We start from the raw sequence: 57,671 nt of genomic DNA on the forward strand, positions 1-57,671 counted from the left end.
TGCCGGAATCAGCGACCCGAACCGCCCGACCGGCTCGTTCCTGTTCCTCGGCCCCACCGGCGTGGGCAAGACCGAGCTTGCCAAGGCGCTCGCCGACTTCCTGTTCGACGATGAGAAGGCCATGGTCCGCATCGACATGTCCGAGTACATGGAGAAGGCGTCCGTGAGCCGTCTGATCGGCGCGGCCCCGGGTTACGTGGGCTATGAGGAGGGCGGTCAGCTGACCGAGGCCGTGCGTCGTCGTCCGTACTCGGTGGTGCTGTTCGATGAGGTCGAGAAGGCCAACCCCGAAGTGTTCGACGTGCTGCTGCAGGTGCTCGACGACGGTCGTCTGACCGACGGTCAGGGCAGGACCGTGGACTTCAAGAACACGATCCTGATCATGACGTCGAACCTCGGCTCGCAGTTCCTGGTGTCGCAGGATCTCGACGAGGACGCCAAGCGCAAGGCCGTGATGGACGCCGTGCACGCGAACTTCAAGCCGGAGTTCGTGAACCGTCTCGATGAGCTGGTGATCTTCCATCCGCTCACCCGCGACGAGCTCGGCGGCATCGTGGACATTCAGGTCAAGCAGGTGGCGTCGCGCCTGACCGACCGCAGGATCACGCTCGACGTGACCGACGCCGCCCGCGAGTGGCTGGCCGATACCGGCTACGATCCGGCGTACGGTGCCCGTCCGCTGCGTCGTCTGGTGCAGACCGAGGTCGGCGACCAGCTGGCCCGTATGCTGCTCGGCGGCAAGGTGCACGATGGCGACACCGTGCTGGTGGACCAGACCGGCGGTGAGCACCTTGAGCTCACGGCCATGCCGGAGGATCCGCTGGCCGGCCATGCCGAGGACGACCCCGACGTGAGCGTCGACCACATCGAGGCCGACTGATTCGGTCCGGACGCGTTCCGTAGCCGTCCGCAACGGTTCCGTCTCATGCGCATATAGGCGATGGGCCGGGTTTCCCGTAGAGGGGCCCGGCCCATCGTCGTTTCCGAGGGTTCTCGAATCGACATGACCGCATGAGAGCGATCACGTCATAAGGGGGTATCATTATGTGCTATACCCCCGTTATAGGAAAAGTGTCAGACTGGTGTAGTTTATGCATCCGATCTACGTATATTGTGTTGATGTGATACGCCACACAATATGTTCGAATATGTTCGTTTGTTGCCAAAACATGCCATAATATCGTTGATATATCAACGATTTGGGCGTGTCGCGGTCATCGGTGATCCGGGAGTGTTGATTTTCAAGCCTTTTCTTGGTTTTTCTCTAGGATTTTCCTATATGTAACCTCAGCGGTCGCCTTGCAATGTCTCGTTAGGGGGTGTAAGGGTAGTACTAGATGGTGCACAAGGCTGTGTGCTTCCCATCAGTGATATTGCAAAGACGATGATGTTTATTGGAGGTTTCGCGATCATGCGAAATTGGAAGAAGAAGACGCTCGGAGGCGTGCTTGCCGCAGCGATGCTGGTGAGCCTTGTCCCCGCTACGAGCGCGTTGGCGGCCGATGATACCGCCAAGACGACTGAATCGCAGAGTCAGCCCGCTACAAGCTGCAGTGTGAATTTCCGCGTCAATGGCTATGTTGTTCAGGCCGGCACCGGCGTCGGCAACCTGACCTGCGACTCCACCGTCGCCCAGGCCGTGGCCGCGGTCAAGGGCTCGTTCAACGTTCCGTCCGGCAAGGTCATCTCCGGCTGGACGCTCAACGGTGCGAAGATCAACACCGGCGCCAAGCTCAGCGAACCCGAGTTCGCCGCCAACGCCGAGGGGCTGCCCGGCGGCGCCATCCTTGACGCTGTGCTCAAGGACGCCCCCCAGCCGGCCAAGACCTTCGTCGTCACCGTGCACGCCAACGGCGGCACTTTCCAGTCCGGTGCCGACAAGGGCCATCAGGGCGACACGTCCTTCACCGTGACCAACGGCTCCAAGTTCGTGAGCAAGCTGCCGAAGGTCTCGCGTCTCGATCATGAGTTCGTCGGTTGGACGTACGACAAGGCAGGCAAGAGCAAGGTGCTCGACTCCGACTTCATCTCCGCCAACACCGAGGTGTACGCCCAGTGGAAGGCCGTTGACGTCGATCCGGGTGCCAGCGTGAAGACCTTCACCCTGACCGTGTCCACCAACGGCGGCACGATCCAGGGCGGCGAGTTCGCCGGCCAGGCCGGCGACCTGCAGACCACCGTCGGCCAGAATCAGACCGTGCTGTCCGTCGTGCCGACCGTTGTCCGCGACGGCTACGTCTTCAAGGGCTGGAGCACCGACAAGGACGGCAAGTCCATCGTCGCCGCCACCGACGTCATCTCCGCCGACACCCAGGTGTACGCCCAGTGGACCAAGCAGCCCGTGCGCTACACCGTGGTCTACAGTACCAATGGCGGCAACATCAATGGCGAGGTCGGCGACTTCCAGCTTCAGGTGAAGAAGGACGAGACCCTGCTCGACAAGCTGCCGACCGCCGACACGCTCAAGCGCGACGGATTCACCCTCAAGGGCTGGACCTACGCCGAGACCGGCACCAAGCTGGACGGCAACGCCGTCACGAAGACCGACAAGGTCACCGGCGACCTCTACAAGGTCGTGGCCCGTTGGGAGCCGACCGACGTGGATCCGGGCATGCAGGTGGAGCAGTTCAACGTGGTGTACAACACCAATGGCGGCAACATCAACGGTGAGGTCGGTGACTTCTCCGTCCAGGTTGCCAAGGGCGACACCATCCTCGACAAGCTGCCGACCGCCGACACGCTCAAGCGCGACGGCTACGTGCTCAAGGGCTGGGTCTACGCCGAGACCGGCACCAAGCTGGACGGCGACTCCGTGCAGGCCTCCGACACCGCAAGCACCGACGTCTACAAGCTGCTCGCCCGTTGGGAGCCGACCGACGTGGATCCGGGTATGCAGGTGGAGCAGTTCAATGTGGTGTACAACACCAATGGTGGCAACATCAACGGTGAGGTCGGTGACTTCTCCGTGCAGCTCGGCAAGGGTGAGACCATCCTCGACAAGCTGCCCGATGCCAACACCCTGGTCCGTGACGGCTACAAGCTCAAGGGCTGGGTCTACGCCGAGACCGGCACCGACAAGGACGGCAAGGCCCTGATCAAGACTGACGTCGTGGACGGCAACGTGTACAAGCTCGTCGCCCAGTGGACCAAGGTCGTTCCGGCCTCCACCCTGACCCCGGCCCAGAAGGCCGAGAACAAGACGGACTCCACTAAGAAGAAGGTCGAGACCACCAAGAAGGCCGAGGCCAAGAAGAAGCTGGCTACGACCGGTGCCGCCGTCGGTGGCGTGGCCGTTGTGGTGGTGCTCCTTGCTGCCGCTGGCCTTGCTCTGCGCAAGCGCGCCTGAGTGCGCTGCGAGCGTCAACCCCGTCGATGACGGTGGCGTGCGGTTCACCTCCCTGACCGCCGCCGTCATCGGGGGTATGCGGCGGGTATAGTGGTCCGCGGCGGTTTCGACCGCCCACTTGCAAGTGACGACGGGCCACTGCTCCTCCTCGCGTGACCCGTCACGGTCCCGCGTCTCGTTTCGACGAGGCGCGGGACTTTTTCGTCCTGGCTGTTCGTCATGATTTCCTGCGGCGTTTCCCGCGCGGTTTTCCGCAGTGTTCTCCACAGTCCCGGGATAAGGCTGGGGATAAGGTGGGAGCATGAGTGAACAGAATTCCGCGGGATTCCGCAAGACCGGCACTCCCGACGTGCGCGACGACAAGCCCGCCGCAGACGCATTCGGATTGGCCGACGATTTCTTCGACGCCAAGGATCTGCTGCGTCGCATGCTGGAAAAGGAAGTATCCGACAAGCCGTTCAGCGAGCTGACCTCCGTAGCGCTCGATCATCAGGGCAATGGACTCATCGGCCACACGCTGCTCGATACGCTCGAGGAACAGGGCTACGGCCTTGACGACTTCGATGCCGTGGGCGCGCTCACCGCCGCTGCGGTGCCACTGGCCTGCGCGATGGTCGCCGCCGCCGCGTCCCGCGGTCAGGATCTCGACGCATTCGTAATGGACTTCGTCTACCCGGGCGTCAAGGGACCGAGCATCAAGGGCAAGCGCGTGATCCTGCTTGATTCATGGCTGAGCGAGAAGTCCTATGTGCAGACGTCGTCGCTGGTGACCCTGCGCAACGGCAACGAGCTGAGTCTTGATTTCGGCATCGTGGAGCATGAGGGTGCCACGATCCTCGCCGTCGCTTCGCTGATCGGCGGTGTGGACATGACCGAACCGAAGATCGACGTGATCAACCCGGTGACCGGCGAGGAAAGCGAACTGCCGTTCATCGAGGTGTTCAAGGAGAGCGAACTGCGCGATCACGTACCGGCCGCTCCCGCCGACGATAACGCCGACCCCGAGGAGACCGCCGAGGCATGAGGGAGCCCAACCCGATCACCAAGGCGGCCATGGAATCCGGCGAACCGACCTTCCGCGAAGTGGGCGTGGGGCCATGGGCGGAAACACATCCCGACCGTCCGCGTCCCGACGATCTCGGCGATCCAGCCAACTACGATCCGCGCTACGACACCGAACTGCTGAACAACGGCGACCGTCGTAACGTGCTCGACCGCTACCGTTACTGGAGCGTGCCCGCCATCAAGGCCGATCTGGACGCGCGTGGACGACACCCGTTCGAAGTGGCCATCGAAAACTGGACGCATGACTTCAACATCGGATCGATGGTCCGTACCGCCAATGCGTTCGCCGCCGCCCGCGTGCACATCGTGGGACCGCATAAGTGGAACCGCAAGGGCGCGCTGATGACCGAGCTTTACCAGCACATCGAACATCACCCCACCATCGCCGATCTGGTGGCCGACTGGCATCGTCGCATCGCCGCAGCCGTCGCCGCGACCGAACACAACGCCGCCGAGGCCGCCCGCCGAGCCGACTATCAGGGCACCGCGTACTGGCAGTCCGAAGTCGACGATCTCAACGCCGCCCGCATCATCGCCATGGATATCATCCCCGGTGCGGTGCCGATGGAAACCTACCGGTTCCCGAGGCACTGCCTGCTGCTGTTCGGCGCGGAAGGTCCGGGGCTGAGCGAGAAGGCCCTCGAACTGGCCGACGATGTGGTGTACATCTCCCAGTTCGGATCCGTGCGATCCATCAACGCCGGTGCGGCGGCAGCGGTATCCATGCATGCGTGGATCGCCCAGCACGCGCGTATCGCCACGAACGCCGTATAGAGCGGTCGAACACCGATCCCGGTCCGTCGCATTCCCACGACGGGCCGGGATCATTCCCGTGGCGGATTGCATCGAGGGGACGAACGGGTAGGCTGGAATCATGTTAGAGATAGAGAAGCTTTCCAAGGCGTTCAGGGGGAAGAAGGCCGTGGATCAGATCTCCTTCACCGCGAAGAACGGCCGTGTCACCGGATTCCTCGGACCCAACGGCGCCGGCAAATCCACCACCATGAAGGCCATGCTCGGCCTGATCCATCCCGACTCCGGTCGAGCGCTCATCGACGGCCGGCCATACAGCAAACTGTCATCACCCATGCGCGCGGTCGGCGCGGTGCTCGACGCCCGGTCCGCGCACAAAGGCATCAGCGCCTACGCGCATCTGCGATCCCTCGCCCTGACCAACGGCATTCCCAAGGCCCGCGTGGACGAAGTGATCGCCCTGACCGGCATCGACAGCGTAAAGAAGCGCAAGGCCGGCAGCTACTCACTGGGCATGAGCCAGCGGCTGTCCATCGCCGCCGCACTGCTTGGCGACCCATACAATCTCATCCTTGACGAACCGATCAACGGCCTCGACCCGGAAGGCGTCAAATGGGTTCGCGAACTCTGCCGCTACTACGCGGCCCAAGGACGCGCCGTGCTGCTCAGCTCGCATCTGATGAGTGAGGTGGCGCTGACCGCCGACGATCTGGTGATCATCGGACAGGGACGCATCCTGCAGCAGGTCAGCGTCGCCGACTTCGTCCGTCAGCATTCCGGCCACGGCATCCGCATCGTCACGCCTGATCCCGAACGCGTGCGCAACGTCCTGACGGCGACGGTGCCCGGAACGCGTGTGGAACTCGTCGAACGCAAGGAAAACGATCCGCCGAGCGGGTACGCGGTCCGTGTGACCGGAGCGCCATTGGAGACGGTCGCGCAGACGCTCGCCCATACGCAGACCGTGGTCTATCAGTTCGTGCAGGAACGCGGATCGCTTGAGGACGCGTATATGGAACTCACGCACGCGAGTGCCGAATACCGGTCGACGCTGCCGGGACAGGCCGCGCAATCGACAACGACGAACGACGGCACGAACGATGATCATCGTGAACGGGGGAGGGAAATCTGATGGCTGCACCACGACGAGGACGGCACTCACGGCCGGTCGAGCCTGTTGCACCGGTTGAGCCGATCGCATCCGTTGGAATGACGAATCCGGCTGACATGACGAATCCGATTGGCATGACGAATCCGATTGGCATGACGAATCCGATTGGAACGACGAATCCGATTGGAACGACCGGTACGAACAGGCCCGTCGCTTCAGCGCAGCCGCCGACACCGCCACACCGGCAATCCGGAGCCCGGCAATCCGGAGCCCAGCCGTCCCGAACCGAATCCGGAAACGCATCCCGCAGACGTCCGCGCGCACGCCGCACCCAACCCAGCCGCGTGCCCAACGGCCGTCTGAGCCTGTGGGGCTGCATCCGCGGCGAATTCGTCCGACTCTTCGCGCTCGCCTCCACCTACTGGCTGCTGGGCATCACCCTCATACTGCTGCCCGCGGGCGCGGCCATGAACGCATGGACCATCCACTGGTCGATGGGCGTGGACCCCCAGACCGCCAAGCCGCTCGACACCCCCAATCCGGTCGACGTGGTGGACCTGTGGATCTCCGTCTCCGGCTTCGTGTCCACCGTGGCCATCGTGACCGGCATCTTCGGCGTGCTCGCCATCACCTCGGAATACTCGACCAAATCCATTCAAGCCACGCTCACCGCCAATCCGAAACGCCTGACCATGATCACGGCCAAGATCATCGCCGTATCGGTGACCGTATTCATCGTGGCGCTCGCCGGACTGATGATCTCATGGGCGGTCGTGTCGATCATGTCGAACGACTGGTCGATTACGCAGCTGTCCGGCCGCGAATGGCGTTTGCCATGGGTCTCGCTGTTCGGCGGCGCCGCGGTTCTGGTGCTCATGGCGCTGATGGCGTTCGGCGTGGGCGCGATCTGCCGCAGCACGCCCGGCGCGCTGTTCGGCTACATCGCCATCCTGACGATCCTGCCGAACATCCTGACGATCGTGTCGGTCATGGCCAAGGAATTCAAATGGGTGGGCACCATCGCCGCGTTCATGCCCGGCAGCAGCATCGACCGGTTCCTGCAGATGAACGCCACATCACCGACCCTGAGCGCCGTCAGCTACGACTACTTCGTGCCCAACTGGTGGCAGAGCCTCCTCGTGCTCGTGGGCTGGACCGTGATATCCGTCGTCGTCGGCGCCCTCGTCGTCAGGCGCGCCGACATCAAGTAGGCGTGGAAGGCGTGGAAGGTACGGAAGGCTCGGTGTCCGATATGGTTCCAGACCGGCTTGGCAACGTTCGGAACATGCCTTCCGCGTGTCACATACGGCACTTATAGTGAAGGGCATGCCTACTTTTTCACGTGAAGAAATCGTGCATTTGGGCGATCTCGCCCGAATTGCGCTCACCGACGAGGAAATCACCCGACTTCAGGGCGAACTGAACGTCATCGCCGACTCCATCAACGAAGTGCAGAAGGTGGCCGGCCCCGACGTGCAGCCCACCGCCAACCCGGTCCCGCTCGAGGCCTACCTGCGTCCCGACGTGGCCGAAACCCCGCTGACCCAGGCCGAAGCCCTTGCCGGCGGTCCCAAGACCGAGGCCGGCATGTTCGTGGCCCCGCGCATCCAGGAATAACAAGGGGAGAAACGAAACCTCATGACTAACGCAACCGAACTGGTGAAGCTGTCCGCCGCCGAGATGGCGGCCAAGCTCAAGGCCAAGGAAGTCTCCAGCCGCGAACTGACCGAAGCCCATCTTGCCGTGATCGACAAGGCCGAGCCCACCGTCGACGCCTTCCTCAAGGTGGCCTCCGAATCCGCGCTCGCCGAGGCCGACGCCTTCGACGCCAAGAACGCCAAGGGCGAGACCGAGGGGCTGCCCGAACTGGCCGGCGTGCCGATCGCGATCAAGGACATGATCGTGACCAAGGGCATCGAGACCACCGCCGCCTCCAAGATCCTCGAAGGCTGGATTCCCCCGTACGACGCCACCGTGATCTCCAAGATCAAGGCCGCCGGCATGCCGATCCTCGGCAAGACCAACCTCGATGAGTTCGCGCAGGGCTCCTCCACCGAGCACTCCGCGTTCAAGACCACCAAGAACCCGTGGAACGCCGAGCACGTGCCCGGTGGCTCCGGTGGTGGTTCCGCCTCCGCCGTCGGCGCGTTCGAGGCCCCGATCGCACTCGGCACCGACACCGGTGGCTCCATCCGTCAGCCCGGCGCCTTCACCGGCACCGTCGGCGTGAAGCCCACCTACGGTGGTGTGAGCCGTTTCGGTGCCATCGCCATGGCCTCCTCGCTCGACCAGATCGGTCCGGTCTCCCGTACCGTGCTCGACTCCGCCCTGCTGCACGAGGTGATCGGCGGACACGACAAGCGTGACTCCACCTCCATTCCGCGCGAGGTGCCGCCGGTGGTTGCCGCCGCCCGCGAAGGCCAGAAGATGGACCTGACCGGCATGAAGATCGGTCTGGTCAAGGAACTGTCCGGCGACGGCTTCCAGGCCGACGTCGAGGCCCGCTTCAACGAGGCCGTCAAGCTGCTCGAAGGCATGGGCGCCGAGGTCGTCGAGGTCTCCTGCCCCCACTTCCCGGCCGCTCTGGGTGCCTACTACATCATCATGCCGTCCGAGGTGAGCTCCAACCTGGCCCGCTACGATGGCATGCGCTACGGCCTGCGCGTCATGCCGCCGGCCGACGTGCCGCAGACCGCCGCCAACATGATGGCCTACACGCGTGAGGCCGGCTTCGGCGACGAGGTCAAGCGCCGTATCATCCTCGGCACCTACGCCCTGTCCGCCGGCTACTACGACGCCTGGTACGGCAGCGCCCAGAAGGTGCGCACCCTCGTGATCGAGGACTTCCGCAACGCATTCGAGAAGGTCGACGTGCTCGTGTCTCCGACCGCCCCGACCACCGCGTTCAAGTTCGGTGAGAAGACCGCCGACCCGATCACCATGTACCTGGGCGACGTCACCACCATCCCCGCCAACATGGGCGGCGTCCCGGCCATGAGCATCCCCGCCGGCCTCGGCGACGACGGCATGCCCGTCGGCTTCCAGTTCTTCGCCCCGCAGATGCAGGACGAGAAGATGTACAAGCCGGCCGCAGCCCTCGAAGCCGCGCTGGAGAACCAGTGGGGCGGCCCGATCTGGAACAAGCTCAACACCCCCTGGCTGGCCGACTGAAAGCGCGCATAGGAGCAGATAATGGCAGAAAAACTCATGAAATTCTCCGAGGCCGTCAAGAAGTACGATCCGGTCATCGGTCTGGAAACCCACGTTGAGCTGAGCACGAACACCAAGCTGTTCTGCCCCGCCCACATCGAATTCGGCGGCGAGCCCAACACCCAGCTGACCCCGGTCTCCTTGGGCCTGCCCGGCAGCCTCCCGGTGATCAACAAGACCGCCGTGGACTACGCCATCAAGCTCGGTCTCGCCCTGCACTGCGAGATCGCCGAATGGAGCCAGTTCGCCCGCAAGAACTACTTCTACCCGGACATGCCGCGCGACTACCAGATCTCCCAGTACGACAAGCCGACCAACGGCAACGGCTACCTCGACGTGGAACTCGACGACGGCAGCGTCTTCCGCGTGCCGATCGAGCGTGCGCACATTGAGGACGACGCCGGCAAGAACACCCACATCGGTGGTGCCGACGGCCGTATCGAAGGCGCCGACCACTCGTTGGTCGACTACAACCGCGCCGGCGTGCCGCTGATCGAGATCGTCACCAAGCCGATCGAAGGCGTGGGCGACCGCGCCGCCGAGATCGCCGGTGCCTACATGCGTACGCTGCGCGACATCGTGCGCGCCCTCAACATCAGCCACGCCCGCATGGAGCAGGGCAACATGCGCGCCGACGTGAACGTGTCGCTGCGTCCGAGCCCGTCCGACCCGTACGGCACTCGTTCCGAAACCAAGAACGTCAACTCGTTCCGCGGCATCGAGAAGACCATCACGTACGAGATCCGTCGTCAGGCCGCCCGCCTCGACGAGGGCAAGGAGATCCTGCAGGAGACCCGTCACTGGGACGAGTCCACGCAGACCACCGCCGGCGGACGACTGAAGACCGACGCCGACGACTACCGCTACTTCCCGGACCCCGACCTCGTGATGCTGCACATCACCAAGGAGCACATCGCCGAGATCGCCGCCGAGATGCCGGAGATGCCGCGCGAGCGCCGCAACCGCCTGCAGAAGGAATGGGAACTTTCCGACCTGCAGATGCGTGACATCATCAACGCCGACGCCCTCGACCTGATCGAGGAGACCGTGAAGGCCGGAGCCAAGGCCGCCGGTGCCCGCAAGTGGTGGCTGGGCGAGCTGAGCCGCGAAGCCAACAAGAAGGAAGTCAGCCTCGAAGAGCTGCCGATCACCCCGGCCGACGTGGCCGAAGTGGAGAAGCTCATCGCCTCCGGCAAGCTCAACGACAAGCTCGCCAAGCAGACCGTCGCCGGCGTGCTCGCCGGTGAGGGCACGCCCGACGAGGTCGTCAAGAAGCACGGCTACAAGATCGTCGAGGACACGGGCGCCATCGAGTCCGCCGTCGACGAGGCGCTCGCCGCCAACCCGGATGTGGCCGAGAAGCTCAAGAGCGGCAACATGAAGCCGATGGGCGTGATCATCGGCGCCGTGATGAAGGCTACCCGCGGTCAGGCCGACGCCAAGGCGGTCACCAAGATCGTCATGGCCAAGGTCAAGGGCTGAGCAGTCGCGAACAAGGCCGAGTGCCGTTCTCGACAAGACAACCGTCGAGCTGAAGGTTCGGTTATCCCAACCTGAGAAGTGACTGTGAAAAAGTCACGACTCGCTACCATGGCATAGATTCCCCGTGTATCCTATACGCGGGGAATCTGTCATTGTGGACGGAACAGCGCCTCGACGCGCCTCGATGCAGGAACGTAGGCAGACGACTGAACGCAGGCAGACGACGACGATAACCGATGAGAAAGCGACCAATGTCAGATACAGTGAACACCGATCAGTACGCCGACGCCGAGGCCATCGCCGAAGCGAAGGTCGGACGCACCCTTCCGGACCGTCTCGACATCCCGGAAATCAAGGGCGAGATGGTGCAGCTGCGTCCCGCGACCATCGATGATCTGGTCCAGATGGACGAACTGCAGGCGTTCTACAATGCCTCGGGCATTACCGGCAAGGACGAACAGGCGGAACGCGCCCTAGTCCACACATGGGTCGGTCGTTCCGTGGCATGGGGTCTGGGACAGTCGCCGGCCGAATCCGGCGTCGGCGATCCGGAATCCCGTCGCACCATCGCATGGTCGGTACTCGCCGACTCCAACATCGACGACGACGATCTCGAAGACCGCAGCAAGGTCATCGGCATGATCTTCCTGATCGACATCGACAGCTGGGCCAAATCCGCCCGCATCCAGGTGATGCTCGGCAAGGACTACCGCGGTCGCGGATACTCTCGTGACGCCATGCCGCGCGTCATGACCTATGGCTTCGCACCCGAACCGGCCGGACTCGGACTGCACCGCATCTGGGTGGCCGTTCCGGAAAAGAACACGCGCTCGCTGAGCGTCTACCAGTCGCTCGGATTCATGGTGGAGGGCACGTCCCGCCACGCGCTGTGGGATGACGCCAACCAGCGATACCAGGACCAGATCGTCCTCGGCACGCTCGTCGACGAATACGATCCGATCCGTTCGCTCGACGCATTCGGCATGCACCTGATCGAAGACAACCCGGGCGTGCGCGAGGCGCTGGCCGCACGCGAACACTCGCTCGCCATCGAGATCAATCGTGACGGCAAGGGCGAGACCGATGCCGAACGTCGTGAAGAGAACGGTATGATGAGCGGGCTCGCCAATCTGATTCTGGGTGGCGAGGATGACGATGACAAGACCAAGCGCGGTGGGAGCGGCAGCAGCAAGGCCAAGAGTGACGAACAGACCATGTGGCCGTACTCCAACCGCGACGAAGAAGGAGCCGAACGGTCGAAGCGCGCCTGGTGGCGTAATCTGGGCAACCGTTCGCGAGGGAGTGATAAATGAGCGCTGAAGATCTCGACAACTACGAGACCGATGCGGAACTGGCGTTGTATCGCGAATACCGCGATGTGATCAAGCTGTTCACCTACGTGGTGGAGACCGAACGACGCTTCTATCTGGCCAACAAGGTGGATTTCAACGTGCGCTCGGCCGGGCAGGACGTGTACTTCGACGTGCAGCTCACCGACGCATGGGTGTGGGACGTGTATCGTCCCAGCCGATTCGTGACCAACGTCCGCATCGTCACGTTCAAGGATGTGAACGTCGAGGAGGTTCAGAAAACCGATATCGACATTCCTGACGACATCAGCTGATTGACCGGCTGACCGTCTGACTACCGCACGCCAGGACCCATTCCCGGGTTCTGGCGTGTTGCGTATCCGGAGGGGAAAGAACGCGCAAAGAATGTGTGTGCACATCCCCGATGTGCGGTTCGTCTCCGGGGATTGCAGTAGAGTGGTGCCGCTTTTGTTTGTGCGCGAACGCACGAGATTGCATCACCTGCATGAGCAGGCACCACGAAAACGCATCTGTAAGGGAGTATGACGTGGCAGAAAAGAAGTCGGTTGTGATCATCGGCGGTGGCCCGGCCGGCCTGACCGCGGCCTGGGAACTCGTCAAGGACGGAGGCTCCGCAAACTACGACGTGACCGTGCTGGAGGCCAGCCGCGAATTCGGCGGCATCTCCCGCACCGTGAAGCACAATGGCAACCGCATGGACATCGGCGGCCACCGTTTCTTCTCCAAGGACGATCGCATCATGGACTGGTGGAAGAACGTCCTGCCCCTGCAGGGTGCCCCCAGCTACGACGACAAGAAGCTCGGCCGTCACCACGACCTCGAGCCCGGCGGCCCCGATCCCGAGGTCACCGACGCCGTGATGCTCAAGCGTCACCGCGTCTCCCGCATCTTCTACGGCGGCCGATTCTTCGACTACCCGATCTCCCTGAAGCCAGCCACCTTCAAGGCCATGGGCTTCGTCGTCACCATGCAGGCCGGTTTCAGCTATCTCAAGTCGATCTTCCACAAGCTGCCGGAAGACAACCTTGAAAACTTCTACATCAACCGCTTCGGCCGCAAGCTCTACTCCATGTTCTTCGAGGGCTATACGGAGAAGCTGTGGGGACGTCACCCCTCCCAGATCTCCGCCGACTGGGGTGCCCAGCGCGTCAAGGGCCTTTCCATTCTCGGCGTGCTCAAGAACGCCTTCTCCAAGCTGCTTCCCAAGAAGCGCAGCAACAAGGAGGTCGAAACCTCCCTGATCGAGGAGTTCTGGTACCCCAAGTACGGTCCCGGCCAGCTGTGGGAGACCGTTGAGCGCAACTGCGAGCAGAACGGTGTGCGCGTCCTCACCGACGCCACCGTCGTGGAGATTCGTCAGGATGCCGGTCGCATCGCCTCCGTCGTCTACGCCGACTCCGAAGGCAATCGCACCGAGCTGACCGCCGACCAGTTCATCTCCTCCATGCCCGTCAAGGATCTGGTCAACGCCCTCGACGCCGCCACCAAGGACGAATCCGCCGAGCCGGCCGCCACGGCCGCCGTCGTGCCCGCCGACATGAAGCACATCGCCAACGGACTGCCGTACCGCGACTTTGTCACCGTCGGTCTGCTCGTCAAGCGACTCCGTCTGCGCAACACCACCAGCATCCCCACCCTCGGCAACCCGCCCATCGTGCCCGACTGCTGGATCTACGTTCAGGACCCCGGCTTCACCGTCGGTCGTATCCAGGTCTTCAACAACTGGAGCCCCTACCTGGTGCAGGACGTCGACGACACCGTCTGGATCGGTCTCGAATACTTCTGCGATGAGGGCGACCGTTTCTGGAACATGTCCGAAGACGAATGCATCAAGTTCGCCATTAACGAGATGGTCCGCATGAAGATCATCGCCAGCTCCAACGACGTGCTCGACACCCATCGCGAGAAGGTCAAGAAGGCCTACCCCGCCTACTTCGACACCTATGCCCAGATGGACGAGCTCGTCGAATACCTCGACTCCTTCGGCAACCTCTACTGCGTCGGCCGTAACGGTCAGCACCACTACAACAACATGGATCACTCCATGGGCACCGCCATCGAGGCCGTCGGCAACATCAAGTCCGGCCGCACCTCCAAGCGCAACGTGTGGAACGTGAACACCGAAAAGTCCTACCACGAAGAGAAGTAGGGCGGTGAAGTAGGACGGTATGGAACCGTAGGGGAATATGGTCCGACAGATGCCCGGTCGTCGATATGAGTCGATGTCCGGGCATTTCCGCATTCGGAGACGGTGAATTGATATGACCGTTCTGGGTATTACCGGACTCCCGTTCTGGGTATTACCGGATATCTGGGTATAACCGGGTAGGTTAGCGGCGAAACAGAGGGTGTTCGTGACACGGTTATACCCAGAGCCGGTGTTCATGACCCGGTTTGACCCAAACAGAGGAAGATCGGATTGCTGGGGCTGGCTTGGAGAAGAGGAAAGGCGGTGTGGCCGGATTTCCGAGTGGAATGATTACGAAAACCGGGTGTAAGGCGGGTATAAGGATCGCGAACCGGATGGAATGACCATGTCGTCCTGGTGGCGCGTATACTTGAAGAGTTGTGCCGAGACGCGGATTGCCGCATAGATTCACGTCTCAATAGGTCCAGACCCTAGCGATCGGATCGGCACGCTCCCCGAGGGCAGACCCGACGGGATACCGAATTTTGGAGGACAAGCCAGCGGCGCGAACCGCGGCCCGTCTTCCCCGACTTGCGCTGATATGCGGCGGCAATGGAGGAAACATCATGGTTAATGCCATCGAAGCGTTCGACGCCAAGCACCTGAAGCCGGCCGATTCCATCCCGGCTTTCCGTCCCGGCGACACCGTCAAGGTGAACGTGAACATCAAGGAAGGCAACAACTCCCGTATTCAGGCGTTCCAGGGCGTGGTCATCGCTCGTCAGGGTGCCGGTGTGCGTGAGACCTTCGTGGTCCGCAAGATCAGCTTCGGCGTCGGTGTGGAGCGTCGCTTCCCGCTGCACTCCCCGATCATCGACTCCATCGAGCTGGTCCGCAAGGGCAAGGTGCGTCGCGCCAAGCTGTACTACCTGCGCTCCCTGCGCGGCAAGGCCGCTCGTATCGTCGAGCGTCGCGACAACACCCAGAAGGCCGACTGATTTCAGGCTCTTCTCGCGTAGCGCGTAGCAGCATCAGGCCCGGTGTCTCGAAAGAGGCCCGGGCCTTTGCATACTCAAATCGCCTCACCGTACGGAACCCATACAGAACAGGAACGGGCGCGGTAGAATCTGAACAGCTGTTCGTACTTCGACGAGGGGAAATCACCTATGACCGTCAACCAGGCACCTCAGACACCTTCGGATTCCTCCGCGGATCCCGAGCGCATGACGTTGCGTGATCTGATCGTCTGGGCCGGCATTCCACTCGTCATCGTACTGTTTCTTCGTCTGTTCGTCATCGGCGTATACGAGATTCCCTCCGCGTCGATGGCCACCACACTGCAGGTCGGCGACCGCGTCGTCGCCAGCAAACTCACACCACGGTTCTTCGAGATCAAACGTGGCGACATCGTGATCTTCAAGGATCCGAACAACTGGCTGGGCGAAACCACCAAAAGCAATCTGCTGATCAAACGAGTGATCGGTCTGCCCGGCGACACCGTGGCCTGTGCCGGAGCCGGTCAGCCCGTCACCGTCAACGGACACGCGATCGACGATTCCGCATTCATCCGCGACGGCGTGAACCCCAGCGACTACGCATTCTCCGTGACCGTCACCGCCGATCATCTGTTCGTGATGGGCGATAATCGTTCCAATTCCGCCGATTCGCGCGTCCACCAAGGCGATGGTGATCACGGTCTGGTACCGGTGAACGACGTGCAGGGCGTGGCGTTCGCCATCTATTGGCCGATCTCGCACTGGAGCACATTGAACAGACCCGATGACGCCTTCGCCAACGTCGGGGGAGTGGAAGGAGCGAAATAATGGCCACCGTCGTTCCGCGTCCGGCACCCACGCTTGATCGTGAAAAAACGCTGGCGGGCAAACGCTATTCACTGATCGTCGGATTCGATGAAGTGGGCCGCGGATCCCTCGCCGGGCCCGCCATGGTCGGCGCTGCGGCATTGCTCGCGCGCGACATCGACGAATGGACCGTTCCCACAGGCGTGGCCGATTCCAAAATGCTCACCGAAGTCCGTCGGCAATCGCTGCTCGAACCGCTCAAGACCTGGTCCGCCGCATGGGCTGTGGGATCGGTGAGCGCTCGCGAGATCGACGAGTGGGGCATCGTATACGCGCTGGGCGTGGCCGCCGTGCGCGCGCTCAACGAAATCGAGACGCTGCTGACCACCGGCGATCACACCGATCTGGGCGTGGGCGCCGCCGTGGCCAAGGCCGTGAGTCGTCAGGGCATATCGCCCGCATGGCATGGCACGATCGGCGATATCGGCGGTGAGGAGCCCGGTGTGCGACTCAAGGCCGACGAGCTGCGTGTGGCGGGAATTCTTGACGGTCCGAGCGACTACATCACGCCGGTGGTCAATTCGTTTGATGCGCCGGAACTGCTCAAGCCGATCGCCATGACCACCGTGGTCAAGGGCGATCGTCAGTGCGCCAGTGTGGCTGCCGCGGCGGTGATCGCCAAGGTAACGCGCGACCATCTGATCGAGGATCTGGCCGCGGCGCATCCGGAGTATGAGGCGTACGGCTGGTCCAGCAACAAAGGATACGGTTCGGTGCCGCATCGCGCCGCCATCGCCAAGCACGGTCCGACCGAGTATCATCGCACCACCTGGCACCTGTGTTGATAGGCTGTGTTGATCGTCTGTGTTGATGGACGGCTGTGGTGATGGGCACCTGTGTTGATGGACGTCTGTGCTGGGCTGAACACTAATCTGATTCGCACATACCCGCACACGGTAGTGTGATCACATTAAGTGTGGGGTTGCTGAGGTCCGGTGTGGTTTGGTTAGTGTGATCACACTAAGATCTGGGTGGCTGGTGTGGGGTGATTTGGCAGTTGCCGCACCTGCTCGCACTCGGGACGAATACGGAAGTCGTGTGTCAGTGCCGTTACCATGGGACCTATGACGATTGCGCTTGGATTCGATGCGAACGCCTCCCGTGACGAGGCACTCAACACGTTGTTGGAACAGATCATGAACGAGTATTCGGTGAGCGACGACGAAGGTCCGCTCGCCGACGCCGTGGAACACTACCTGACCGCCCTGCCACACCTCACCGTGCACCGCCACGGCGACACGGTGATCGCCTCCACGGAATTCGGCAAACCCCAGCGCGTGCTGCTGGCCGGACACATCGACACCGTGCCGGTGATCGACAACTTCCCGCCGCGATGGCTGCAGCCCGGAGACCCGCTCATCCGCGCCGAAATCAACGAACACAACCCCGGCGAGCGCGTGCTGTGGGGTCGCGGCGCCACGGACATGAAGCCGTCCGACGCGGTGATGCTCTATCTTGCCGCCACGCTCACCGAAGCCGCCACCAACTACGATCTGACCTACATCTTCTACGACCACGAGGAAGTGGAGGCGTCGAAGAACGGTCTGCGCAAGGTTGTGGAAACCCATCCAGAATGGGTGCGCGGCGACTTCGCGATCATCGGCGAACCCACCAGCTGCGGCATCGAGGGCGGCTGCAACGGCACGATCCGCTTCGACGTGATCTGCCACGGCGTGGCCGCGCATTCCGCCCGTGCGTGGATGGGCAGCAACGCCATCCATAAGGCGGCCGAAGTGCTCAACCGGCTCAACGCCTATGAACCCGCCACCGTGACCGTGGACGGACTCGACTACCGCGAGGGACTCAACGCCACGCTGATCAGCGGCGGCAAGGGCACCAACGTGATCCCCGACGAGTGCCGCATCCACGTGAACTACCGGTTCGCCCCCGACAAGACGCTCGCCGAGGCCAAGGCGCTGATGATCGGCGCGGACGCCGGCGCGGAACTCGGCAACGGCGAACACACGGCCACCGCCGGCGTGTTCGAAGGCTTCGGCATCGAGATGAAGGACGAATCGCCGTCCGCCCGCCCCGGCATGGACACGCCGCTTGCGCAGTCGCTGGCCTCGCTCGTCCGTGAACGCACCGGCCGCGAACCGCTCGCCAAGCTCGGATGGACCGACGTGGCGCGCTTCTCCCAACTCGGCATCCCCGCCGTGAATCTGGGTGCCGGCGACCCGCTGCTCGCGCACAAGCATGACGAGCAGGTTCCCGAATCCCAGCTCATCACCCTGGCGGACATTCTCGAGGATTGGCTGCGTCGCTGAAGACGTACTGCCGGGCAGCTATTCGGACACGCTGTCCGGCAGTTTGTGCCATACTTAACGATGGTGGTTCTGCATACCACCGATGTACGATGAACGTCGATCCCCTTCCGCGGCGCATGGGCACCCACTTGACGCGCCGGAAGCGACGGTGTCCGTTCCTCGTAAATGAAGACTTTTGAAGTGCCTGTGCAGTGGCGTGTTCGTACGCGGCCGTAGTGAGAGTGCGGTGTTGACAGACTGACACAGGGTGGAACAAGGCGTGATGCAGCATGCCTTCAAGGAGAATCGTGACAACTGAACATCACGACGGCGTTGACGCCGCCGCAGACAATACTGCCAATATCGCCGATATCGCCTCGCAGGTGATCGCCGGTGAGCCTAACGAGAATACGGCACATGAGGAATCCGCTTCGGCGACCTCTGCCCCTGTGCCCGTTGCGGCGCCCACGCCCGCACCCCGTCGCCGTCGCGGCGGCCGTCGCGTGGTCCGTGCCGCCGGTGCCGCTGGTGCCAAGCTGCAGGTGAAGATCGAATCCACGGCCAAGAACGACGATCAGATCGCCGATCAGGCCGCCGCCGCAGAGACCGAGAACACTGGTGTCGCTCCCGCCGCCCCGACCGCGACGACCACGGAATCGTCCACCGCCGAGAACGCGCCCGTTACCCGTACGCGCACCCGTCGTCGTGCGACCAAGTCCGAGTCCGCTGCCGCCGGCGCCGATCACGAACGTAAGGCGCGCATCAAGGCGCTCGCCGACGAACTGTTCACCGACAAGGGGATCGAGGCCGATCTACATGAGATCCGTCGGGGCTCCACCAAGCGCAGCGCCGATCTGCCCGAGTTTTCGTCGCATGAGTCGTCCGAGCCGAAGGTCTCCGGCCACGCCGCGCGTCCGATGACTTCGCTGCTGTTCCGCGAACCTGTGCTGCCGACCGTGCGCCCCGTCGAGCCGGTCGCTGACGACGTCGATCATGACGATCGTGATCGTGATCGCGATAATCGTGACGTTGAGAACGATCGCAGCGCCGAGGAGCCGACCCTCACCCGTCGCCGTCGTCGCCGTCGTGCCGATCGTGACCATGAGGAGAGCCGTGACGGACAGTCCCGTCATGTCGACGGCGATCGTGATCGTGACGTCCGTGAGGATCGTGCCGATGATCATGACGTCCGTGATCATGACCGTCGTGACGCCGATGACGAATCCGGCGAATCCCGCCGCACCCGTCGTTCCCGTCGTCTCAACGCGCAGGAACGCCGCGCGGCCGCCGAAGTGGAACAGATCGAACAGGATCTCGAATACGACGAGATCTCGTATTCGCCGATCGACGTGGAATCCGGATCGTCCGACGACAACGAGGAGAGCGCCGGCGAAACCCGATCCCGTCGCCGTCGTCGCCGCGGATCTGAAAACACGGACGGCGAATCGCAGCACGCACGTCGCGAACGCGCCGCAAGCGCCGTGGCGGAACGCGTGGGCGAACATGAGCGTGAGCGTGACCGCGATCGTGAGGAGGACGAGGAGGACGGCACCGTCACCCGTCGCCGTCGTCGCCGTCGCGCCAAGGGCGATGCCGAAGTGCATGAGGAGCCGCGCATCCGTCGCAGCCGCAAGCAGCAGTACATCGACGAGATCACCGACATCGAGGGATCCACGCGACTCGAGGCCAAGAAGCAGCGTCGACGCGACAACCGTCGTGACCGCTCCCGTCAGTCCACGCTGCTCGAGCAGGACTTCCTCGCCCGTCGTGAGAACGTGAACCGTCTCATGGTGGTGCGCGAGAAGGAAAAGCACACCCAGATCTCCGTGATCGAGGACTCCATTCTGGTGGAGCACTACGTGTCCGACATTCAGGAGGTGTCGACCGTCGGCAACATCTATCTCGGCCGCGTACAGAACGTGCTGCCGAGCATGGAGGCCGCGTTCGTCGACATCGGCCAGCCGCGCAACGGCGTGCTGTACGCCGGCGAGGTCAACTGGGACACCACACGCCTCGACGGTCAGCCGCGCCGCATCGAACTGGCGTTCAAGTCCGGCGATCCGGTGCTCGTGCAGGTCACCAAGGATCCGATCGGCCACAAGGGCGCACGACTGACCTCGCAGGTCACGCTCGCCGGCCGCTTCCTGGTGCTCGTGCCGTCCGGCGGCATGACCGGCGTGAGCCGCAAGCTGCCCGAACGTGAGCGTGCGCGCCTGAAGTCCATCGTGTCCAAGATCGCGCCGAGCGAGATGGGCGTGATCATCCGCACGGCCGCCGAGGGCGCGTCCAAGGAGGCCATCGAAAAGGATCTGGAGACACTCACCCACCAGTGGGAGCACGTGCAGGAGGCCGAGAAGAAGGCCCGCAACTCCAAGCGTCCCAAGCTGCTGCAGGGCGAGCCCGACGTGGCGATCCGCGTGGTGCGCGACATCTTCAACGACGACTTCAACAAGCTCGTCGTGGAAGGCGACAAGGTGTACGAGCGTATTCGCGAATACCTCGAGACCATGGCCCCCGACCTGCAGGACAAGCTCGAGAAGTGGGATCCGGAGGAGCACAACGGCCGTGACGTGTTCGACCAGTGGCGCATCGACAGCCAGCTGCGCAAGGGCATGGAACGCAAGGTGTACCTGCCGTCCGGCGGTTCGCTCGTCATCGACCGCACCGAGGCCATGACCACGATCGACGTGAACACCGGCCGATTCATCGGCAAGGGCAAGTCGCTTGAGGAGACCGTCACCCGATGCAATCTGGAGGCCAGCGAGGAGATCGCCCGTCAGCTGCGTCTGCGCGACATCGGCGGCATGATCATGATCGACTACGTGGACATGGTAATGCCCGCCAACCGCGACCTCGTGCTGCGTCGACTCGTCGAATGCCTGGCACGCGACCGCACCAAGCACCAGGTGGCCGAGGTCACCTCGCTCGGTCTGGTGCAGATGACCCGCAAGCGCGTTGGCCAGGGTCTGGTCGAGGCGTTCTCCGAGGAGTGCCCCACCTGCAAGGGCCGCGGGTTCATCCTGCACGACGAGCCGATCGTGTCGGCGTCGTACGACGATCCGTATGCGCTCAAGGGAGGTGACCCGTTCATCAAGACGAACAAGCACAACCAGGGCACCACGATCGCCAAACCCAAGGAGGACCCGGCCCTGCCCAAGGGCTCCACTCCCGACGTGAAGGCGAAGCTGGCGCAGATTGCGGCGGCTGCACAGGCTGCGGCGGAGGATGCTAAAGAGTAACGTTCTTGGTTTCTAAGGTTGGTGCAGCCGCCGGCACATCCCTTGGCGGGATGTGCCCCTCACCTACGGACAGTCCACTGGACTGTCCGGTCCGGTACGGGTTGGTTGTACAGCCGCTGAAGAATTGGAAAAAACTCAGGAAACGCACGACGAAGTTGCGAAAGTCGGGCGTGTTGTGTAAATTAGACAGTCGGTGTCTAGCTATGCCTGTTTGTGGGGCGTGTTTGCTAGACGACAAACAGCTTTATTGACAGGCAAATACAGGCAAGGTAGGGCTATGTACGCTATTGTTAAGGCCGGCGGCCATCAGGAAAAGGTCGAGGTCGGCGACGAGATCATCGTCAACCGTCTCGCTGCTAAGAAGGGTGAGACGGTGGAGTTCCCCGTCGCCCTGTTCGTCGACGGTGCCAACGTGACCGTCGCTTCCAAGGATCTGGCTCAGATCACCGTCAAGGGTGAAGTCATCGACGATGAGGCCAAGGGTCCGAAGATCAACATCCAGAAGTTCAAGAACAAGACCGGTGTTGCTCGCCGCAAGGGCCACCGTCAGCCGCTGAGCGTGGTGAAGATCACCTCGATCGCCTGAGCTTCTTTTTAGGCTTCCAAGCGTTTATTAACTCGAAAGGATAAGTCAAATGGCACATAAGAAGGGTGCGTCCAGCTCACGCAACGGTCGCGATTCGAATCCTCAGTACCTCGGTGTGAAGAAGTTCGGCGGCGAAGCTGTCCTCGCCGGCAACATCATCGTTCGCCAGCGCGGCACGAGCTTCCACCCGGGCCACAACGTTGGTCTCGGCAAGGACCACACGCTGTTCGCCCTGGCCGACGGCACCGTGAAGTTCGGCGTCCGTCGTGACCGCAAGGTCGTCGACGTCATCGCCGCCTGATTACGGCGCTGAATCAGCAACGTCAAAGGCCGCGTCTCTGTGCTTCTTGCACGGACGCGGCCTTTTTGCATCTTAGCTAGCCTGCATCCTTGCACACCGAACGGCGTCAATCGGGAGAACAGTGCGGAGGAGGAACACGCGTGAGGCAGTTCGAATGGTCAGAATGGTCAGAATGGTCAGATGACGCCATGAACAGCAGACGGCAGACGGTTTCGCTATGCGAAAGCGTTCAAGCCCAATCGGTAAGGTAGAACAATATGAGTGATTTTGTCGATCGAGTTACGGTACATGTCAAGGGCGGTGACGGCGGAAACGGCGCTGCGTCGATCCGCAGGGAAAAGTACAAGCCGCTTGCCGGTCCCGACGGCGGTGACGGAGGCCGTGGCGGCTCCGTGATTTTCGTGGCGGACTCCAACGCCACCAGTCTGTTGGACTTTCGATTCCTGCCGCATCGTGCGGCTCCCTCCGGCACCCAGGGATTGGGTGGCGACAAGGACGGCAGCAACGGCGAGGATATGATCCTGCCCGTGCCCGTGGGCACCGTGGTGTTCACCGCCAAGGGCGGTGCAGGCGAACAGAAGCAGCCCGGCGAGCCGCTCGCCGATCTTCGTCGTCCCGGTGACCGTTTCGTGGCCGCCGAAGGTGGTGCCGGCGGTCTGGGCAACCGTTCGCTTGCCAACCGTGCCCGCCGCGCTCCCGGATTCGCCCTGCTTGGCGAACCCGGTGAGGAACGCGATCTGGTGCTCGAGCTCAAGTCCATCGCCGACGTGGCGCTTGTGGGCTTCCCGAGCGCTGGCAAGTCCAGCCTCATCGCGGCGATGAGCGCCGCCAAGCCTAAGATCGCCGACTATCCGTTCACCACGCTCGTGCCGAACCTCGGCGTGGTGATGGCCGGATCCCGTCGATTCACCGTGGCCGACGTGCCCGGACTGATCCCCGGCGCATCCCAGGGCAAGGGACTCGGCCTCGAGTTCCTGCGCCACATCGAACGCACCGAGGTGATCGCGCACGTCATCGACTGCGCCACGCTCGAACCGAACCGCGACCCGATGGCCGACTACGAGGCGCTCGAGAAGGAGCTCTCCATCTACGCCGACCAGCTGGAACTGCCGCTCGGCGCCATCCCGATCGCCGAACGTCCGCGCATCATCGTGCTCAACAAGGTGGATGTGCCGGAAGCCAAGGAACTCGCAGAATTCGTGCGTCCCGAATTCGAAAAGCTCGGACTCAAGACGTTCATCGTCTCCACTGCGTCGCACGAGGGTCTCAAGGAGCTGTCCTTCGCCCTTATGGACATCGTCGACGAGATGCGTGAACGCGTGATCGCACAGGAGAAGGCCGAGGAGGAGGCCCGCGTGGTCATCCGCCCGCTCGAGGATCCTGCCCGTCGTCGCCGTCGTGCCAACGAACGCGGCATCGGCTTCGACTTCAATATCGAGCGCGAACAGAACGCCAACGGCGAATTCTGGTTCACCGTGACCGGAGACAAGCCCGAACGTTGGGTGCGCCAGACCAACTTCGACAACGAGGAGGCCGTCGGCTACCTCGCCGATCGTCTCGCCAGGCTCGGCGTGGAGGATTCGCTGCGCAAGATGGGTGCCCACGCCGGCGACGAGGTGCGCATCGGCCGCGGCGACTATGCCGTGTCGTTCGACTGGGATCCGACCATCGCGGCCGGTGCAGAGATGCTCGACGGCACCCCGCAGGCCAGCCGTGGCCAGGATCTGCGACTGCAGGAGACCGACGGTCGTACCCGTCGTCGTACCAACGCCGAACGCCGTCGTGAATACCACGAGTGGATGGACGCGAAGGCCGCCGTACGCGCCGCCATGCAGGCCGAACGCGCCGCCGGCCACTGGGCCGATCCGAATGTGCTCGACGATCCGGAAGACAAGACCAGCCTGATCGACCGTCTGAACATCAGCGGCGGCAACGCGGACGGCAACGGCAGCACCGAGACCGCCGCCGGCAACGACGACAGCCGAACCGATTCGGAACAGTAGTCACCCACACCACACAGACACACCACACAGAACAGAAGGCGCATATGTCCACGCAGTCACAAGCCGAAGTCAGACGAGCCATCGCAGAAGCCCACACCATCGTGGTGAAGGTGGGATCAAGCTCGCTCAGCGGCAGTTCCGGCCATCTTGACCCGGAGCGACTGCGCGGACTCGTCACCGCCATCGCGCAGACCGTGCGCATGGACGCCCGCGTGGTGCTCGTCTCCTCCGGCGCCATCGCCTCCGGATTCGGACCGCTCGGCTTCGACGCGCGCCCGACCGACGTGGCCACCCAGCAGGCCGCAGCATCCGTGGGTCAGGGACTGCTCATGAGCCACTACGAGGCCGCGTTCGGCCGTTACGGGCTGCGCGTCGGACAGATCCTCATCACCGCTCGCGACACCGTACAGGCCACCCAGTACCGCAACGTGCAGCGCACGCTGAACCGGCTGCTCGAACTCGGCGTGGTGCCGATCGTCAACGAAAACGACGCGCTCGCCAGCAACGAGATCCGCTTCGGCGACAACGACCGCCTGTCCGCGCTCGTGGCGAACATCGTCCGCGCCGACGCGCTGGTACTGCTCACCGACGTGGACGGCCTGTACACGGCCCCGCCCAAAGAGCCGGGCGCCCGTCAGATCCACTACGTGCCGAACGTGCTCGACACGTTGGAGAACGTGCGCATCGGCGGCACCGGCTCATCCGTGGGCACGGGCGGCATGGTCACCAAGCTCGAGGCGGCGCGCGTGGCCGCGGTCTCCGGCATCCCCACCGTGCTCACCAGCGCGTCGAACGCCGGCCCCGCACTGATGGGTGACCGCGTGGGCACGGTGTTCGCGCCGATCAAGCAGCGTGGCACGTCACGGCGACTGTGGATCGGATTCGCCGCGGACCCGCGCGGCACGCTTGTGGCCGACGAGGGTGCCGCCAAGGCGATTCTTGGCGGTCGCGCATCGCTGCTGTCCGCCGGCGTGGTGGGCGTGCGCGGCGAATTCTCCGCCGGAGATCCGGTGCTCATCGTCGACGAACACGGCAACAAACTGGCCAAGGGCATCTCCGGATTCGATTCGGAGGAGGTGCCGGCCACACTCGGACGCACCACCTCGCAGCTGCGCAAGTTGCTCGGCGTCGAGTACGCACATCCGCTGGTCCATCGCGACGATCTGGTGCTGCTGTAATCGGCGCGTATGATCGACTGCGATTTTTGCATGTTTTGCCGGATCGTCATCCCACTTGTTCGCCGGTCGATCATGACCGCCGACGATCGCCTAACGCATCCGAGGCCAATAATGGCAACGATTCCGCACGTCGACCGCATGATGTGATCCATCGAATATTGCGTCCCATATAGAGGAATGCAGTTCCCGATGGTGGTACGCTGATGCCGATTTTGAACCATGGCTCAAACCGAACACGGAATCGGGGCGAGCGGTGCAATTGGTGGAAGGCAGATCATGAACAGCGTCAGCGGCAATGACGTGAACAACGTCGTCAGCAACGACGGCGTAAACAACGACGGCGTAAACAACAGCGTTAGCAACAACGTCGTCAGCAACGACACGGCATACGGCGTTCTGGGCGTCGCCGCCGGCCTCGGCTCATTCCTCGGCTCGGGCACGATCCTCGCCCTCAGCTCCACACTGGCATTGTGGCGCGAAGGCCTGCAACTGGACGCCTCGCAGGTGGGTGCCGTATCCGCCATCCTCACCTTCGCCTTCGCCATCGGATCATTCTGTGGCGGATTCATCGCCCAACGTCTCGGTCTGGTCCGGACATTCGCCATCGACGTCGTCGTCTGCGTCGTGGCGCTCGCCATCTGCACCATCGCACCCAACTTTGCCCTGCTCGCGGCCGGCATCGGTCTGGCCGGCATCGCCGTCGGCGTCGACCTGCCCGTATCGATCAGCGTGATCACGCATGACGTGCTGGACGAGACCCGCAAAACGCACCTGGTCAGTCGCACGCAGGTGCTGTGGTCGGCGGGCATCCTCTGTCCGTACGTGCTGGCGCTGATCGTCAGCCCGCTGGGATTCCTTGGCGCGCGCATCGTATTCGGCGTGCTCACGGCGATCGCCCTGCTGACCGCGCTGTGGCGTGTGCTCGATCCGCGTATCGCCCGACTGCATCGTGAGGCGGCGGAGCGCGAACGGGCGATGGCGCGGTCGTCAGTACTATCGACGTCGAACGCTGGTGCCGTGCCCGCTGCCGCAACGAACAGGGGCATGATCGACGTGCTGCGTTCCGTCAACAAGCGGACCGGCCGCCCGTACGCGGTGATGTTCGCGGTGATCGCACTGTTCTACGTCATGTGGAATCTCATGGCCAACACGATCAACCAATTCCAGACGTACCTGCTCGTATCGCAGCACGCCTCGCAGACGCAGGCGATGATCATCGGCATCGTGGCCGCGGTATTGTGCGTGCTGGGCGGCGTGGCCTACGGTCGCGTGCCAAAGGGCGTGTGGCGTGACCGCATGTTCTGGGTGGGCGCGCTGGCGCAGGTGCTGGCCATGGCGATCATGGCCGTCGGCGGATCGATGCTGTTCACTGCCGTCGCCGTGATGCTGTTCCAGTTCTTCTGCAACTTCGCGGGCGAGATGAACGCGAAGGTGTGGACTCAGGAGACTTTTCCCGTGGCCGTGTCGGCGCAGGCGCAGAGTCTGATTCTGGGTATCGCCCGTATTCCGTGCGCCTTCGCGTCGCTTGCACTGCCGTCGCTGCTGGTGCCCGGACTGATCACCGTGGCGCTGTGGGCGTTCGTGGTGGTGGCCCTGCTGTCCGGCGTGTTCGGCGGGATGGTCGTGGTGCTTGGCCGGGTTCGTGTGCGGAGTGCGACGGTGGCGGCTGCGGCCACGGGGAAGGTGTGACAATCGGTGATAGCCGGTGATGGCGGTAACGGCGTCGACCGTGCCCCGGGTCAGAAGCGGTAGTAGGTCTTCGCGTTGGTGACGAACAGCGCGTCCTGCTCGTCGGGGGACAGCGTCTCCACGCAGCGCGCGTAGGCGTGCACCAGGTCGAGGTAGGAGCAGTGCAGCTTGTCGACGGGGAAGTTCGACGCGAACATGGTTTTGCCGATGCCGAAGGCGTCGAGTGCCGTGTAGATGCCGGGCTTGATGCTTTCGATGGTCCAGTAGTGGTCCATCGACGGCTGCCCGGAGATCTTGATCACGCAGTTGTCGCGTTTGCCGAGCTCATAGAGGCCGTCCTTCCACAGCTGCCATCCAGCGAGGTCGCGGTCGGCCCACATGCCCATGTGGTTGATGATGAACAGGGTGTTCGGGTGGGCGTCGATCACCTCGCAGGCGCGGGCGAACTGTGTGGGGTACAGCTGCATGTCGAAGCTGAGGTCGTGGGCGGCGAGTCGGTCGAGTCCGCTGAGCCATTCCGGATCGTCCATGTACGACATGTTGACGTACTGGTAGAGCGGGTGGGGATGCATGTTGAGGTTCTGCCTGATGCCGCGTAGATGGGGGTAGTCGAGTTCGCGTTCGAGTGTTGCGGCGAAGTCGGGGGAGGAGAGATCGCCGCCGCCGACGATCATGACGGGCAGTCCGGTTTCCTTGCTCTGCTGTTCGACGTCGGCGATTTCCGCGATGGGGTCGTCGGCGTTGGCCTGGACGTGCACGGTGCCGACCAGGTTGATGTTGCTGCCGTGCACCTCGTCGATGAGGTCGGTGGCCACGTAGTCGCCGGCTTGGAAGAGCGGATCCCATGGGCCTTCGAAGGTGAGCGGCTTGGATGGGTTGAACCACGAGTAGAGGCTGGTGTGCATGAGGTGCACGTGGGTGTCGATGAAGGGTCGGGGTGCGGCTTCGTGCTCCGGCGTTTCCGGGATAATGGTGTACATGCGGCCGGGTACCGGCTGCTGGTAGTCCTCGCCAAGCGTCATTGGTTGTGCTCCTTATTGTCAGGAATTCGGAATCGTTCGGACGTAGTTGTTTTGTTTTGTTTGGCGTATGAAAAAGCCCCCTCGCCGAGGGAGCCGTTTCAGGTTCGGGTTGTACCATCCGCATCCTCGCGGACGTTTCCTCTTACCCTAGGTTGGTGATTTGTGGTGATGCGTGTGTCCTCAAGGCGTAGAGGACGAAGGCGTACAAAAGTACGTCAAGTCCTCTACAACGATGAGGACACTCCATCACCACAAATCACAGTACGGTGCGGGTGTCGTTTTCGTAATTATTCCGTCCCTGTCCCGTCGCTGCGGTGGTTCCGCCGTCGACGGGGACGACGAGACCGGTGAGGTAGGAGGCGCCGGGGGAGGCGAGGAAGAGGGCGAGGTCGGCGCAGTCTTCGGGCTTGCCGGTGCGTCCGAGGGCGACGCGGTCGATGTAGGGCTTGAGGCGTTCGGGATCGGTCCAGACTTCCTTGTTGATGTCGGTTTCGATGAAGGCGGGGGCGAAGGCGTTGATGCGGACGCCGTACTGGCCGTAGTCGAGGGCGACGCAGCGGACGAAGCCGTTCATGGCGTGCTTGGTGGAGTTGTAGGCGGTCTGGCCCCAGTCGCCGTAGAGGCCGGAGACGGAGGTGTCGACGACGATGTTGCCCTTGGTCTCCTTGAGGTAGGGGAGGGCTTCCTTGGTGAGGTAGAAGAGGCCGTCCATGTTGACGGAGAAGAGCTTGTGCCAGACTTCGTCGGAGACGTTTTCGATTTCGCCGCCTTCGAAGATGCCGGCGTTGGAGACGACGACGTCGAGGTGGCCGAATTCGTTGACGACGTCCTGGACGAGGTCGTGGACCTGGGCGTGGTCGGAAACATCGGTGATGTGGGTGTGGCCGTTGTCGTAGCCGGCGACGGTTTCCTCGAGGGGGCCGGGGCGGAGTCCGACTGCTACGACGGTGGCGCCGTTGTCGAGGAATCCGCGGGTGATGGCGCGTCCGATGCCGGTGCCGCCGCCGGTGACGATGACAACCTTGCCTGTGAAGTCGTAAGTGTTCGCGGTCATGTTGGTGAATCTCCTGTGATTTCCGTTGTGGTCGCTGATGCCCGTTGAGTGTTCGACTGCGGTGTCAACGCGTTTGCATAGTCCAGTATAGATAAAATGGGCAACAATCCCTATATATGGGACAATTGTCGCGGGATATGTGCTTGTCGGACGTGTGGGTGTGCCCGACAAGCATCGAAGATGCTCTTCGGTGCTTATACGGCGCATGGGTGCGACGCATAAGCACCAGAGCGATGATGCGCTGCTTGTTCGATGCGCGGATGCGTCAAATAAGCATTCTGGGCGTGCCTCGGTGCTTGTGCGGCACATGGCTGTGTCCAATAAGCACTCAGAACGCGTTGTGGTGCTTATATGACACATGGGTACGTCATATAAGCACCACAGTGAGGTGGCGGGGTGAGCGGATCAGACGTCCTTGCCCTTGCCTTCGGAGATGCCGACGATCCAGCTGAGCAGTGCGCCGACGAGGACGAAGACGCCGAGGGCGACGAGACCGCCTTCGCCGGTATCCTGGGTGCCGAAGAGCATGTCGAACCAGACGCGGATGTTCGGTGCGAAGAATCCGCCGAATCCGCCGAGCATGGTGACGATGCCGATGCCGCCGGCGAGCGCGGCTCCGGTGAGCAGCTCGGTGGGCATGCGCCAGAAGATGGGTTGGCTGGCGATGACGCCGGTGGCGGCGAAGCAGAGGCAGATGATCGCGACGAGCGGGGATGCGAATGCGGAGGCCGCGATGGAAACGCCGGTGATGAGGAGGATGACGGCCACGAAGATGTGATGGTGACCGGCCTTGGCGGACCACTTGGGCAGCAGCCAGGTGCCGATGAGGGCGCAGACCCACGGGATGGTGGAGATGAGGGAGACGGTCAGACCGACCTTCTGCCCGACAAGTCCGGAGACCTGGGTGGGCAGGAAGAAGGTGATGCCGTAGACGCCAACCTGGATGAGGAAGTAGACGATGGACAGCACCCAGACGCGCCAGGACTTGAAGGCGCCCTTGACGGAGGATTCGGTTTTGACCGGGGCGTTGCGCTCCTCCTCTTCGATGGCGGTGGCGAGTATGTTGCCTTCCTCGCGGGTGAGGAAGCGGGCGGTGCGCGGGTTGTCGTCAAGGTAGAACCATGCGGCGATGCCGACGGCCACGGCGGCGATGCCTTCGAGGAAGAACATCCACCACCAGCCGGGGAGACCGGCGATGCCGTGCATCTGCAGGAGCAGTCCGGAGACGGGGGATCCGATGACCATGGCGATCGGCGCGCCCATGTAGAACAGGCCGCGGATCTCGTCCTGCTTGTCCTTCGGGAACCAGAGGGTGGTCAGGTAGATGGCGCCAGGGAAGAAGCCGGCTTCGGCGATACCGAGGAGCACGCGGACGATGAGGAACTGCGTCTCGTTGTGGGTGAACGCCATGCCGGCGCCGACGATACCCCAGAGGATGGCGAGGACGGTCAGCCATTTGCGGGCGCCGACCTTGCGCATCGCCAGGTTGCAGGGTGTGCCAAGGAACGAGTAGATGACGAAGAACAGGCCGGAGCCGAGTGCGTATCCCTGCGCGGTCAGGCCGGTATCGGCCATATACGACTGCTGGGCGTAGCTGATGTTGGTGCGGTCGAAGAACGCCAGCATGTACATCAGCAGCAGGAACGGAACGAGTCGGGCGCTGGTGCGTGCCACGATCGCGGCGAGCTCGTGGGTCTCGCCTGACTTCTTGGTGACGGTGTTGTCTGCCATGACGACCTCTGTAATTCGATGATGGATATTCCCCTGTGCCGTGGTTCGGTCGCGGCGTTCGGGTCGGCGACTTCGCTGACCCATACCGTGCGAGACCCCGTCGTTGGGGTTGAACACTGCACTGGTAGTCAGTGTATGGGGTTGGGATGGCCATCTCACCTGTTGGGATGGGTTTGACGATGGCAAAAGTGCCAAAATTTGCCTTCATGACGATATGTGACTATCGCATGGTGATTTTTCCGACGATATGATCAACGATCGTCGATAATCCCAAATATAGGGACACTATTTCACGGATGGTACAGTGACGAGTGTCGTCAGTTCACGACGCCGCGACATCGCGGTATCGATGCAACGAAGCGTTACGAACGACTCCAAATTCGAAACAAGGACAGGCATTATGGCATTAGCTCCATCATTGAAGCTGCCCACGATCACGCACATCCGCGCGTACAGCATGGGCGGTGCCGCGGCCAAGGTGCACGGCCAGGGCGGCGGTGACTATCACGATCAGGGCAAGGATCACTGGATCGACGATCACATCGCAACGCCGATGAGCAAGTACGACGAGTACAAGCAGTCCCGTCAGTCCTTCGGCATCAACGTGCTCGGCACACTCATCGTCGAGGTCGAGGCGTCCGATGGCACCACCGGCTTCGCCATCTCCACCGCCGGCACCGTCGGCTGCTTCATCGTCGAACACCATCTGTCCCGCTTCGTCGAAGGCAAGCGCGTCGACCAGATCAAGCTGATCCACGATCAGATGCTCAACGCCACCCAGTACTACTCCGGTGGCGGCGGCGTGGTGATCAACACCATCTCCTGCGTGGACCTCGCCCTGTGGGATCTGTACGGCAAGGTCGTCAAGCTCCCCGTCTATAAGCTGCTCGGCGGAGCCGTGCGCGACGAAATCCACTTCTACGCCACCGGCGCCCGTCCGGACCTCGCCCAGAAGATGGGCTTCATCGGCGGCAAGATGCCGACCCACTGGGGCCCGGCCGACGGTGACGAGGGCATCGCCAAGGACATCGCCACGCTCAAGGAGATGCGCGAGCGTGTCGGCGACAACTTCTGGCTGATGTTCGACTGCTGGATGAGTCAGGACGTCAACTACGCCACCAAGCTGGCGCACGCCGCAGCCCCCTACAAGCTGAAGTGGTTGGAGGAATGCTTCCCGCCCCAGCAGATCGAGTCCTACCGTGAACTCAAGAAGAACATGCCGAAGGGCATGCTCATGACCACCGGTGAGCACACCGGTACGCTCGAAGGCTTCAAGGAGCTCTCCGAGGCCGGCGTGGACATCCTGCAGCCCGACGTCGGCTGGTGCGGTGGCGTGACCTCGCTGTGCGAGATCGCGGCCGTGGCCAAGTCCCGCGGCCAGCTCGTGGTGCCCCACGGCTCCTCCGTGTACTCGCACCACGCGGTCATCACCTTCACCAACACGCCGTTCAGCGAGATGCTCATGACCTCGCCGCATGCCGACTACGTCCGTCCGCAGTTCGACCCCGTCCTGATCGACGAGCCGGTACCGCACGACGGCATCATCACCGCGGAGGAACTCGACAAGCCCGGATTCGGCGTCGAACTCAACCGCGAATGCCCGCTCGAGCGTCCGTTCGAGCACTGATCCAATCATGGAGGGTGACCGGTTGTGTGAAATACGCGACCGGTCACCCTCGCACATTCCAACCGTCCACCACTTCGCAACGGTGCCGTGTGCATCCGTTGTTCTGCCGCACGACCGACGCCAAAGGAGACCGATGGGCTACGGCACACACGTACAAGGACTTTCAATGACATCACTACCTCACAATGCGTTCAAGCAGGCGATCAAGGAAGGCAAGCCGCAGTACGGTCTGTGGATGGCCTCAGCATCGCCGACCATCGCCGAGATCTCCGCCGACGCCGGCTACGATTGGATGCTCGTCGACGGCGAGCACGGTCCGTACGATCTCAACACCATCCTCGACGTGCTGCGCGCCGTCGCCCCCTATGACACCACGCCCATCGTGCGTCCCGCCGCCGCCGACCCCGTGCTCATCAAGCAGGTGCTCGACCTCGGTGCACAGACGCTGCTGCTGCCCATGGTCAACACCAAGGATGAGGCGGAGCTCATGGTCAAGGCCGTGAACTACGCGCCCGAAGGCATCCGCGGCGTCGGCTCCCCGATCGCGCGTTCCGGCCGCTGGGGACGCATCCCCCACTACATGCGTGACGCCAAGAACGAGATTTGTCTGCTCGTCCAGGTCGAATCCCAGGAAGCGCTCGACAACATCGACGGCATCGCATCCGTCGACGGCATCGACGGCATCTTCATCGGACCCGCCGACCTGTCCGCATCGCTCGGCCACCCGGACGATGCCGCCGCCATCATGGATCAGATCCACCACGCGTTCGACGTGATCAAGGCGCACGGCAAGGCCATCGGCTCCCTCGCCTTCGACCGTCCGACCGTGGAGAAGTTCTACGAGTGGGGTGCCACCTTCGTGGCCGTCGCCGGCGACACCGACCTCTACGTGCGCGCGCTTACCAACGACATCGCCCAATACAAGGGCTGAACGCCGGGCAAGGGTGAACGCCGACCACGGGTTGAAAGGCTTTCCTTCCGCTGTTGCTGACCGTCAGGCCGCCTGCTCCTCTGGGTGGGCGGCCTGACGTATTTCAGCGCTTTCGCGTGATATTCAACAACGGCGTCCAACGCCCATCGACTAAGGTTGAACGATATGGTAGAGAACAATGCAGTGCGCACCGACGCGCAAGCCGCAGCCCCATCCGGCACCCGCACACTGATCCACGGCATCATGGTCATTCGGGCCGTGGCGGCCGGTGCCACCTCACTGCGCGCGGTGGTCGACGCCACCGGACTCAGTCGCAGCACCGCTCATCGTCTCATTCAAGCGTTGCGCGTCGAACGATTCCTCCGCGAAAACACCGACGGCGGTCTGCAACTCGGCCCCGCCCTCATCGAACTGGGATTCCAGGCCCTCGACAGCGTCTCCCTCCAATCCATCGCGCATCCCATCCTCGTCGACCTCGCCCAGCAGGCCAAGGACACCGTGCACCTCGCCGTCGAGGACTCCGGCATGGCCCTCTACCTCGACAAGATCCACGGCACCCGCGGCATCGAAATCCGCTCCTGGATCGGTGCCCGCATGCCATTGACCTACACCGGCATCGGCAAGGCCCTCCTCCTCGACTCGCCCAAACGCTGGCGCAGCCAGTACGTCCAGGACCGCAACCTCACCGGTCGTGACCCCGAGCACGACTACGCCGACGAATCCGCCTTCGCCTCCGCCATGGCCAAATTCGCCGAACAGGGCTTCGCCTACGACCTCGAGGAAAACGAGCCCGGCGTGCGCTGCGTCTCCGCCCCCGTCCGTGACGGCCGTGGTGAAATCGTCGCCGCCATCTCCGTCTCCGCCGCCCTTCCCTTCATGCCGCCCAAGCGCATGAAAGCCCTCGGGCCGCTCGTGGTCGACGCTGCCAGCCGCATCAGCGCGGAGCTGGGGTATAACACCTCCAAGAACGACTCCATCGAGTGATCCGGGAGTGATCCGGCGGAGGCGGCGCGTCTTCCGTCCGGCGGTAGACGAAGGCGTATATCAATACGTCGAGTCTGCCGCCGAACGGAATCCGCGCGCGTCCTGCGCCGGATCACTAGGTCCTTCGGTTTCCTTGGGAGGACTAGTGGGTGAGTTTGGGCTCGTTGGGGTTGTGCCCTTCGGTTTCCTTGGGAGGCTGTGTGGGGGATTTCGGCCTTGTCGGGATGAGGTCCTTCGGTTTCCTTGGGGAGGTGCGTGAGGGATTTTGGGTTTACCGGGGTTGGGGCTTTGAGAAGTCAGGCGGTGGTCCTGAGCTGGCTGGAGTTCTGTGATCTTCCCGAGGGCATTGCGTCCGCGATTTGTTGGGCAATGGCTCTGGTGTTTGTGCGGGTGTTGGTTGTGTTAGGCCAAATTGTGCTCAACCGGAGCGCACTCCAACTAACGACAGTGAATTACCTCGGAATAGTCGAAATAATGATGTCTGTCCTGATAGGGAACCGGCCCGTACCGAGTTTTCCTCGGATATCGCACTTGGGACACTTGGGACACTTGGGACACCGCGATTACTCAGAACAAATGCACACTGTGGTCTAACGGTTCCTAGCCAATTTTGATGGTGTTGTTCACGGCATCGAGTCTGGCGTTGTGCAGTCCGCTGCGGATGGTCGTGATGATGTCGTAGCGGCGTCGGTCGATCTTTTCGCCGAGCACGAACCCGGGGATGCCGGACGGGGCGCGTGGCATTGGCGCAATAGGGCGGCCTCGTCGTGGCAGAGAATGATGAATTGGGCTGTATCGTCGTTCTCTGCCAGCGACTGTGGCAGAGAATACGGAATTATGCTTTTTGGTCATTCTCTGCCACGATAATTTCCCTCTACGACTGGTCATGGATATAAGGAAGTCCAATATTCGGTACTGCTGCATTGGATTTGGATAGCAGTGGGACTAGTCCCTGATGGATCCGTGGCAGGGAACGAATAATAATGACGAATCTGCGTTCTCTGCCATGACTGTGTGGCAGAGAATGTCATTTTGCTGAAATATCGACTTCTCTGCCACGATTTATGGCAGGGAATGATGAATCATCCAGTATTTGTATTCTCTGCCAACAGCCGTGGCAGAGAACGGAGAAATATCCCTTTTGCGCATTCTCTGCCGCGAGCCGCCTGTGCCGCGGACCGCCTCTGCCACACGAGCCGCCTGTGCCGCGGACCGCCTCTGCCACACGAGCCGCCTGTGCCGCGGACCGCCTCTGCCACACGAACAGCTTGGAGTCCCGCTGCCATCCCACCAATGCTCATTGTCGGGGCGCGCCGCGCCAACACCTGTCGACCCGTCTGTGGGGTCGCGCGATTCGGAATCATGGAATATGGTTCGGTGTTGTGCGGGGTCATGCCACTCCGTACTTTCGGTTCGTCTACTCGTTGACTCGCGAAGCAACGCGAGCATATCGGAGTTCTTCTTCCGAAAACATCGGCTCCGCATTGGCGGAAGTGGTCTGTCGCGAACATCCGCAGTCACTTACCGCGTGGAAGTTGCCGAAGCCGTGGATGTGGATGAAGGCGTGAAAGCGTGACTGGATTCATCTGCCTGTCGTGTTCAACCTGCTGCCGCGAGCAGATTGAAGTCCTGAAATCCAAAGCCGTGAAAGTCGCGATCATGATTGCGGACGCCATAAACGCTATAGGAACGTGAGCGACGGTAAATCCGTTCTGTTCGCACCCCACTGACGCATGGAGGTCTTACTGCACGGAGTCTTTATCGCACGGAGGTTTCACTGCACGGAGGCTTCGAAACTGGCGAGGGACTGATCGCCGCTGACCCGGACGCGGGGGAGTGCCATCGGATCGTCGCCGGTATTCGCGCGGCCATACTTCGTGGTGAACGCGCACAGAAAACCGACCTCGCGGGCCGCGGTACGGGCATCGTCGGTCGTATCGCCGAACGGGTACGCGAACGCCTGATTCGCGCCCACGATCGTCGTGGATTTCGTCAGATCATCCACGATCTCCGCATGTGTCATCGCGCTGATCCTGCCGCCATGACCCACCGTGCCACCCGCACGATGCATGTCAAACGAATGCGACTGGAACTGCACGAACTCATTCGCATTCGCCACCACCTTCTGCGACGCATCCGCATCACTGGCGATGATGAACGACGTTGCCGGCACCCGATACTTCGCCAGCAACGGTACGCCATAATGCAGGAACCCCTCCTCGCCGTCGTCGAACGTGAGCACCACACTGCGCTTCGGCAGCGAATGCGTGCCCGCCACATACGCGGCCACCTCCTGCCACGACGGATAGTAGAAATCATTCGACGACAGATAGTTCAGCTGCTCCTCAAGCTTCGAATCCAGCAGATAGTTCGCGTCAAGATGATCGGGTGCGGCGCTCGCCGAATACACATAGTGATACATGAGCACCGGCACGCCGCCGGACTGCTTGTCCATCGAATCGACCACGTGCACCGTGCGATCGATGTGCGCCATATGACCGGACGAATCCGCAACGCTGTACGTGACCGTGTAGTCGCCGGGCTTCGACGTATCCACCGAACCCGACGTGCGAATGCGATCGTTGAGTATGCCATCCGTCGGCTCGCTCGCATGGGCGCCCGCCTCCAGATACTGTTCGCCCTTGAGCACGACCGTGTTCTCGTCGCCGTTCACGCCCATCACGATGTCACCGGGATCGGCGGTCGGCACGGCGGATTTGCTCGCCGGTGCGGTGATGGAGGAGTTCGGTGCGGTCGCAGTGCCCGGCTCGGTCGTCCTCATCGATCCCATCGAATCCATCGACTGCGAACGCAGCGCATTCACGCCCATCGCCACGCCCAGCACGACGACCAACGCCGCCACGATGAGAATCACCAACGACGCGGTACGGCTTCGCGCGCCGGCATGACGGCCGATCGCATTCGCATGCTGCGGGCTTTCACTGCGATTGTTATTTCGATTTTCATATCGGTTTTCATTTCGATTCCGACGGCTGGCCATCAGCGTCTCCCTGACTTCTCTTGGTTTCTCGATCTCTCTGCATCGTTGATGATTACAGCTTAGAACGATGCCGATATTGAACGAATCGGTCGCAGGGCTGATTCGGGTTCGGCTGATTTGGATTCGGTCTGTTGTTTTTCGCCGTCTGGTTATAGGCTGGAAACCATGGCTGAACTCGAAGCATGGCAGACCCTTAGCGACCGAATCAACTCCGTTTCCCCCTCCGCCACCCTCGCGGTGGACGGCAAGGCCAAGGCCCTCAAGGCCGCGGGCGTGGACGTGATCGGATTCGGCGCCGGCGAGCCGAATTTCCCTACTCCTGATTACATCGTGAACGTGGCCGCCGACGCGTGCCGCGATCCGAAGAACCATCGCTACACGCCCACGGCCGGCCTGCCCGAGCTGCGTCAGGCCATTGCCGACAAGACGCTGCGTGACTCCGGCTACGTCGTGGAGCCCTCGCAGGTGGTGGTGACCAACGGTGGCAAGCAGGCCGTCTACGAGACGTTCCAGGTGCTGCTCAACGACGGCGACGAGGTGATCATCCCCGCTCCGTTCTGGACGTCGTACCCCGAGGTCGTCAAGCTGGCCGGCGGCAAGCCCGTCGAGGTGTTCTCCGGCTCCGACCAGAACTTCACGCCCACCGTGGCCCAGCTCGAGGCCGCCCGCACCGAGCGCACCAAGGCCATCGTGCTGAACTCCCCGTCCAACCCCACCGGAGCGGTGTGGCCGGAGGAGACCGTGCGCGCCATCGGCGAATGGGCCGTGGCCAACCACCTGTGGGTCATCTCCGACGAGATCTACGAGCACCTCAACTACGACGATGCGAAGACCACCTATGTGGGTGCCGTGGTTCCCGAGGTGCGCGACCAGCTCATCGTGCTCAACGGCGTGGCCAAGACCTATGCCATGACCGGTTGGCGCGTCGGCTGGCTCATCGCCCCCGAACCCGTGGCCAAGGCCGCCGCCAAGCTCTCCGGACACATGACGTCCAACGTGGCGAACGTGTCGCAGCGTGCCGCGCTCGCCGCCGTGGCAGGTCCGCTCGACGAGGTGCATGTGATGCGTGAAGCGTTCGACAAGCGTCGCCGTGCCATCGTGGCCGCACTTAACGAGATCCCCGGCGTGGACTGCCCGACGCCCACCGGTGCGTTCTACGCGTTCCCGAACGTGGAGGCGCTGCTGGGCAAGCCGCTCGGCCCCAACGGATCCGTGCCCGCCACGTCGTCCGAGCTGGCCGCGCTGCTGCTTGACGAAGCTCACATCGCCGCGGTTCCGGGCGAGGCGTTCGGGGCCCCTGGTTATCTGCGCTTCTCCTACGCTCTGGCCGACGATCAGCTCGCCGAGGGCATGAAGCGCTTCCAGGATTGGGTCGCCGCCTGAATCTTATCCTGCCTTGCGGGTCGCTGATCGTCAGTTCCCCGTCACGTGGGCCGTGCGGCGTTACGTGGGCCGCGCGGCCCACGTAACGGGCCTGCAAAAACGTTGTAATTTCAACGATCCTGAACTGGCGTTACGTGGCGCGGACGGCCCACGTAACGCTTGGCTTGGGCTGCTTGTCTTGGATGGTCGTTCGGCGGTTGTCTGGTTCGGGCGATCTGCAGTGCGTCACAAGGGGCGGGTCGCGTCACGTGGCGCGCTTGGATGGTTCAAATCCCCGTCACGTGGGTCGGGTCGCGTCACGTGGTCCGGCCGGCCCACGTGATGGGCGTGTGGAAACGTTGCAATTTCAACGATCTTGAGCTAGTGTCACGTGGTGCTGGCGGTCCGTGTGACGTAACCTGGTCCGTGTGACGTCGCGATGGCATGCGACACGCGGTGATCGCATGATGGCCACACGGTGACAGTCCCATGATGATGGCCGCGCGATAATCATGACCGTTTGGCGCGATAATCATGACCGTTTGCAGGGGATGAATCGTGCGGGCAGGCGCGCGACTCGCCGTTATTTTCTTCGGTTTCTCATAAAAAACCCGTGGTGGCTGGACTTCATTGGCAAAAGCCGCTACTATGACCTCTTGGCGGTTCGCCGCCTGCCTAACACCTCTCGTTCGCGGGTGTGTGTATGATAGGCGAGGTTACCTAGGGAAGTGGCGCAATTGGTAGCGCAACGGTCTCCAAAACCGTAGGTTGTGGGTTCGAGTCCCGCCTTCCCTGCTAGAGATGAACAACGGTTGCATAAACCAGTGAGGGTGGTCATGGCTAAGAAATCTAACGCTGAAGAGAACGTGGTGAAGCCAAACGTCTTCATGCGTATCGGCCTGTTCATCAAGCAGATCATTGACGAGCTCCGCAAGGTCGTTACCCCCACCCGCAAGGAACTGGTGCTCTGGTCCATTGCCGTGTTCATTTTCGTCATCTTCCTGATGCTTTTTGTCACCGGCCTTGATTTCGGACTGGGCAAGCTCGTAATGCTCATCTTCGGCTGATTCATCGTCGTATCGCGTATCGTTCGCGGCTTCTGTAGAATCGACGCTGGATATCATACTGAATTCTTGAATTTCTAAAGGATGCCTGTTATGACTGATGAACTTGATGTGAACGACGAGGCCGTCGAGGTCCCCGCGACCGAACCCGTCGAGAACGCCGACGAGACGGAGAACGTTGTCGAGAACCCCGTCGAGGCTGCTGCCGACGACGCTGTGGATGCCACTGAAGACGTTGCCGCTGATGACGCCGAATCCGTTGATGCTGAGGCTGAATCGGCTGACGACACTGTCGAAGACGCTGATGACACTGTCGCTGATGACGCCGACGCCGCCGAGGATGATTCCGCTGCGGCCGCCGAATCCGACTCCGAGTCCGACTCCGAGACGGACGACGACCCCGGCGAGCGTGCCGTCAAGGCGTACGAGCGTGAACTGCGTACTCTGCCCGGCAAGTGGTACGTGCTGCACACCTACTCCGGCTACGAGAAGCGCGTGAAGGCCAACATCGAGTCCCGTGTGGCGTCGTTCGGGCTGGAGGATCAGATCTTCCAGTGCGAGATCCCGATGCACGAGGTGGAGAAGCACACCGCCAAGGGCAAGAAGGTCGCCACCGAGGTGCTGATCCCCGGTTACGTGCTCATTCGTATGACCGCCGACGAGGAAGCCCGTCGCATCGTCCGTGAGACCGAGGCCGTCACCGGCTTTGTGGGCCCGACCAAGGATCCGGCGCCGCTCACCCGCAAGGAGGTCGTCTCCATGATGGCCCCGATGATCGCTTCCGAGGCACTTAAGGCCGCCGGCGACAAGCCCGCCGCCGCACGCAAGCGCACCGTCGAGGTTATCTACAAGGTCGGCGAGACCGTCACTGTGAACAGCGGCCCGTTCGCCAGTATGTCCGGTGTGATCTCCGAGGTGTCGCCCGCCACGCAGAAGCTCACCGTGCTGGTGTCCATCTTCGGTCGCGATACGCCGATGGAACTCGACTTCAACCAGGTGGAAAAGGTAGTCGAATAGTCGCCGCCAAGCGCATCATCGCGCATTAACGTCAAGCCGCTCTTCGGAGCGGCTTTTTCGTTTGCTAAAGAACGCAGGATGGCAGCTAAACCATAAAGCTTGTCCCCGGACGCCGGAGGTCAGGGGATGATCATGCCCGCTCCTTAGATGGACTGTGGAGCTTATTGCCGTGCATGCACTGCAATTATTCGGCAATCTTCGAGTTCTGTGCGGATTCGAGCCTTGTGCAGACATCTATCTTCGAGTTCTGTGCGTTCCAAACCGGAAATCCCAAGTATGAACGTTGGAATTCCGCGCATCATACTTCGCGTTTCCGTTCTAGGGCGCACAGAACTCGCAGATAGGTGTCCGCAGGATCCGGGAATCCGCACAGAACTTGCAGATAGGACATGCATTTCGCGATTATCACGGGAAACTGCGCGCGATCCTCTCCATCTGCCTTTGTCCGAGGATGCAGTCCGAGGACGCAAGCCAGTCTGAACCATCCGATATCCCACTCGTCATCAGTGAAGTCCACAGCCATGATCGGCTCAATCCCGTTGTCGAACACCTCCCATTCCGACATGCAAAGCGCTGGGATGCCACGCTGCTGGTCCAAATTCGCACATGGAAAACTGTGGGAACAAAAACCGTCGTCCAACCAAGTCGGGCAGAATGAAGGCAAGAGTGCGGCACCAATGGGGGTGCCGGCTCCTCGAAAGGATGGACGACCAATGACCACCACCACCGCGACCACGAAAGCAAGCGACATCGTCAAGTACTACGACAACCAGGACGGCCCCACCATCGGCGTCGTCAGCAAGCCCGTCATCGAACAGGACGGCCTGTATTTCAAGGATCTCGACGGCTCCGGCAAACTCGACGACTACAAGGACTGGCGCAAGTCGCCGGCCGAACGCGCCGCATCGCTTGTCAAGGAACTCACCGTCGATGAGAAGATCGGCATGATCTTCACCAACTCGTGGCGCATGGGTCAGGAACTCAAGGATGGCGAACAGCGCGACGAAACCGGTCTGCTCAGCGAACAGATCGTGGAAGAGGCCGACTCCATCTTCAGCGCCGAAAAAACATGGGGCACCAAGTACTCGCTGCAGACGCTCAAACTGCGCAACCTGATCCTGCGCGCCAACCCCACCACACGCGAACTCGTCGACTGGATCAACCAGCTCAACGCCGTGGCCGAGGAGACCGAACACGGCGTGCCGGTACAGGTGCTCAGCAACTCCCGCAACGAGAACGGCGAGGCCGTGTTCGGCATGAACGAGGCACAGGGCGTGTTCGCCACCTGGCCGGGAACACTTGGCATCGCGGCGGCGGTGATCGGCACCGGCGACATGGGCGTGATCGACCGTTTCGGCAACGTCATCCGTCGCGAATGGGACGCCGTCGGCATGAAAAAGGGCTACATGTACATGGCCGACACCATGACCGACCCGCGCTGGCAGCGCACCTACGGCACGTTCAGCGAAAACCCGAAGCTCAACAGTGACATCTTCGACCACCTCATCCCCGCCGTCCAAGGTGGCGACGAGCTCACCCGCGACGGCGTGGCCATGACCGTCAAGCATTTCCCGGGCGGCGGTGCGCGCGAAAACGGCTTCGACCCGCACTACGCCGAAGGCCAGTGGAACGTGTACCAGACCGAGAACAGCCTCGAAACATATCATCTTCCCGCGTTCAAGGTGGCCGTCGCTCGCAACGCGGCGTCGATCATGCCGTACTACGCCAAGCCGAGCAAGGCGAAAAGCGCCGAACAGTACGATCTCAACGGCAAGCCGATCGACTGGCAGCCCGTCGGATTCGCATTCAACGAGTTCTTCATCCAGCGACTGCTGCGCGGCCAGATGGGATTCAAGGGCTACGTCAACTCCGACTCCGGCATCACGCACATGATGGCGTGGGGCGTGGAGGACCTGTCCGTGCCCGAACGCGTGGCGCTCGCCATCAACAACGGCGTCGACGTGATCTCCGGCGCGTTCAGCGTCACCGAGGCGAAGGAAGCGTACGAGCGTGCGCACAACGACTACTACGACACGCACGACGTGCCGGAGGGCTACACGCGCGAACAGGTGACGCTTGGCGACGAGGCGCTCGACCGCGCCGTCACGCGTACGCTGACCGAGAAGTTCACACTCGGCCTGTTCGACAACCCGTATCGCGATCCGTCCGTTGCCGAATCCGTGGTCGCCACGCCGGGCGACTGGGACGAGGCCTACGAGGTGCACTGCGACTCGGTGACCCTGCTGAAGAACGCCGATCGCACGCTGCCGATCGACGCGGAGAAGACCGACGGCAGGCTCGTGTACGCCGAGGCGTTCGGCAAGGACAAGGAGACCGGCGAGAAGAGCACCGCCTCGCTGCACGCCATGCTGGAGTCCGATTTCGGCCTGACGCTCACCGACGATCCCGCGGCCGCCGATTACGCGCTGCTGTATGCCGATCCGCGATCTGGCAACTACTTCAGCGCCACCAAGGGTTATCTTGAGATCGACGTATGCGAGAACAAGACTGTGTGCGACACCGATCCGGAGGGGCGTCCGTCCTCCGAGGGCACGCATGAGGAGACCACGCTGTACGGCGTGGGCCGCATCGCTGAGATCGCCGACGCCGTGCACGCGCATGGCGGCAAGGTGATCGCCTCTCTCAACGTGTCGCTCGCCTGGATGCCGGGCAATATCGAGCGCCATGTCGACGCGCTCGTGGCTGGCTACGACACGTACACCAAGGCGTGCGTGGATGTGATCGTCGGCCGTCATCCGGCGGTCGGCTGCCTGCCGATCACCCTGCCCAAGGACGATTCGGTGATCGCCGTGAACGCGGACGGCGTGTGCGTGAGCCCCAACGACGTGCCCGGATACGACAAGGACAAGTACATGTCCGAGTCGATGAAGGACGAGAACGGCAAGGCGTATGCGTACCGCGACGCCGAGGGCAACTACTACGAGTACGGATTCGGTCTGCGGTACTGAGTTGTACTGAGTCGCACTGAGTGATGCGGTACTGAACGTACTGAGTCGCACTGAACGTACTGAATTGCGTCGATAATCGCTATCGGGCCGCGTCTCGTCATCGATCCGCTGGATCGTGCGGGGCGCGGCCCGTTGGTATGCGGATGGCATGCGCGACGACACCGACCGCGATTGTCCACGACATCGTGCAAAATAGGAAAGCTTGTGTCTGGAGGGTTTATCCCGCTAGCACAGCACAGCAATAATCGGTTGCGGGAGGAAAACCTCCGCGGTTTTGCATGGATTCGCTCGTTGTCGTCCTTTCGATCTCGAACGGTCGTGCCATGCGCCGTGAACGGGTTCCGTCTGACCGCTTCACAGAAAGAAGAACCATACAATGGCTCCTAAGAAGAAAGTCTCGGCGCTGATCAAGCTCCAGATTCAGGCTGGCAAGGCCAACCCGGCCCCGCCGCTGGGCCCGGCCCTGGGTTCCCACGGCGTGAACATCATGGACTTCTGCAAGGCATATAATGCCCAGACGCAGGACAAGATGGGTCAGGTCATCCCTGTTGAGATCACCGTCTACGAAGACCGCTCCTTCACCTTCATCCTGAAGACCCCGCCGGCCGCGGCTCTGCTGAAGAAGGCCGCTGGCGTCGACAAGGGCACCGAAAACCCGCTGACCCACAAGGTCGGCTCCGTCACCAAGGCTCAGGTCCGCGAGATCGCCGAGATCAAGATGGAAGACCTGTCCGCTCGTGACATCGAAGCCGGCATGAAGATCATCGAAGGCACCGCCCGCTCCATGGGCATCACGGTTACGGACTGAGAGGAGAAGGACACATGGTAAAGCGTTCCAAGAAGTACCTCGCCGCTGCCGAGAAGATCGATAGCAGCAACCTGTACACCCCCAACGAGGCCATCGCCCTGCTCAAGAGCATGCCCGAGTACAACTTCGACCAGACCGTCGAGGCCGTGTACCGCCTGAACGTGGATCCCCGCAAGGCCGACCAGCTGGTTCGCGGTTCCGTGAACCTGCCGAACGGTACCGGTAAGACCGCCCGCGTGCTCGTGTTCGCCCGTGGCCCGAAGGCCACCGAGGCCACCGAGGCCGGCGCCGACATCGTCGGCGATGACGATCTGATCGCCAAGGTTCAGGGCGGCTTCCTCGACTTCGACGCCGTGGTCGCCACTCCGGACATGATGGGCAAGGTCGGCCGTCTGGGCCGTATCCTCGGTCCCCGTGGCCTGATGCCGAACCCCAAGACCGGCACCGTGACCATGGACGTGACCAAGGCCGTCAAGGACATCAAGGGCGGTAAGGTTGACTTCCGCGTGGACAAGCACGGCAACCTGAGCTTCCTCGTGGGCAAGCTCTCCTTCGACGAGAAGGCCCTCGACGAGAACTTCAAGGCCGTTGCCGACGAGATCAAGCGTCTCAAGCCGACCACGGTGAAGGGCCGCTACGTCACCAAGGTCACCATCACCTCCACCATGAACCCCGGCGTTCCGGTGGACGTGGCCACCGTCTGATTTCAGTCGGTTCAGTGATTTCGGTGGAGCCGCCGCCGATTTCCTCCCATCCGGTTCGTACTGGTCCCGGTAGGGCGGTTGTCCGGCGGTGGCTCCGCTCCAGCTTTTGATAAGCAAAGATTGCAACGGGAAGGACCCCGGAACAGTGCACAGTCACGTTCCGGGGCCCTTCTTTTTCTTTTCCGGAACGGTACCATGCCGAAATGTCCCCGGAAAGCTTGATCATCACGATCATCATTGGCCATTAACTGCGGATTGGGTGTGGCTGAGATACGGACCCGCAGCGCAGGAATCCGTTCGCTGCGGGTGTGCAGTTGGTTTGGCGTAAACCCGCAGCGTGGCGGTTCGTTCGCTGCGGGTTCATTGATAGACCAGCACGGACCCGCAGTGTGGGTGCTGGTTCGCTGCGGATCCACTGATGAATGATGACAAACCCGCAGCGTATCCGTGCCATCCGCGTTGACGATCCGTGCCGTCCGGGCCGAATGAACAAATGATCGTCGCTGCCGATCAATCGTCGAGCATCAGACCGATCTTGATGGCGGTGAGCAGCACGTACGCCTCGCGCGGATTCATCGGATCCCAGCCCGTCACCTCCACCGACCGCTTGAGTCGGTATCGCACGGTATTCGGATGCACGTTGAGCTCGCGCGCGGTAGCGTCGAGCGAATTGCCGGACCGCAGGAACGTGGACAGCGTAAGCAGCAGCGGATTCTCGGTATCGTCGCCGCGTAGCACACTGTATACGTTGTCGTACAGTTCACGTCGGGCGTCGGCATCGCCGAGCAGCGCACGTTCGGGCAGCACGTCGTCACTGCGCAACGGCCGGGGAAGATCGGTCAGGCAACGCGACGCACGGTGACTGTTCACCGCCGCACGCAACGTGTACGCGGCACCGTCGAGTCCCTCACGCACCGGCCCGATGCTCACTGGCGAATCGTCGGCGAAATACTCCGCCACCGCTTGGAAATAGTCCTCTGGTTCGCCACCGTTGCGGGGATCGATCAGCGCGACCATCAGCGTCTCATGTTCGCCGATCAGACATTCGCCGCCCAACGATCGCACGGCTTCCCGGATCTGACGATGTGCCATACTCAGACTGATATCGCCGGTATGACTACGCATATGCCCGGCCATGGCGAAGCAGTGGAATTCGTTCGACCATCCGAGCAGACTCATGCGCGACGACACCTGATGGCTGGTCACGCCGTCGAGCAGATCGGCGATGGTGAGCGCTTCGAGTCGTGCATCCCAATCGCCGCGCGCCTGCGCCGACGATGCGTAGACGGTGGCGGCCGAGAACGCCACTTCGCGCGAATAATAGAGCATGGCGTTGCGCATGTCCTGTTCGCGCCCCGGTTTGGCGATGCGCGTGACGTTGCGTTCGAGCACGTCTACGATGAACCGCGTGAGTTCCACCGTCTGATTGAGTGTGATCGACTTGGTGAATTCGAGCGGTGCCACAAAGAAGATGTGATCGGTGGACGGGTGCAGGAATTCGTCGGCGATATCGGCCGAGGATAGCGGCTTGTGGGACGTGGGCGACGCGTGGTCGGTGTCGGCTCTGGCGCTGTGGTCGGTGTCGGAAGCGGCGCTGGGATTGGTGGAGTCCGCGCTGCCGGAGTCGGTGCCGTGCCTGCCGTTGCCAGTATCGCCGTCGTGGGCATCGACAATCAGTGAATCGGCGAACGCCGACGCGTCGATCTGCGAGAACCAGTCGACGAAATCCGTCACGGCCGTTTCGATGATCATGCGGAGCTGGTTTTTGTCGGCGGCGTTGAGCGCGCGATACCACGCGAGATCGGTGTTGAGTTGCAGTTCCGCCTCGCGCACGAGTTCCCGCAGCGCGGGCGGCAGATCGACCGGCTTGACATGCGGCTGCCGACGACGGAATCGCGCGGCCAGTTGTTCCGCTTCGTCGGCCACGGAGGATGCGGGAACGGATGCGGGGGAGGCGTCTGCGGAATTTGCGGACCCCGATGAGTCCCCGGATGAGGCCCTGTATGTCGTTACGGACGGCGAATTCGTCACAGACGATGTTGTCCGCGCGGGCGATGTCTTCCGCAGCGACGTCGCCGAACCCGCCGCCGTCGCTGAACCCACAGCCGATGCCGATGCAACACCGTGTGCACTGGTCACCGCGGATACATCGGCAGCATCGGGCTCATGATCATCGTTGAGTATGATCGGCTTGGTCCGGACGGTGGTGCGGCGTCGCGGTTGTGTGGACTTGGTCTTGGACCGTGTCTTTTCGCTTTCCGAGGCCGGAGGTACAACCTCGGTGACGACGATATGCCGGGTGCGTTTGGTTGTCCGCGTTCTTGCCGCGGAAGTGGATCGTTCGGAGACGGCGTTGGACGAATCGCTTATCGCCGAACCGGCTATCGTCCCGTGTGCACTGGCTGAATCGCTTGCACCAGCCCGTTCGGCATGAGCAACGTGGTTCGCCGCTCCCGCTCCCGTCGTCGCCGTCGGTTCAGTCGTGCCTGTCGCGGTCCTATCCGCAGTGTTGTTGGCGCCGTCGGTGCTGTCGGCACTGTCCGTCACGCTGTCCGCCGCGTCGCCGACAGGCTTCGGATCAGGCACCGGTGCCGACTGCTTGCTGCGACTGCCTCTCGAAAACGCGGAACGAACTGAAAATGCCATACGCCCCAGCATAGTCGGCACCTCTTCGGCGGACGGTATCGTTCAGTCGCGCGAGAACGTGTTCCGATGCAAGATTCGGCTCAACGACTCGCTTGCGATCGATCGACCCTCTCAGGCGCATCCCCGCTATCGCGGCGGAACCAGAGGGCCAGGAAGGCGAAACAAAAGACCAGCGGGAGCATATGACGGTCGAAATTGTTCGCCGGAGCGGTGATCATCACGCCCATAAGCAGCAGCATCGGCAGATGATAGGCGAGCGCACGCCAACGACGTCGCACCACCTCGGCGGCACCGACCACAAGCGTGAGGATCGTCCAGAAATTACCGTGAATCGGCCAGCCGAGCACGGGAATATGCGACCATCCGTTCGCGAATCCCGCCACCGCGTTCCGCCAGTCATGATTCCAACGGCTGATCACCGCGGTATCGTTCTGCACCTTGCCGTTGTTCACGTAATAGATCGCCGACACATACGGCACGTCGAACACGTCGAAATAGCCGTAGCATTTGGCGAGCAGCGCGTCGATCGCGACCACCGGACTCGCCTTGACGATGTCAAGCCAGGCGCTGTTGAAATCCTTCATATCGTCGGCGGTGACCGTACGCCACTGGTAGGCGATGGTCTTGCTTTCGGAACTGCCCGACGATTTCATACGGTCGGCGTCGTTGGGGAAGTACGCCTTGGCCGCGCCGTCGAGATCGATGATCGGGGCGATCTTCTCGCGAGCGCTCGCCGGAATGCTGTCCGGATCGCGCTGGGCGATGCGTCCGATCTGCTGCAATTGCACGCCCTTGCTTTCGATCGGATCGCCCCCGATGATCGTGTTCGTGGCGGTGAGCGCGGTGATCATGCCCTGGAATGCGATGAGCGGAATGAGCAGGGCGACCGCATAGGTGCGCCAGCGTTTGCGGTCGGCGAGCAGGGCGAGTACGAGTTGCAGTGCCACGATGTACAGGCCGTATTTGGCGCTCGCCAGCATGACAAGCGTGCTGAGTGCGAGCGCGATCACCGTGATGCGACGGGGTTTGGTGGGGGTGATGGGTGCCGCGGTGGCGGGGGAGTCGGTGCCGTCGTACGCAATCGTGCCGTCGCAGACAGTCGTGCCGCTGGATGCAGTCGTGCCGCCGTATGCGGACGTGGCATACAGCTCATACAGTGCGCCGAACCACCAGACGAATGCGAATGCGAACAGCGGCGATTTGGTCAGTGAGATCGTGCTGAAGATCACGATCGGGTTGAGCAGCAGCAAAACGAACACGATCACGCGGGTGACGGCCGACGCAGTGCCGCCGCTGACGCCCGTCGCAAACGGACGGTTGAGGAATCGATTCGCCGTCGCCGCGCAGCAGAACGCGACGAACAGGAACTGCATGCCGGACAGGATGATCAGTCCCGCGTCGGGCGCGCCCGTGAGCGTCTGACTCGCGTAGCCCATGCCGCCGTACAGCAATGTGAGCAGTATGTTGTGTTGGTTCGTGAGGAATGTGGGGTCGGCCGGCCACAGATAATGCGCGGTCGGATAGACGTCCATGATCGTGCTGACGATATTCGTGCCGTCGAGATACGGCTGTGGATTGCCGTGCGACTGCTGCCAGAACGACGTGAATTCGCGGATCTGTGAGAACACGTCTGCGCCGAACGCGCTGAGCAGCGTGATATAGCACCACGCCCATCCCACGACCAGCACCGTGAAGATGCGGCGTGTGCTGCTGGTATGGCGTATGATGGTGCGCTCGTGCTTGACGATAATGGTGGTCGCCGGGCGCGCGAGTCGGCGCAGGAATCCGCAGATTTGTCCACTGACGGTGTGGATGGTGTGCACAACACTGGGGATTATGCGATTGCGGGCGGTGTGATTGCGGGCGGTATGACTGTGCCGCCGACCGACGGCCGTGGCGAGTACATGCACGATCGTGAGATAGACGCAGAACATGACCGCGCCGAGCAGCGCGTTCCAGATCGAGAACTCCGCGATCGACCCGTCGGCACGATAGATCGGTCCGACCGCGGAGCAGAACGCCAACCATAGGCAGGCGAGCGTCGCCACCGTGCGGCATAGCGCGCGTACCATGCGCGGTGGTTCGGATGCGCGCGTAGTGCGTGAAGTGCGCGCTGTGCGGACTGTGTGTGGTGCCCTGCGTGCCGATTCGTGCGGATTGCGTGCCGTATTCATTGCCTCGATTGCATTCGTTTGTACTGTGCTCGTCATCGTCACTGATTGTAGGGATTTGCACGGAATAACCGAACTTGTGTACAGGGGCGCATCGGTTATCTACTGGGGCCAAAATCATGAGAATTATAGGGAGTGTCTTGGTGGGTGTGTGACTGGTCTTGTCTGCCAGTCGCGAGGCCGGCGGGAAGGGGCTCTCGCTTGAGAGCAGCGCCGATCGAAGCAGTGACGACATGCAGAAAGACGGTTCCACGCCTCGGTGCGTATCTGACGCACGTATGCACCGAACAAGCACCGGACGCACGCCCTGATGCGCATATGACGCACAGAGACGTCGAACAAGCACCGGGGACACGCTCCAGTGCTTGTTCGACGCACGCGTGTGACGAACCCGCACCGAGCCGCACGCCTCGGTGCGTATCCGACGCACGTTTGTGCCAAACCCGCACTAGGGGACGCGCTTCAGTGCACATTCGACGCACACCTAAGACAAACCCGCACTGAAGGACGTGCTTCGCTGCGTATCCGACGAACATCCGGGACGAACCCGCAGTAGGAAACCCGATCCAGTGCGTATCCGACGCACGCATGCGACCAAGACCAGTTACACACTTAAAGAGACACTCCCGAATTGTAGGTTGGTCATACCGTAATTGTCGGGATTGTGGGTTGTGTGTGTGGGGTGCACTAACAGAGATCGGATGTTGGTTGGATGTGGTGGTTATCAATTGAAATATGAGGCTTGGTGTGCTGGGAGTGTGGATTGTCTGCGATGGTGTCGGGCCGTGTGAATGCTTGAAGCCATATTGATGCGGCGGGTGCTGTTGTATTGCGGAGGATCATGTGCGGTGCGCCGAGTGTGGTGCGCAATAGAATAGGGGGTAAAGGGGTATAAAAGGTATCATTTGCATGATGTCAGATGTATTATTTCTTGCAAAAATACGAACGCTCAAGTGGCGTTATGATTTGTGAACAAAGTCAATGTGAACTTTTTCTCGAATTCGATTTGTTTCGCATACGGGGGTATAACTGTATGTGTGGGGGTAATCCTCGATTCGTGTGGTCGGGTATGGGGGTGCGATGTTGTGCCCTATGCCGCGAGTGCAGGAATCAATGGCAATAGCGGAGCAGAAAGAGAGATATTTCGCTATGACTATGAAGAAACTGTTTGCAGGCCTCGCCGCCGCGGCCACACTCCTCAGCGGCATGGCCCTCGGCATCAGCACCGCCAGCGCGGCTGAGCCGGTGAGCTTTGCGGACAACAAAACGATTACTGTAACGGCATCGGATGCTCAGCAGTTTTACACTAAGCCCGTTGATACGCAGAATTTGCAGAAGAATTTGCGTGAATTCAAGTACGTCAAGCTTGCAGGTTATGAGGCGGTTCCCAATGCCAGTGGAACTGGTATCAAGCTGGTTGATGGTATCACCGGTGACGCGGCCAATGCCGCATTCGCGGCGGCTGGCTATGATGCTGCTAAGAATGGGAATGACCCATGGCAGTGGCTTGGCACGACTTCCGGCACGTGGACGACTGATCAGACTAAGGGCTTTGTGGACGCACTGAAGAATTCTGCAGAGACTGACATTACGCCTGACGCTTCCAATGACGGTAAGACCTTGACTTTCTCGTTTGAAAGCGCAGGTCTGTACCTGATTGTCGATCAGAGCGGCGAAGTGACTGTCACCGATGACGAAAATTCGAAGTTGGTGTGGGTGGAGAATGGCCCCTTCCTCGCTGGTACCAAGATCGACAATGCCGCCCCTACAATTCAGAACTCCAATGGTGTGATCGGTGCCGGTGTCATTGATGCTAAGAGCAACTCGGTCGAAACCCACAAGGGTGGTTTTACCTTCCACAAGAAGGATGCCAATAATCTGCCGGTTGCTAATGCCGTGTTCGTGGTGAAGAACGATAAGGGCGAGTACGGTCTGTACTCCAACAGCAACTGGACCTGGACGAATACCAAGCCTGATGTTACGAAGTTGCCGACGGATGATGTTGATCGGAAGGCAGCTGGTTTCTTTGTGAGTGGAAGTTCTCAGGGTTCTGTGATTGTGCAGGCTCTGACTGAAGGTACGTACACCGTTGAGGAGATCAAGGCTGCCGACGATTATCTGCAGACCGCGTTGCCGTCCTTCACCGTGACCATTGGCAAGGACGGCACGGTTTCCGCATACGACGTGGATACGAATGACACTTGGGGCCTTGTCGACGGGGATACGACTAACGGTGTGACCGTCAAGAACGTGAAGTCCATTACGCAGCTGCCGCTTACCGGTGCTGCTGGAACGATCCTGTTCTCGGCTGTCGGCGTGCTGCTGGCCGCTGCTGCCGGTACGGTGTTCCTCAAGTCCCGTTCCACCAAGCGTGCTCTGCGCGCCTGATCTGATCGGGTAGTAACTGAGTTTGCGTCCGGGCTATACGTTGCATGGTCCGGACGCAAACTCGGTTTATATGAACGTGTACTAATAACCGGCTGTGAATGGTCGATGGCGATTGTCGGCCATTCATAGTCAGGAATGACAATCAGCAACGTCGAACGACTACGACAGTCGTAATGACGACATTTGCGTGCGTGACGCAACGCGAGAGAAGAGCAACGAGGAATTGAATTTGATGGGTGCAAAGCGTGTATTGGCTGGTTTTGCCGGCATAGTGGCGGCTCTGGCCATAGGTCCGTTGGCAGTAGGAGTGACGGCCAATGCTGCGGAGCCGGACGCCACGGTCAATGACGCCGCGAGCTTTCTGCAGGCGGCATTCCCCTGCACTGCGGGACAGACCAAGCGAGTGATCGTCAACGGCGACATCGCTCTCAATGCGGACAACAAGGGCAATGACACTACTGTCGCATGCCAGTTGACTATCGTATCCAACGGTGAACATCAGTTCACGTGGTCGGGATCCGGCAAGCTGTTCGATGTGCAGAACGGCGGCAGCATTGTCATCGGTGATGATGAAAACAACCAACTTACCTTCACCAACACCGACGATCAGGCACACGGATCGCTGGTTCATCTGAACAACGGCGGAAGTCTGACCATCAACGGCGGCACGTTCACCAAGCTGCGGGCTGGTGCCAGCGCGGTGGCCGAGAGCAACGGCGGCACGGTGACCATCAACGGCGGGTCGTTTACAAACAACACGACGAATGGCAATGGCGGCCTCGTTCATCAGACGAACGGCACCATCGTGATCAGCGGCGGCACGTTCTCTACCAACACGAGCGAACGCGGATCCGTAGTGTATAACGAGGGCGACGGTGGACGAATCGAAGTCCACGGCGGCACGTTCACGAACAATACGTCCAATATGGCCGCCGGTGTGATCATGCAGGACTCGACCAAGGGCACCATGCTCGTGGACGGCGGTACGTTCTCCGGCAACACGGCCGGCACCAAGGGCGGAGCGATCCACAGCAACGGTACGTTGGTGGTCACATCGGGGGACAGTGGAAAGACGATACCGAAGTTTGAAAAGAACACGGCCAAGGGGAATGACGATGGCCAGGGTGGCGGTGCCATCTCCCAGGATCGTGGTGAGATGACAATCTCCGGTGGAAAATTCACCGGCAACCACACCGTCAGCACCGCATACATGAGCGGTGGCGGTGCGGTCTACGCCAAGGGATCGCTCACCGTGTCGAACAAGAACGGTGACAAACCGCTGTTCGACGGCAACTGGGCGGGAATCGAGGATAGCAACACCGTAAAATTCACTGATAACACCGGTCTTGAGACGGCCTCCGGTACCACTGATACCAAGGGAACTATCGGACACGGCGGCGCGGGTGGTGCGATCTTCCTGCAGAACGGCAACTCCAAGGGATTCATCCTCGGTGGTGAATACATCAACAACACGTCCGGGTATCTTGGCGGTGCCATCTACACCGAGGAGGACTCCACCACGTATGTGGCACCGGCCGTGGCCACGCTCAACAAGGCCGGCCACTTCGGTGGTGGCTTGTGGCTCTGCCCGTCCGGTAATGCCAGCGCCTCGCAGGGCGGCAACATCGCACTGCTCAATAACACGGTCGACGAGTCGATCGACGAGAACCCGGAAAACCACGAAGAGAAAACGGGATTCCCCACTGAGGCCGGCGACGATCTGGCTTTGATGAACCCGGGGTGGAAGAGCCAGTGGGGGAAGATCACCTATAACGCATTCGAGCTGCTCAACACATGGTTCACGAATCGTGACAAAGCTGCCGTCACCTGGTACTGGGACGGTCAGCCGGAAACCATGACCAGCGGTTTCGCCGACAAATATCAGCAGAAGGATGGCGGTCAGGGGGCAAACGCCGTCAGAGCGTACAAGCATGACGGCAGCGATGCGCCCGATAAGAGCAGTGGCAAATATCTGCGATACGCCGAAGCCACTCGTGTGGAACAAGAGCCTGCTTTGTTGCAGCAGGCCCACGGGGACAACAAGAAGCACGGCATTGACGACACCGAGGGCGGTATCGCATTGAAGGCCATCCCCACGAACGACGCAGGTCTCAACGCCGCGTGGACGAACGCGCGTGTGCTGTTCAAGCACAATGCGGCACGACTGTCCGGCGGCGCGTTCGGATCCAACGGGCGCGTGATCTTCGCCACGCCGGACGCCGCCACATGGACCAAGATCGACGCCGACACCAAGGCTGCGATCGCCGGATCCGAGTGGAAGGTGACCGGTCCGGGCGCGAACCAATGGGATCTGGAACCGTCCAACTGCCTGACGCTCGACGAGCAGGATCCGAAAAACTGGTCCAGCGAATACGCCGACAGGGTCACGTACACGCTTAACTACTGCTGGCACTACGACTACAACGCGACGACTGGCAAATTCGATCCGAGCACCACGCCGTCGCTGATCGTCACCGACAACACCGGCAGCGATCAGACCAAGTACGTGGGCAAGGACATGAACCCCGAACCAGGCGTCTTCTCCATCGACAATCTTGCCGACGGGAAACAGTTCACGTTGACCGAGATCAAGGCACCGGACGGATATCAGCTGTCCAACAAGACCTACACGTTCACGGCCGACGCCCAGAGCTTCTCTCCGCCGATCAGCGTGGACGGAGGCGTGCTGCCCGACAACGAAATCGGCAACAGCATATTCGCGGTCGAATGGACGAAGATCGACGCAGCGGACTCCGACAAGACCAATCCGACACCGCTTGCCGGATCCGCGTGGACGCTCACCCGTAAGGACAGTGTTTTCTCCAAGACGATCACGGATTGCGTGCCTGTCAACGATAAGAATGAGCCCGACAAGAACGGTCATTGCCCGGCCAACAGCGACGGCAACGGGTACACCTACGCCGATCAGGACAAGGTCGACGGCAAGTTCCTCATCCGCGGACTGGCCCCCGGCACGTATACGCTCAAGGAGAAGACCGCGCCGGATGGGTATGATCTCAACCCCAACGAGTACACGTTCACCATTCCCACGTCTGATAATGTCAATGCAGATAACCCGGTTCTTCACCCAGTGCGCGACGGCGAGACCAGCGGCATGATCGGCGACAGCAAGAGTCCGGTTGGCGCGCCGATGGTCACCAAGACCGTGCAGAACGGAACCTGGGCCAAGAATACGACGTTCAAGTTCCGACTGGCTGGTTCGGGTGAGCATGCTGACTCGGCTCCGCTGCCGACTGACGGTTGCATCAATCAGGGCACCGTGGCGAAGGACAAGTACTGCGACATCAGCATCACCGGCAACGGTACTGATCAGACGTTGTCCGCGAGCTACGGGAACATCGCGTTTGCGAACGTGACCGAAAAGACGACCTACACGTACACGATCACGGAGATCGGTACCGATGGCCAGCCCGGCACAGGCGGCACTGCGGGAGGACTCGTCTACTCGAAGGATGTGTGGAACGTCACGATCACCGTGAATCCAGCGGCGAATCCGGTGGTGAGCATCGCCTATGAGAAGGCCGACGGCGCTGGTGGCGCTGGTGGCTCTGCCGATACGGGTGCCGATTCCGCCACATTCGTGAACGTGGGCGCGGTGAGCAGTCTGCCGTTCACCGGTGGCGACGCGCGCATGTGGGCGATCGCCGGCGGCGGCATCGCAGTGCTCGCGTTGGGTTCCGCAATCGCCTACGAACGCATGAAGCGCCGCGGCGAGTAGCGGTCTTGATGCGGCGAGTGATGCCGTGATCCTGAGATGGAGTTCCGGCCTGACTTGAGTCGACGACTTAAGCCAGGCCGCTCCACTATGACTTATCGCCACTATGTCTCACGCGCCTGCGGGTTCGTCTTGCGCGTGTGTTGAATGTGCACTGAGGCGTGTTCCTTACTGCGGGTTTGTCGCATGCGTGCGTCGGATACGCACTGAGGCGTGTCCCTTAGTGCGGGTTCATCTCACACGTGCGTCGGATGTGCACTGAAGGGTGTTGCTTGCTGCGGGTTTGCTTCGCTCGTGTGTTGGATGCGTAAAAACGAGGTTGTGCCGGTCGCTCGGCGCGGTCTTTGCTTTGCGTGTGTGTTGAATGTGTACTGAGGCGTGTTCCATACTGCGGGTTTGTCGCACGCGTGTGTTGGATGTGCACTGAAGGGTGTTGCTTAGTGTGGGTTTGTCGCACGCGTGCGTCGGATGTGCACTGTGGTGATGATTCTGCATTGGGTGTTGTATCCGAGTTCTCAGGTTTTGTGGCAGGGAACGTTGATTGTTCGTATTTTTGTATTCTCTGCCACGACCTCTGGCAAGGAACGCAACAATGCGTTATTTCTTCGTTCTCTGCCACGGAGAAACTGCATATTGGACGCGTCTGCGTGGCAGAGAATCTGTATATCGCGTGATTCGTCATTGCTTGCCACGCCAGTGTGGTGCATGATGACGATAGGTCTATGAATTACGTGGCAGAGAATATAGATTTTCCTATGTTTTATGCTCGCTGCCACAGCCCGTGGCAGGGAATGCAGGATTATGGGATATTCGCGTTCTCTACCATGATTATGTGGCAGGGAACGTAGAACCGCGCAGTATTTGAACTCGTTGCCACAGCCCGTGGCAGAGAATACAAGATCGCGCTGTATTCACACTCTCTGCCA

The 57,671-nt window shown here is 61.6% G+C and carries 40 protein-coding genes and 1 tRNA gene (1 of these 41 only partly in view); 34 read left to right on the forward strand and 7 right to left on the reverse strand.

Going from position 1 to position 57,671, the window contains the following annotated elements; genetic code table 11:
* The 22 genes from clpB to EP30_RS00330 form a co-directional block, all read left to right on the forward strand.
* A protein-coding gene (gene clpB, locus EP30_RS00225) for an ATP-dependent chaperone ClpB (RefSeq protein ID WP_140555121.1) crosses the window boundary here: on the forward strand, nucleotides 1–880 show its 3' end. Its footprint begins 1,790 nt before the window's first position; the window shows 880 of its 2,670 coding nt (coding positions 1,791–2,670); its start codon lies off the left edge, out of view; its stop codon occupies nucleotides 878–880.
* 531 nt (nucleotides 881–1,411) lie between these two features.
* Nucleotides 1,412–3,346 carry an InlB B-repeat-containing protein gene (locus tag EP30_RS00230; protein WP_181160715.1) on the forward strand — a complete coding sequence of 645 codons (1,935 nt, stop codon included), beginning with the start codon at nucleotides 1,412–1,414 and terminating at the stop codon, nucleotides 3,344–3,346.
* A gap of 301 nt (nucleotides 3,347–3,647) precedes the next feature.
* A complete protein-coding gene (locus tag EP30_RS00235) occupies nucleotides 3,648–4,370 on the forward strand; it encodes an orotate phosphoribosyltransferase (RefSeq protein ID WP_258185277.1) in 723 nt (240 codons plus the stop codon).
* On the forward strand, nucleotides 4,367–5,185 hold the full coding sequence (locus EP30_RS00240; protein WP_140555126.1) for a TrmH family RNA methyltransferase: 819 nt from the start codon (nucleotides 4,367–4,369) through the stop codon (nucleotides 5,183–5,185). The genes EP30_RS00235 and EP30_RS00240 overlap by 4 nt, the downstream gene beginning before the upstream one ends.
* Nucleotides 5,186–5,285: 100 nt before the next feature.
* Nucleotides 5,286–6,296 carry an ATP-binding cassette domain-containing protein gene (locus EP30_RS00245; protein ID WP_140555128.1) on the forward strand — a complete coding sequence of 337 codons (1,011 nt, stop codon included), beginning with the start codon at nucleotides 5,286–5,288 and terminating at the stop codon, nucleotides 6,294–6,296.
* 95 nt (nucleotides 6,297–6,391) lie between these two features.
* A complete protein-coding gene (locus tag EP30_RS00250) occupies nucleotides 6,392–7,486 on the forward strand; it encodes an ABC transporter permease subunit (protein ID WP_181160716.1) in 1,095 nt (364 codons plus the stop codon).
* A 115-nt stretch (nucleotides 7,487–7,601) separates the two neighbouring features.
* Nucleotides 7,602–7,892 carry an Asp-tRNA(Asn)/Glu-tRNA(Gln) amidotransferase subunit GatC gene (gatC, locus tag EP30_RS00255; protein ID WP_093960607.1) on the forward strand — a complete coding sequence of 97 codons (291 nt, stop codon included), beginning with the start codon at nucleotides 7,602–7,604 and terminating at the stop codon, nucleotides 7,890–7,892.
* A 21-nt stretch (nucleotides 7,893–7,913) separates the two neighbouring features.
* A complete protein-coding gene (gatA, locus tag EP30_RS00260; RefSeq protein ID WP_140555132.1) occupies nucleotides 7,914–9,446 on the forward strand; it encodes an Asp-tRNA(Asn)/Glu-tRNA(Gln) amidotransferase subunit GatA in 1,533 nt (510 codons plus the stop codon).
* 21 nt (nucleotides 9,447–9,467) lie between these two features.
* Nucleotides 9,468–10,967, forward strand: coding sequence for an Asp-tRNA(Asn)/Glu-tRNA(Gln) amidotransferase subunit GatB (gatB, locus tag EP30_RS00265; protein ID WP_140555135.1), 1,500 nt, complete (start codon nucleotides 9,468–9,470; stop codon nucleotides 10,965–10,967).
* A gap of 362 nt (nucleotides 10,968–11,329) precedes the next feature.
* Nucleotides 11,330–12,280 carry a GNAT family N-acetyltransferase gene (locus EP30_RS00270; protein WP_375137724.1) on the forward strand — a complete coding sequence of 317 codons (951 nt, stop codon included), beginning with the start codon at nucleotides 11,330–11,332 and terminating at the stop codon, nucleotides 12,278–12,280.
* Entirely contained in the window at nucleotides 12,277–12,591 is a 315-nt protein-coding gene (locus tag EP30_RS00275) for a DUF2469 domain-containing protein (protein ID WP_094662160.1), read from the forward strand. Before EP30_RS00270 ends, EP30_RS00275 begins: the two co-directional genes overlap by 4 nt.
* A 233-nt stretch (nucleotides 12,592–12,824) precedes the next feature.
* The gene (locus EP30_RS00280) at nucleotides 12,825–14,447 is read left to right on the forward strand and encodes an NAD(P)/FAD-dependent oxidoreductase (protein ID WP_140555139.1); all 1,623 of its coding nucleotides are present in this window, start codon (nucleotides 12,825–12,827) and stop codon (nucleotides 14,445–14,447) included.
* Nucleotides 14,448–15,052: 605 nt separating this feature from the next.
* Nucleotides 15,053–15,424, forward strand: a complete 372-nt coding sequence (rplS, locus tag EP30_RS00285) for a 50S ribosomal protein L19 (protein WP_094662163.1) — start codon at nucleotides 15,053–15,055, stop codon at nucleotides 15,422–15,424.
* 168 nt (nucleotides 15,425–15,592) lie between these two features.
* Nucleotides 15,593–16,249 carry a signal peptidase I gene (lepB, locus tag EP30_RS00290; protein ID WP_169713041.1) on the forward strand — a complete coding sequence of 219 codons (657 nt, stop codon included), beginning with the start codon at nucleotides 15,593–15,595 and terminating at the stop codon, nucleotides 16,247–16,249.
* The gene (locus EP30_RS00295) at nucleotides 16,249–17,073 is read left to right on the forward strand and encodes a ribonuclease HII (RefSeq protein ID WP_140555141.1); all 825 of its coding nucleotides are present in this window, start codon (nucleotides 16,249–16,251) and stop codon (nucleotides 17,071–17,073) included. The genes lepB and EP30_RS00295 overlap by 1 nt, the downstream gene beginning before the upstream one ends.
* A gap of 270 nt (nucleotides 17,074–17,343) precedes the next feature.
* On the forward strand, nucleotides 17,344–18,555 hold the full coding sequence (gene dapE, locus EP30_RS00300; protein WP_140555144.1) for a succinyl-diaminopimelate desuccinylase: 1,212 nt from the start codon (nucleotides 17,344–17,346) through the stop codon (nucleotides 18,553–18,555).
* Nucleotides 18,556–18,824: 269 nt separating this feature from the next.
* A complete protein-coding gene (locus EP30_RS00305) occupies nucleotides 18,825–21,773 on the forward strand; it encodes an Rne/Rng family ribonuclease (RefSeq protein ID WP_140555146.1) in 2,949 nt (982 codons plus the stop codon).
* A 277-nt stretch (nucleotides 21,774–22,050) separates the two neighbouring features.
* Nucleotides 22,051–22,359, forward strand: coding sequence for a 50S ribosomal protein L21 (gene rplU / locus EP30_RS00310; protein ID WP_094662169.1), 309 nt, complete (start codon nucleotides 22,051–22,053; stop codon nucleotides 22,357–22,359).
* A gap of 49 nt (nucleotides 22,360–22,408) precedes the next feature.
* Nucleotides 22,409–22,660: a 50S ribosomal protein L27 gene (rpmA, locus tag EP30_RS00315; protein ID WP_094662171.1), complete on the forward strand. Its 252-nt coding sequence runs from the start codon at nucleotides 22,409–22,411 to the stop codon at nucleotides 22,658–22,660.
* Nucleotides 22,661–22,917: 257 nt separating this feature from the next.
* Nucleotides 22,918–24,663 carry a GTPase ObgE gene (obgE, locus tag EP30_RS00320; RefSeq protein WP_140555149.1) on the forward strand — a complete coding sequence of 582 codons (1,746 nt, stop codon included), beginning with the start codon at nucleotides 22,918–22,920 and terminating at the stop codon, nucleotides 24,661–24,663.
* 44 nt (nucleotides 24,664–24,707) lie between these two features.
* Nucleotides 24,708–25,841 carry a glutamate 5-kinase gene (gene proB / locus EP30_RS00325; protein WP_140555151.1) on the forward strand — a complete coding sequence of 378 codons (1,134 nt, stop codon included), beginning with the start codon at nucleotides 24,708–24,710 and terminating at the stop codon, nucleotides 25,839–25,841.
* Between the two features lie 276 nt (nucleotides 25,842–26,117).
* A complete protein-coding gene (locus tag EP30_RS00330; protein ID WP_181160717.1) occupies nucleotides 26,118–27,530 on the forward strand; it encodes an MFS transporter in 1,413 nt (470 codons plus the stop codon).
* Between the two features lie 50 nt (nucleotides 27,531–27,580).
* On the opposite strand, the gene EP30_RS00335 is transcribed toward EP30_RS00330, so the two are convergent.
* The 3 genes from EP30_RS00335 to EP30_RS00345 all read right to left on the reverse strand — a co-directional run bounded on the left by EP30_RS00335 (nucleotide 27,581) and on the right by EP30_RS00345 (nucleotide 31,337).
* Nucleotides 27,581–28,552 carry an amidohydrolase gene (locus tag EP30_RS00335; protein ID WP_140555158.1) on the reverse strand — a complete coding sequence of 324 codons (972 nt, stop codon included), beginning with the start codon at nucleotides 28,550–28,552 and terminating at the stop codon, nucleotides 27,581–27,583.
* Between the two features lie 256 nt (nucleotides 28,553–28,808).
* Nucleotides 28,809–29,606, reverse strand: coding sequence for an SDR family NAD(P)-dependent oxidoreductase (locus EP30_RS00340; protein WP_094662181.1), 798 nt, complete (start codon nucleotides 29,604–29,606; stop codon nucleotides 28,809–28,811).
* Nucleotides 29,607–30,011: 405 nt separating this feature from the next.
* Nucleotides 30,012–31,337, reverse strand: coding sequence for an MFS transporter (locus EP30_RS00345; RefSeq protein ID WP_140555161.1), 1,326 nt, complete (start codon nucleotides 31,335–31,337; stop codon nucleotides 30,012–30,014).
* A gap of 400 nt (nucleotides 31,338–31,737) precedes the next feature.
* Here EP30_RS00345 and rhmD point away from each other — a divergent pair, with 400 nt between their 5' ends.
* From rhmD to EP30_RS00360, 3 genes are all read left to right on the forward strand, one after another.
* Nucleotides 31,738–32,964 (forward strand): L-rhamnonate dehydratase, encoded by a 1,227-nt coding sequence (rhmD, locus tag EP30_RS00350; protein ID WP_211279413.1) that lies wholly within the window; start codon nucleotides 31,738–31,740, stop codon nucleotides 32,962–32,964.
* Nucleotides 32,965–33,130: 166 nt separating this feature from the next.
* Nucleotides 33,131–33,895: an HpcH/HpaI aldolase/citrate lyase family protein gene (locus tag EP30_RS00355; RefSeq protein ID WP_094662187.1), complete on the forward strand. Its 765-nt coding sequence runs from the start codon at nucleotides 33,131–33,133 to the stop codon at nucleotides 33,893–33,895.
* 165 nt (nucleotides 33,896–34,060) lie between these two features.
* Nucleotides 34,061–34,879 (forward strand): IclR family transcriptional regulator, encoded by an 819-nt coding sequence (locus EP30_RS00360; RefSeq protein WP_094662189.1) that lies wholly within the window; start codon nucleotides 34,061–34,063, stop codon nucleotides 34,877–34,879.
* Between the two features lie 600 nt (nucleotides 34,880–35,479).
* Here the strand turns inward: EP30_RS00360 and EP30_RS00365 are convergent.
* Nucleotides 35,480–35,623: a transposase gene (locus EP30_RS00365; RefSeq protein WP_140555163.1), complete on the reverse strand. Its 144-nt coding sequence runs from the start codon at nucleotides 35,621–35,623 to the stop codon at nucleotides 35,480–35,482.
* A 1,030-nt stretch (nucleotides 35,624–36,653) separates the two neighbouring features.
* Complete coding sequence (locus EP30_RS00370) at nucleotides 36,654–37,880, reverse strand: polysaccharide deacetylase family protein (RefSeq protein WP_219846779.1); 1,227 nt, start codon at nucleotides 37,878–37,880, stop codon at nucleotides 36,654–36,656.
* A 165-nt stretch (nucleotides 37,881–38,045) separates the two neighbouring features.
* Between EP30_RS00370 and EP30_RS00375 the strand changes: the two genes are divergently transcribed.
* The 7 genes from EP30_RS00375 (at nucleotide 38,046) to rplA (ending at nucleotide 45,804) form a co-directional block, all read left to right on the forward strand.
* Nucleotides 38,046–39,263: a pyridoxal phosphate-dependent aminotransferase gene (locus EP30_RS00375; protein WP_140555165.1), complete on the forward strand. Its 1,218-nt coding sequence runs from the start codon at nucleotides 38,046–38,048 to the stop codon at nucleotides 39,261–39,263.
* A 701-nt stretch (nucleotides 39,264–39,964) separates the two neighbouring features.
* Nucleotides 39,965–40,037 (forward strand) — tRNA-Trp (locus EP30_RS00380).
* Between the two features lie 41 nt (nucleotides 40,038–40,078).
* Complete coding sequence (secE, locus tag EP30_RS00385) at nucleotides 40,079–40,309, forward strand: preprotein translocase subunit SecE (protein WP_094662194.1); 231 nt, start codon at nucleotides 40,079–40,081, stop codon at nucleotides 40,307–40,309.
* A 90-nt stretch (nucleotides 40,310–40,399) separates the two neighbouring features.
* Nucleotides 40,400–41,323 carry a transcription termination/antitermination protein NusG gene (gene nusG, locus EP30_RS00390; protein ID WP_140555168.1) on the forward strand — a complete coding sequence of 308 codons (924 nt, stop codon included), beginning with the start codon at nucleotides 40,400–40,402 and terminating at the stop codon, nucleotides 41,321–41,323.
* Nucleotides 41,324–42,036: 713 nt separating this feature from the next.
* The gene (locus EP30_RS00395; RefSeq protein ID WP_140555170.1) at nucleotides 42,037–44,292 is read left to right on the forward strand and encodes a glycoside hydrolase family 3 protein; all 2,256 of its coding nucleotides are present in this window, start codon (nucleotides 42,037–42,039) and stop codon (nucleotides 44,290–44,292) included.
* A 376-nt stretch (nucleotides 44,293–44,668) separates the two neighbouring features.
* Nucleotides 44,669–45,100: a 50S ribosomal protein L11 gene (gene rplK, locus EP30_RS00400; RefSeq protein WP_094662202.1), complete on the forward strand. Its 432-nt coding sequence runs from the start codon at nucleotides 44,669–44,671 to the stop codon at nucleotides 45,098–45,100.
* A gap of 14 nt (nucleotides 45,101–45,114) precedes the next feature.
* Nucleotides 45,115–45,804, forward strand: a complete 690-nt coding sequence (rplA, locus tag EP30_RS00405; RefSeq protein WP_140555173.1) for a 50S ribosomal protein L1 — start codon at nucleotides 45,115–45,117, stop codon at nucleotides 45,802–45,804.
* Nucleotides 45,805–46,314: 510 nt separating this feature from the next.
* Here the strand turns inward: rplA and EP30_RS11030 are convergent.
* Nucleotides 46,315–47,730 carry a CdaR family transcriptional regulator gene (locus EP30_RS11030; protein WP_140555175.1) on the reverse strand — a complete coding sequence of 472 codons (1,416 nt, stop codon included), beginning with the start codon at nucleotides 47,728–47,730 and terminating at the stop codon, nucleotides 46,315–46,317.
* An 800-nt stretch (nucleotides 47,731–48,530) separates the two neighbouring features.
* Nucleotides 48,531–50,522, reverse strand: a complete 1,992-nt coding sequence (locus EP30_RS00415) for a DUF6020 family protein (protein ID WP_140555177.1) — start codon at nucleotides 50,520–50,522, stop codon at nucleotides 48,531–48,533.
* 1,212 nt (nucleotides 50,523–51,734) lie between these two features.
* On the opposite strand from EP30_RS00415, the gene EP30_RS00420 reads away from it, so the two are divergent.
* A complete protein-coding gene (locus EP30_RS00420; RefSeq protein ID WP_223848134.1) occupies nucleotides 51,735–53,009 on the forward strand; it encodes a SpaA isopeptide-forming pilin-related protein in 1,275 nt (424 codons plus the stop codon).
* 232 nt (nucleotides 53,010–53,241) lie between these two features.
* Nucleotides 53,242–56,748: a SpaA isopeptide-forming pilin-related protein gene (locus tag EP30_RS00425; RefSeq protein WP_140555180.1), complete on the forward strand. Its 3,507-nt coding sequence runs from the start codon at nucleotides 53,242–53,244 to the stop codon at nucleotides 56,746–56,748.
* Nucleotides 56,749–57,671: the final 923 nt, after the last annotated feature.

Origin of the sequence: Bifidobacterium sp. UTCIF-39 (assembly GCF_006408715.1) — a bacterium.
In the GTDB taxonomy this organism is placed as follows: domain Bacteria; phylum Actinomycetota; class Actinomycetes; order Actinomycetales; family Bifidobacteriaceae; genus Galliscardovia; species Galliscardovia tissieri.

What these genes read in the sequence shown, in the direction of transcription:
- EP30_RS00275 (WP_094662160.1), top strand. Translation starts at nt 12,277, where the DNA reads ATGAGCGCTGAAGATCTCGACAACTACGAGACCGATGCGGAACTGGCG.
- gatA (WP_140555132.1), top strand. Translation starts at nt 7,914, where the DNA reads ATGACTAACGCAACCGAACTGGTGAAGCTGTCCGCCGCCGAGATGGCG.
- EP30_RS00270 (WP_375137724.1), top strand. Translation starts at nt 11,330, where the DNA reads ATGGTGCAGCTGCGTCCCGCGACCATCGATGATCTGGTCCAGATGGAC.
- EP30_RS00330 (WP_181160717.1), top strand. Translation starts at nt 26,118, where the DNA reads ATGAACAGCGTCAGCGGCAATGACGTGAACAACGTCGTCAGCAACGAC.
- nusG (WP_140555168.1), top strand. Translation starts at nt 40,400, where the DNA reads ATGACTGATGAACTTGATGTGAACGACGAGGCCGTCGAGGTCCCCGCG.
- EP30_RS00375 (WP_140555165.1), top strand. Translation starts at nt 38,046, where the DNA reads ATGGCTGAACTCGAAGCATGGCAGACCCTTAGCGACCGAATCAACTCC.
- EP30_RS00305 (WP_140555146.1), top strand. Translation starts at nt 18,825, where the DNA reads ATGCCTTCAAGGAGAATCGTGACAACTGAACATCACGACGGCGTTGAC.
- rplK (WP_094662202.1), top strand. Translation starts at nt 44,669, where the DNA reads ATGGCTCCTAAGAAGAAAGTCTCGGCGCTGATCAAGCTCCAGATTCAG.
- EP30_RS00370 (WP_219846779.1), bottom strand. Translation starts at nt 37,880, where the DNA reads ATGGCCAGCCGTCGGAATCGAAATGAAAACCGATATGAAAATCGAAAT.
- EP30_RS00240 (WP_140555126.1), top strand. Translation starts at nt 4,367, where the DNA reads ATGAGGGAGCCCAACCCGATCACCAAGGCGGCCATGGAATCCGGCGAA.
- EP30_RS00420 (WP_223848134.1), top strand. Translation starts at nt 51,735, where the DNA reads ATGGCAATAGCGGAGCAGAAAGAGAGATATTTCGCTATGACTATGAAG.
- EP30_RS00335 (WP_140555158.1), bottom strand. Translation starts at nt 28,552, where the DNA reads ATGACGCTTGGCGAGGACTACCAGCAGCCGGTACCCGGCCGCATGTAC.
- EP30_RS00345 (WP_140555161.1), bottom strand. Translation starts at nt 31,337, where the DNA reads ATGGCAGACAACACCGTCACCAAGAAGTCAGGCGAGACCCACGAGCTC.
- EP30_RS00230 (WP_181160715.1), top strand. Translation starts at nt 1,412, where the DNA reads ATGCGAAATTGGAAGAAGAAGACGCTCGGAGGCGTGCTTGCCGCAGCG.
- EP30_RS00245 (WP_140555128.1), top strand. Translation starts at nt 5,286, where the DNA reads ATGTTAGAGATAGAGAAGCTTTCCAAGGCGTTCAGGGGGAAGAAGGCC.
- lepB (WP_169713041.1), top strand. Translation starts at nt 15,593, where the DNA reads ATGACCGTCAACCAGGCACCTCAGACACCTTCGGATTCCTCCGCGGAT.
- proB (WP_140555151.1), top strand. Translation starts at nt 24,708, where the DNA reads ATGTCCACGCAGTCACAAGCCGAAGTCAGACGAGCCATCGCAGAAGCC.
- rplU (WP_094662169.1), top strand. Translation starts at nt 22,051, where the DNA reads ATGTACGCTATTGTTAAGGCCGGCGGCCATCAGGAAAAGGTCGAGGTC.
- EP30_RS00235 (WP_258185277.1), top strand. Translation starts at nt 3,648, where the DNA reads ATGAGTGAACAGAATTCCGCGGGATTCCGCAAGACCGGCACTCCCGAC.
- EP30_RS00250 (WP_181160716.1), top strand. Translation starts at nt 6,392, where the DNA reads ATGACGAATCCGATTGGCATGACGAATCCGATTGGCATGACGAATCCG.
- rplA (WP_140555173.1), top strand. Translation starts at nt 45,115, where the DNA reads ATGGTAAAGCGTTCCAAGAAGTACCTCGCCGCTGCCGAGAAGATCGAT.
- gatB (WP_140555135.1), top strand. Translation starts at nt 9,468, where the DNA reads ATGGCAGAAAAACTCATGAAATTCTCCGAGGCCGTCAAGAAGTACGAT.
- EP30_RS00425 (WP_140555180.1), top strand. Translation starts at nt 53,242, where the DNA reads ATGGGTGCAAAGCGTGTATTGGCTGGTTTTGCCGGCATAGTGGCGGCT.
- EP30_RS00365 (WP_140555163.1), bottom strand. Translation starts at nt 35,623, where the DNA reads ATGCCACGCGCCCCGTCCGGCATCCCCGGGTTCGTGCTCGGCGAAAAG.
- rpmA (WP_094662171.1), top strand. Translation starts at nt 22,409, where the DNA reads ATGGCACATAAGAAGGGTGCGTCCAGCTCACGCAACGGTCGCGATTCG.
- EP30_RS00360 (WP_094662189.1), top strand. Translation starts at nt 34,061, where the DNA reads ATGGTAGAGAACAATGCAGTGCGCACCGACGCGCAAGCCGCAGCCCCA.
- EP30_RS00355 (WP_094662187.1), top strand. Translation starts at nt 33,131, where the DNA reads ATGACATCACTACCTCACAATGCGTTCAAGCAGGCGATCAAGGAAGGC.
- rplS (WP_094662163.1), top strand. Translation starts at nt 15,053, where the DNA reads ATGGTTAATGCCATCGAAGCGTTCGACGCCAAGCACCTGAAGCCGGCC.
- dapE (WP_140555144.1), top strand. Translation starts at nt 17,344, where the DNA reads ATGGGACCTATGACGATTGCGCTTGGATTCGATGCGAACGCCTCCCGT.
- EP30_RS00415 (WP_140555177.1), bottom strand. Translation starts at nt 50,522, where the DNA reads ATGGTACGCGCGCTATGCCGCACGGTGGCGACGCTCGCCTGCCTATGG.
- obgE (WP_140555149.1), top strand. Translation starts at nt 22,918, where the DNA reads ATGAGTGATTTTGTCGATCGAGTTACGGTACATGTCAAGGGCGGTGAC.
- EP30_RS00295 (WP_140555141.1), top strand. Translation starts at nt 16,249, where the DNA reads ATGGCCACCGTCGTTCCGCGTCCGGCACCCACGCTTGATCGTGAAAAA.
- rhmD (WP_211279413.1), top strand. Translation starts at nt 31,738, where the DNA reads ATGGCATTAGCTCCATCATTGAAGCTGCCCACGATCACGCACATCCGC.
- gatC (WP_093960607.1), top strand. Translation starts at nt 7,602, where the DNA reads ATGCCTACTTTTTCACGTGAAGAAATCGTGCATTTGGGCGATCTCGCC.
- secE (WP_094662194.1), top strand. Translation starts at nt 40,079, where the DNA reads ATGGCTAAGAAATCTAACGCTGAAGAGAACGTGGTGAAGCCAAACGTC.
- EP30_RS00395 (WP_140555170.1), top strand. Translation starts at nt 42,037, where the DNA reads ATGACCACCACCACCGCGACCACGAAAGCAAGCGACATCGTCAAGTAC.
- EP30_RS00340 (WP_094662181.1), bottom strand. Translation starts at nt 29,606, where the DNA reads ATGACCGCGAACACTTACGACTTCACAGGCAAGGTTGTCATCGTCACC.